This is a genomic window from Rhodococcus sp. C3V (assembly GCF_029269915.1).
Lineage (GTDB): Bacteria > Actinomycetota > Actinomycetes > Mycobacteriales > Mycobacteriaceae > Rhodococcus_F > Rhodococcus_F qingshengii.
In genome coordinates this window covers 1-57,671 of record NZ_JARJBE010000013.1, presented here as the reverse complement: position 1 = coordinate 57,671, position 57,671 = coordinate 1, and the positions used below count along the sequence as shown (strand labels likewise).

General features: G+C 62.6%; 54 protein-coding genes (1 of these 54 running past the window's edge). 36 read left to right on the top strand and 18 right to left on the bottom strand.

Features of this window, described 5'->3' with window-relative positions; translation table 11 throughout:
• A protein-coding gene (locus P3G66_RS26815; protein ID WP_223304673.1) for a branched-chain amino acid ABC transporter permease crosses the window boundary here: on the bottom strand, positions 1-277 show its start. Its footprint begins 1,034 nt before the window's first position; only the first 277 of its 1,311 coding nucleotides appear in the window; its start codon is at positions 275-277; its stop codon lies off the left edge, out of view.
• A gap of 302 nt (positions 278-579) precedes the next feature.
• On the opposite strand from P3G66_RS26815, the gene polA reads away from it, so the two are divergent.
• Entirely contained in the window at positions 580-3,327 is a 2,748-nt protein-coding gene (gene polA / locus P3G66_RS26810) for a DNA polymerase I (RefSeq protein ID WP_007728727.1), read from the top strand.
• Positions 3,328-3,385: 58 nt separating this feature from the next.
• On the opposite strand, the gene trxA is transcribed toward polA, so the two are convergent.
• A complete protein-coding gene (gene trxA, locus P3G66_RS26805) occupies positions 3,386-3,757 on the bottom strand; it encodes a thioredoxin (protein WP_003944106.1) in 372 nt (123 codons plus the stop codon).
• A 74-nt stretch (positions 3,758-3,831) separates the two neighbouring features.
• A complete protein-coding gene (locus P3G66_RS26800) occupies positions 3,832-4,827 on the bottom strand; it encodes a helix-turn-helix domain-containing protein (RefSeq protein WP_003944097.1) in 996 nt (331 codons plus the stop codon).
• A gap of 213 nt (positions 4,828-5,040) precedes the next feature.
• On the opposite strand from P3G66_RS26800, the gene P3G66_RS26795 reads away from it, so the two are divergent.
• A complete protein-coding gene (locus P3G66_RS26795) occupies positions 5,041-5,970 on the top strand; it encodes a DMT family transporter (RefSeq protein ID WP_058227012.1) in 930 nt (309 codons plus the stop codon).
• On the opposite strand, the gene P3G66_RS26790 is transcribed toward P3G66_RS26795, so the two are convergent.
• A complete protein-coding gene (locus P3G66_RS26790) occupies positions 5,915-6,490 on the bottom strand; it encodes a 2'-5' RNA ligase family protein (RefSeq protein ID WP_276117354.1) in 576 nt (191 codons plus the stop codon). The genes P3G66_RS26795 and P3G66_RS26790 overlap by 56 nt on opposite strands.
• Between P3G66_RS26790 and P3G66_RS26785 the strand changes: the two genes are divergently transcribed.
• The 4 genes from P3G66_RS26785 to P3G66_RS26770 all read left to right on the top strand — a co-directional run bounded on the left by P3G66_RS26785 (position 6,456) and on the right by P3G66_RS26770 (position 10,346).
• A complete protein-coding gene (locus P3G66_RS26785; protein ID WP_064689634.1) occupies positions 6,456-7,553 on the top strand; it encodes an isocitrate/isopropylmalate dehydrogenase family protein in 1,098 nt (365 codons plus the stop codon). The genes P3G66_RS26790 and P3G66_RS26785 overlap by 35 nt on opposite strands.
• A 206-nt stretch (positions 7,554-7,759) precedes the next feature.
• Positions 7,760-8,632 carry an ABC transporter substrate-binding protein gene (locus P3G66_RS26780; protein ID WP_064444636.1) on the top strand — a complete coding sequence of 291 codons (873 nt, stop codon included), beginning with the start codon at positions 7,760-7,762 and terminating at the stop codon, positions 8,630-8,632.
• Positions 8,632-9,588: an amino acid ABC transporter permease gene (locus tag P3G66_RS26775; RefSeq protein ID WP_003944035.1), complete on the top strand. Its 957-nt coding sequence runs from the start codon at positions 8,632-8,634 to the stop codon at positions 9,586-9,588. Before P3G66_RS26780 ends, P3G66_RS26775 begins: the two co-directional genes overlap by 1 nt.
• Positions 9,585-10,346, top strand: coding sequence for an amino acid ABC transporter ATP-binding protein (locus tag P3G66_RS26770; protein ID WP_003944053.1), 762 nt, complete (start codon positions 9,585-9,587; stop codon positions 10,344-10,346). Before P3G66_RS26775 ends, P3G66_RS26770 begins: the two co-directional genes overlap by 4 nt.
• 3 nt (positions 10,347-10,349) lie before the next feature.
• On the opposite strand, the gene P3G66_RS26765 is transcribed toward P3G66_RS26770, so the two are convergent.
• Positions 10,350-11,195, bottom strand: coding sequence for a class I SAM-dependent methyltransferase (locus P3G66_RS26765; protein WP_007728737.1), 846 nt, complete (start codon positions 11,193-11,195; stop codon positions 10,350-10,352).
• Between the two features lie 337 nt (positions 11,196-11,532).
• Between P3G66_RS26765 and rpsA the strand changes: the two genes are divergently transcribed.
• Positions 11,533-13,020: a 30S ribosomal protein S1 gene (gene rpsA, locus P3G66_RS26760; protein WP_003944095.1), complete on the top strand. Its 1,488-nt coding sequence runs from the start codon at positions 11,533-11,535 to the stop codon at positions 13,018-13,020.
• Between the two features lie 179 nt (positions 13,021-13,199).
• On the opposite strand, the gene P3G66_RS26755 is transcribed toward rpsA, so the two are convergent.
• Positions 13,200-13,415, bottom strand: coding sequence for a hypothetical protein (locus P3G66_RS26755; RefSeq protein WP_003944056.1), 216 nt, complete (start codon positions 13,413-13,415; stop codon positions 13,200-13,202).
• 159 nt (positions 13,416-13,574) lie between these two features.
• On the opposite strand from P3G66_RS26755, the gene coaE reads away from it, so the two are divergent.
• Positions 13,575-14,789 (top strand): dephospho-CoA kinase, encoded by a 1,215-nt coding sequence (coaE, locus tag P3G66_RS26750; RefSeq protein WP_276117353.1) that lies wholly within the window; start codon positions 13,575-13,577, stop codon positions 14,787-14,789.
• A 4-nt stretch (positions 14,790-14,793) separates the two neighbouring features.
• On the opposite strand, the gene P3G66_RS26745 is transcribed toward coaE, so the two are convergent.
• Positions 14,794-15,312 carry a DUF402 domain-containing protein gene (locus P3G66_RS26745; RefSeq protein WP_054187412.1) on the bottom strand — a complete coding sequence of 173 codons (519 nt, stop codon included), beginning with the start codon at positions 15,310-15,312 and terminating at the stop codon, positions 14,794-14,796.
• A gap of 86 nt (positions 15,313-15,398) precedes the next feature.
• On the opposite strand from P3G66_RS26745, the gene uvrB reads away from it, so the two are divergent.
• From uvrB to P3G66_RS26730, 3 genes are all read left to right on the top strand, one after another.
• Positions 15,399-17,561, top strand: coding sequence for an excinuclease ABC subunit UvrB (uvrB, locus tag P3G66_RS26740; RefSeq protein ID WP_007728743.1), 2,163 nt, complete (start codon positions 15,399-15,401; stop codon positions 17,559-17,561).
• A gap of 45 nt (positions 17,562-17,606) precedes the next feature.
• Entirely contained in the window at positions 17,607-18,482 is an 876-nt protein-coding gene (locus P3G66_RS26735) for a hypothetical protein (RefSeq protein ID WP_007728746.1), read from the top strand.
• Positions 18,483-18,670: 188 nt separating this feature from the next.
• On the top strand, positions 18,671-19,123 hold the full coding sequence (locus P3G66_RS26730) for a universal stress protein (RefSeq protein ID WP_003944055.1): 453 nt from the start codon (positions 18,671-18,673) through the stop codon (positions 19,121-19,123).
• Position 19,124: 1 nt separating this feature from the next.
• Here P3G66_RS26730 and P3G66_RS26725 read toward each other — a convergent pair whose 3' ends face one another.
• The 3 genes from P3G66_RS26725 to P3G66_RS26715 all read right to left on the bottom strand — a co-directional run bounded on the left by P3G66_RS26725 (position 19,125) and on the right by P3G66_RS26715 (position 23,017).
• Positions 19,125-19,586 carry a DUF732 domain-containing protein gene (locus tag P3G66_RS26725; protein ID WP_003944104.1) on the bottom strand — a complete coding sequence of 154 codons (462 nt, stop codon included), beginning with the start codon at positions 19,584-19,586 and terminating at the stop codon, positions 19,125-19,127.
• A gap of 83 nt (positions 19,587-19,669) precedes the next feature.
• Positions 19,670-21,952 carry an ATP-binding domain-containing protein gene (locus P3G66_RS26720; protein WP_276117352.1) on the bottom strand — a complete coding sequence of 761 codons (2,283 nt, stop codon included), beginning with the start codon at positions 21,950-21,952 and terminating at the stop codon, positions 19,670-19,672.
• A gap of 132 nt (positions 21,953-22,084) precedes the next feature.
• On the bottom strand, positions 22,085-23,017 hold the full coding sequence (locus P3G66_RS26715; RefSeq protein WP_003944048.1) for a DoxX family protein: 933 nt from the start codon (positions 23,015-23,017) through the stop codon (positions 22,085-22,087).
• Between the two features lie 217 nt (positions 23,018-23,234).
• Between P3G66_RS26715 and P3G66_RS26710 the strand changes: the two genes are divergently transcribed.
• Complete coding sequence (locus P3G66_RS26710) at positions 23,235-23,696, top strand: DUF2716 domain-containing protein (protein ID WP_276117351.1); 462 nt, start codon at positions 23,235-23,237, stop codon at positions 23,694-23,696.
• Between the two features lie 28 nt (positions 23,697-23,724).
• Here P3G66_RS26710 and P3G66_RS26705 read toward each other — a convergent pair whose 3' ends face one another.
• Positions 23,725-24,411 carry an MBL fold metallo-hydrolase gene (locus P3G66_RS26705; protein WP_276117350.1) on the bottom strand — a complete coding sequence of 229 codons (687 nt, stop codon included), beginning with the start codon at positions 24,409-24,411 and terminating at the stop codon, positions 23,725-23,727.
• 174 nt (positions 24,412-24,585) lie between these two features.
• Between P3G66_RS26705 and uvrA the strand changes: the two genes are divergently transcribed.
• Positions 24,586-27,546: an excinuclease ABC subunit UvrA gene (gene uvrA, locus P3G66_RS26700; protein ID WP_024487477.1), complete on the top strand. Its 2,961-nt coding sequence runs from the start codon at positions 24,586-24,588 to the stop codon at positions 27,544-27,546.
• 71 nt (positions 27,547-27,617) lie between these two features.
• On the opposite strand, the gene P3G66_RS26695 is transcribed toward uvrA, so the two are convergent.
• A complete protein-coding gene (locus tag P3G66_RS26695; protein ID WP_030536734.1) occupies positions 27,618-28,325 on the bottom strand; it encodes an alpha/beta hydrolase in 708 nt (235 codons plus the stop codon).
• An 80-nt stretch (positions 28,326-28,405) separates the two neighbouring features.
• Here P3G66_RS26695 and P3G66_RS26690 point away from each other — a divergent pair, with 80 nt between their 5' ends.
• Positions 28,406-29,116, top strand: coding sequence for a WYL domain-containing protein (locus tag P3G66_RS26690; RefSeq protein WP_276117349.1), 711 nt, complete (start codon positions 28,406-28,408; stop codon positions 29,114-29,116).
• Between the two features lie 5 nt (positions 29,117-29,121).
• On the opposite strand, the gene P3G66_RS26685 is transcribed toward P3G66_RS26690, so the two are convergent.
• On the bottom strand, positions 29,122-29,538 hold the full coding sequence (locus P3G66_RS26685; protein WP_030536732.1) for a DUF1801 domain-containing protein: 417 nt from the start codon (positions 29,536-29,538) through the stop codon (positions 29,122-29,124).
• 1 nt (position 29,539) lies between these two features.
• Positions 29,540-29,908, bottom strand: a complete 369-nt coding sequence (locus tag P3G66_RS26680; RefSeq protein WP_007736262.1) for a DUF1844 domain-containing protein — start codon at positions 29,906-29,908, stop codon at positions 29,540-29,542.
• Between the two features lie 369 nt (positions 29,909-30,277).
• Between P3G66_RS26680 and infC the strand changes: the two genes are divergently transcribed.
• From infC to pheT, 6 genes are all read left to right on the top strand, one after another.
• A complete protein-coding gene (gene infC, locus P3G66_RS26675; RefSeq protein WP_276117348.1) occupies positions 30,278-30,970 on the top strand; it encodes a translation initiation factor IF-3 in 693 nt (230 codons plus the stop codon).
• 43 nt (positions 30,971-31,013) lie between these two features.
• Positions 31,014-31,208, top strand: a complete 195-nt coding sequence (gene rpmI, locus P3G66_RS26670) for a 50S ribosomal protein L35 (RefSeq protein ID WP_003944043.1) — start codon at positions 31,014-31,016, stop codon at positions 31,206-31,208.
• Positions 31,209-31,271: 63 nt separating this feature from the next.
• Positions 31,272-31,661, top strand: coding sequence for a 50S ribosomal protein L20 (gene rplT, locus P3G66_RS26665; protein WP_003944011.1), 390 nt, complete (start codon positions 31,272-31,274; stop codon positions 31,659-31,661).
• Between the two features lie 23 nt (positions 31,662-31,684).
• Positions 31,685-32,515: an RNA methyltransferase gene (locus P3G66_RS26660; protein ID WP_030536731.1), complete on the top strand. Its 831-nt coding sequence runs from the start codon at positions 31,685-31,687 to the stop codon at positions 32,513-32,515.
• A 170-nt stretch (positions 32,516-32,685) separates the two neighbouring features.
• Positions 32,686-33,756, top strand: a complete 1,071-nt coding sequence (gene pheS, locus P3G66_RS26655; RefSeq protein ID WP_003944109.1) for a phenylalanine--tRNA ligase subunit alpha — start codon at positions 32,686-32,688, stop codon at positions 33,754-33,756.
• Positions 33,757-33,816: 60 nt separating this feature from the next.
• On the top strand, positions 33,817-36,303 hold the full coding sequence (gene pheT, locus P3G66_RS26650) for a phenylalanine--tRNA ligase subunit beta (protein ID WP_003944026.1): 2,487 nt from the start codon (positions 33,817-33,819) through the stop codon (positions 36,301-36,303).
• 58 nt (positions 36,304-36,361) lie between these two features.
• Here the strand turns inward: pheT and P3G66_RS26645 are convergent, their stop codons facing one another.
• Positions 36,362-37,423 (bottom strand): Lrp/AsnC family transcriptional regulator, encoded by a 1,062-nt coding sequence (locus tag P3G66_RS26645; protein WP_058227018.1) that lies wholly within the window; start codon positions 37,421-37,423, stop codon positions 36,362-36,364.
• A gap of 56 nt (positions 37,424-37,479) precedes the next feature.
• Between P3G66_RS26645 and P3G66_RS26640 the strand changes: the two genes are divergently transcribed.
• From P3G66_RS26640 to P3G66_RS26575, 14 genes are all read left to right on the top strand, one after another.
• Positions 37,480-38,799, top strand: coding sequence for an NAD(P)/FAD-dependent oxidoreductase (locus P3G66_RS26640; RefSeq protein ID WP_276117347.1), 1,320 nt, complete (start codon positions 37,480-37,482; stop codon positions 38,797-38,799).
• Positions 38,799-39,710 (top strand): bile acid:sodium symporter family protein, encoded by a 912-nt coding sequence (locus P3G66_RS26635; RefSeq protein ID WP_042450555.1) that lies wholly within the window; start codon positions 38,799-38,801, stop codon positions 39,708-39,710. The genes P3G66_RS26640 and P3G66_RS26635 overlap by 1 nt, the downstream gene beginning before the upstream one ends.
• Complete coding sequence (locus P3G66_RS26630; protein WP_054187402.1) at positions 39,707-40,642, top strand: SDR family oxidoreductase; 936 nt, start codon at positions 39,707-39,709, stop codon at positions 40,640-40,642. Before P3G66_RS26635 ends, P3G66_RS26630 begins: the two co-directional genes overlap by 4 nt.
• 117 nt (positions 40,643-40,759) lie before the next feature.
• Positions 40,760-41,221 carry a hypothetical protein gene (locus tag P3G66_RS26625; protein ID WP_054187435.1) on the top strand — a complete coding sequence of 154 codons (462 nt, stop codon included), beginning with the start codon at positions 40,760-40,762 and terminating at the stop codon, positions 41,219-41,221.
• Positions 41,222-41,259: 38 nt separating this feature from the next.
• On the top strand, positions 41,260-42,330 hold the full coding sequence (argC, locus tag P3G66_RS26620; RefSeq protein WP_019748609.1) for an N-acetyl-gamma-glutamyl-phosphate reductase: 1,071 nt from the start codon (positions 41,260-41,262) through the stop codon (positions 42,328-42,330).
• Positions 42,331-42,362: 32 nt separating this feature from the next.
• Positions 42,363-43,601 carry a bifunctional glutamate N-acetyltransferase/amino-acid acetyltransferase ArgJ gene (gene argJ / locus P3G66_RS26615; RefSeq protein WP_050656537.1) on the top strand — a complete coding sequence of 413 codons (1,239 nt, stop codon included), beginning with the start codon at positions 42,363-42,365 and terminating at the stop codon, positions 43,599-43,601.
• Positions 43,598-44,521: an acetylglutamate kinase gene (gene argB, locus P3G66_RS26610; protein ID WP_276117346.1), complete on the top strand. Its 924-nt coding sequence runs from the start codon at positions 43,598-43,600 to the stop codon at positions 44,519-44,521. Before argJ ends, argB begins: the two co-directional genes overlap by 4 nt.
• Positions 44,518-45,717 carry an acetylornithine transaminase gene (locus P3G66_RS26605; protein ID WP_003944100.1) on the top strand — a complete coding sequence of 400 codons (1,200 nt, stop codon included), beginning with the start codon at positions 44,518-44,520 and terminating at the stop codon, positions 45,715-45,717. Before argB ends, P3G66_RS26605 begins: the two co-directional genes overlap by 4 nt.
• Positions 45,714-46,664: an ornithine carbamoyltransferase gene (gene argF, locus P3G66_RS26600; RefSeq protein ID WP_021334039.1), complete on the top strand. Its 951-nt coding sequence runs from the start codon at positions 45,714-45,716 to the stop codon at positions 46,662-46,664. The genes P3G66_RS26605 and argF overlap by 4 nt, the downstream gene beginning before the upstream one ends.
• A complete protein-coding gene (locus tag P3G66_RS26595) occupies positions 46,661-47,140 on the top strand; it encodes an arginine repressor (RefSeq protein ID WP_007736224.1) in 480 nt (159 codons plus the stop codon). Before argF ends, P3G66_RS26595 begins: the two co-directional genes overlap by 4 nt.
• A 47-nt stretch (positions 47,141-47,187) precedes the next feature.
• Positions 47,188-48,387: an argininosuccinate synthase gene (locus P3G66_RS26590; protein WP_007736221.1), complete on the top strand. Its 1,200-nt coding sequence runs from the start codon at positions 47,188-47,190 to the stop codon at positions 48,385-48,387.
• A gap of 3 nt (positions 48,388-48,390) precedes the next feature.
• Positions 48,391-49,833 (top strand): argininosuccinate lyase, encoded by a 1,443-nt coding sequence (gene argH / locus P3G66_RS26585; protein ID WP_003944092.1) that lies wholly within the window; start codon positions 48,391-48,393, stop codon positions 49,831-49,833.
• Positions 49,834-50,003: 170 nt separating this feature from the next.
• Positions 50,004-52,985 (top strand): acyl-CoA synthetase, encoded by a 2,982-nt coding sequence (locus P3G66_RS26580; RefSeq protein ID WP_276117345.1) that lies wholly within the window; start codon positions 50,004-50,006, stop codon positions 52,983-52,985.
• Between the two features lie 39 nt (positions 52,986-53,024).
• Entirely contained in the window at positions 53,025-53,231 is a 207-nt protein-coding gene (locus P3G66_RS26575; RefSeq protein WP_003944045.1) for a Trm112 family protein, read from the top strand.
• Here the strand turns inward: P3G66_RS26575 and P3G66_RS26570 are convergent.
• From P3G66_RS26570 to P3G66_RS26560, 3 genes are read right to left on the bottom strand one after another with little or no spacing between them, the layout of a single operon-like run.
• On the bottom strand, positions 53,228-53,845 hold the full coding sequence (locus tag P3G66_RS26570; protein WP_030536723.1) for a TetR family transcriptional regulator: 618 nt from the start codon (positions 53,843-53,845) through the stop codon (positions 53,228-53,230). The genes P3G66_RS26575 and P3G66_RS26570 overlap by 4 nt on opposite strands.
• Positions 53,842-54,597 (bottom strand): ABC transporter permease, encoded by a 756-nt coding sequence (locus P3G66_RS26565; protein WP_003944033.1) that lies wholly within the window; start codon positions 54,595-54,597, stop codon positions 53,842-53,844. Before P3G66_RS26565 ends, P3G66_RS26570 begins: the two co-directional genes overlap by 4 nt.
• Complete coding sequence (locus P3G66_RS26560; protein ID WP_021334043.1) at positions 54,594-55,328, bottom strand: ABC transporter ATP-binding protein; 735 nt, start codon at positions 55,326-55,328, stop codon at positions 54,594-54,596. The genes P3G66_RS26565 and P3G66_RS26560 overlap by 4 nt, the downstream gene beginning before the upstream one ends.
• 86 nt (positions 55,329-55,414) lie before the next feature.
• Here P3G66_RS26560 and P3G66_RS26555 point away from each other — a divergent pair, with 86 nt between their 5' ends.
• Together P3G66_RS26555 and tyrS are read left to right on the top strand one after the other, a co-directional pair.
• Positions 55,415-56,023 carry a DNA-3-methyladenine glycosylase gene (locus P3G66_RS26555; RefSeq protein ID WP_003944023.1) on the top strand — a complete coding sequence of 203 codons (609 nt, stop codon included), beginning with the start codon at positions 55,415-55,417 and terminating at the stop codon, positions 56,021-56,023.
• Positions 56,024-56,042: 19 nt separating this feature from the next.
• Positions 56,043-57,320, top strand: a complete 1,278-nt coding sequence (gene tyrS / locus P3G66_RS26550) for a tyrosine--tRNA ligase (RefSeq protein ID WP_218694812.1) — start codon at positions 56,043-56,045, stop codon at positions 57,318-57,320.
• The last annotated feature ends 351 nt before the right edge of the window (positions 57,321-57,671 follow it).

The following is a 57,671-nucleotide window of genomic DNA, read 5'->3' as shown; positions in this document are numbered from 1 at the left end:
CCGGTGCCACGGCCAGTTCCCAACGGCCGTTCGATGCCGATTCTCCGGTGGCGACTTCCGTGCCGGAAGAATCGAGTGCACGCACGGTGACGCCCTCGAGGCGTGTGCCGCCGTTGTTGAGATTGCCGCTGACGGGGACAGCGTTGTCGGGAACCGGTGCTGTCGGTGGCGCGGATGCTGTCGGGGTCGGCGGTGTAGGGGAAGTGGTCGGTTCCTGAGCCGAAGCAGTTCCGGCCAGGCTGAGTAATGCGAAGAACGTCAGTAATGCAAAGGCCAGTAGTCGGCTGAGTGTCGCGAGGGTCTGCCGTTTCACTACGGGTGGGGCCACGTACGTCCTCCGAGCGGGTCGGGAATAGCGCGTCTGGACAAAGTGCCGCGCAGCAGAGGGATTGTTTCGCTGCTGCGATTTCCGGACTCTAACGGCTCCGTTCGCTTCAGATGGGGTTCTGAGATTTCCGGGATGTTTCGGTTCCGTATCGAAGGCCGAAGGCTGCATCAATTGTCCGATTCTTGTGTCTGTTCCTGCGTAAACAACGGCGAAGGCGTCGATGTCGGTCGCGATCCCTAGACTGATGAACCGTGAGCCCCGCAACCACAACTCGGTCCAGCACGTCCACCGCTCCAGCCGGCACCACCGGCAAGGCGGACGATCGCCCTCTTCTGATGCTTCTCGACGGGCATTCGTTGGCGTTTCGCGCCTTCTACGCGCTGCCTGCAGAGAACTTCAAGACACACAGTGGGCAGGCCACCAACGCGGTGTACGGCTTCACGTCGATGTTGATCAACCTTCTTCGTGACGAGCAGCCCACCCACCTGGCCGCGGCCTTCGACGTGTCGCGTCAGACGTTTCGCGCCGACCTGTTCCCCGAATACAAGGCGCAGCGCGCGAAGGCTCCGGACGAATTCAAGGGCCAGATCGACATCACCAAGGACGTTCTCGGCGCGCTGGGCATCCCGGTCATGGCCGAGGAAGGTTTCGAAGCCGACGACGTGATCGCCACCTTGACCACACAGGCGGAGGCCCTCGGATACCGGGTTCTCGTCGTGACCGGTGACCGTGACTCGCTGCAACTGGTGACCGACAACGTCACTGTGCTCTACCCGAAGAAGGGTGTCTCGGAGCTCACCCGATTCACGCCGACGGCAGTAGAGGAGAAGTACAGCCTCAGCCCGGCGCAGTATCCCGATTTTGCTGCCCTGCGCGGCGACCCGAGTGACAACCTCCCCGGCATCCCCGGCGTCGGCGAGAAGACCGCCACCAAGTGGATCCGTGAGTACGGCGACCTGCAGGGACTGGTCGACAACGTGGACAAGGTCCGCGGCAAGGTGGGCGACTCACTGCGGGAGAACCTCGCGAACGTCCTGCTCAATCGTCAGCTCACCGAAATGGTTCGCGACGTTCCCTTGCCGTACACGCCCGAGCAGTTGGTGTTGGCCCCGTGGGACCGCGAGAAGATTCATGCGTTGTTCGACGATCTCGAGTTCAAGGTTCTCCGCGATCGACTGTTCGCGACCCTGTCGTCGTCCGAGCCCGAAGCAGAGGAAGGGTTCGAGGTCAGCGGCGACGCACTCGCCCCGGGTGCGGTTGCCGCGTGGCTCGACGCCCACGCACGAACCGGTGAGCGTCACGGCGTGACGGTGCTCGGAACCAGAACTCCGTTCGCCGGCGACGTCACTGCACTCGCGATCGCGGCCTCCGACGGTGAATGTGCATACATCGCGGCGTCGACGGCAACACCGGAAGACGAAGCAGCTCTCGGTGATTGGCTCGCCGACGCATCGCAGCCGAAGGCGCTGCACGAAGCCAAGTGGGCGATCCATGCTCTGCGTGGGCGTGGTTGGACGCTCGGTGGACTGACCAGCGACACTGCTCTGGCCGCGTACCTCGTCCGGCCGGGCCAGCGCAGCTTCAATCTCGACGACCTCTCGCTCCGCTACCTCAAGCGTGAACTGCGCGCCGAAACATCCGGCCAGGAACAGCTTTCACTGCTCGACGACACCGAGCAGCTCGATGCCGAAGCGGCCGAGACCGCGATGCTCAGCGCTCAGGCCGTTCTCGACTTGGCAGCTGCACTGGACACCGAGTTGGAGTCGATCGAATCCAAGTCGCTCCTCTCCGACATGGAACTGCCGTTGACGATCGAGCTCGCTCAGATCGAGGCCACCGGCATCGCCGTCGACAGCGCGCATCTGCACGATCTTCAGAGCCGTTTCGCCTCCCAGGTCGCCGACGCAGCAAACTCGGCCTACGAGGTGATCGACAAGCAGATCAACCTGGGTTCGCCGAAGCAGCTGCAGGTGGTCTTGTTCGAAGAACTCGACATGCCCAAGACGAAGAAGACGAAGACGGGCTACACCACCGACGCCGAGGCGTTGCAGGGTCTGTTCGACAAGACAGGACACCCGTTCCTCGAACACCTTCTCGCGCACCGTGATGCGACGCGTATGAAGGTGACCGTCGACGGTCTTCTCAAGGCCGTAGCCGAAGACGGACGCATTCACACGACGTTCAATCAGACGGTTGCCGCGACCGGACGCCTGTCGTCGACCGATCCGAACTTGCAGAACATCCCGGTGCGAAACGACGCGGGGCGCGAGATTCGCGACGGATTCGTAGTCGGGCAGGGGTTCGACGTTCTGCTCACTGCCGACTACAGCCAGATCGAAATGCGCATCATGGCGCACGTGTCAGGCGACGAGGGGCTGATCGAGGCATTCAACACCGGTGAGGACCTGCACAGTTTTGTCGGCTCGCGCGCATTCGGTGTACCGATCGAAGAGGTGACTCCTGAACTGCGGCGCCGGGTCAAGGCGATGTCGTACGGTCTGGCCTACGGGCTCAGTGCCTACGGATTGGCGTCGCAGCTGAAGATTTCGACCGAAGAAGCGAAGCAGCAGATGGATGCGTACTTCGCTCGTTTCGGCGGCGTGCGGGATTACCTCCACGCGGTGGTCGAGCAGGCACGTAAGGACGGCTACACCTCGACGCTCTACGGTCGTCGTCGCTACCTGCCGGACCTCAACAGCGACAACCGTCAGCGTCGTGAGGTTGCCGAACGTGCTGCCCTCAATGCGCCGATCCAGGGCACTGCGGCCGACATCATCAAGGTCGCGATGATCAACGTGCAGAAGGCTCTCGCCGACGCCGGATTGAAGTCGCGCATGCTGTTGCAGGTGCACGACGAATTGGTGCTCGAAGTGGTTGCCTCCGAGTTGGAGGAGGTCACCGCGCTGGTCAAGGACAAGATGGCCACAGCCATCGAGCTGTCGGTACCTCTGGATGTTTCGGTGGGAACCGGTCGAAGCTGGGACAGCGCGGCTCACTAGGCAACAACGAAAAAGGCTGGGCCGGAATCGACTTCGATTCCGGCCCAGCCATTTCACGCTATTCAGCAGATGCGGTCTGCTCTGCGATCTGCTTGCGGACCTCGTCCATGTCGAGTGCCTTGACCTGAGTGACGAGCTCTTCGAGCTGAGCGGCGGGAAGCGCGCCGGCCTGGTTGAACACGAGTACGCCTTCGCGGAAGGCCATGATCGTGGGGATGGAGCGGATGTTGGCGGCCGCTGCGATTCCCTGCTCGGCCTCGGTGTCGACCTTGGCGTGAACGACGTCGGCATGCTTCTCCGAAGAGGCTTCGAACGTCGGTGCGAACTGGCGGCACGGGCCGCACCAGGAGGCCCAGAAGTCCACGAGGACGACGTCGCTGCCGTTGATCGTTTCGTCGAAGTTCTGCTGGGTGAGTGTCTGGGTGGCCACAGGGGTCCTTTCCATTGTGCGGGCTGTTGGTGTGTGCAACGCCCCGGAACCGCTGATTCTTCCCTGAGCCGATTTCAGCTTGCGTTCTCGGTCGCCCGAAACGTCCGGCGGTAGGCCTGCGGCGTGGTGCAACGCAGACGAATGAAGTGCTGGCGAAGCACGGCACCGCCGCCGAATCCGACGCGTTCTGCGATGACGTCGACGGAGAGGTCGGAATTCTCGAGGAGGTGTTGGGCGGCCAGTACTCGCTGATCGCTGAGCCAGCGGGCGGGGGTTGTTCCCGTTTCCGCTTGGAAACGGCGCGCGAACGTGCGCGCGGACATGTTCGCGCGGGCCGCGACCATGCCCACAGTGAGGTCGAGGGCGAGGTTCTCCGTCATCCAGTCGAGGAGCGGGGCAAGGGTTGCACTCGGCGTCGAGGCGAGGGGAGTGGCAACGTACTGGGCTTGCCCACCGTCACGATGGGGCGGCACCACCATCCTTCTCGCGATGCCATTGGCAACGCGAGAACCCTGTTCTTTTCGGACGATGTGCAGGCACAGGTCGATTCCTGCCGCGGTGCCTGCGCTGGTGAACACCGGATCTTCGTCCACGTACAACACGTCCGGATCGACCTTGGCTTCCGGATACGTCTGGGCAAGCCTCTCTGCATGCCGCCAATGCGTCGTGCATCGCCTTCCGTCCAGTAGTCCAGCCGCCCCGAGGACGAACGCTCCGGTGCACAGACTCGCCACCTTGGCGCCCCGGGCTACGGCCTCGTTGAGTTTGACCAACAGGGGATCGACACTCGAGTCGGGACTCGGTGAGCACATGTACGCGTCGCCGGCGTCGTAGGTTCCGCCGGCGGACACGACGATGAGATCGGCGTCGTCGAGAGAATCGAGGTTGTACGGAACATCGATGTTGTACCCGAACCGCGTTCGGATCGGACCCGGAACTGCGGCGATCAGAGAGAAGTCGTACGTGGGGAGGCCGTCGTCGGATCGGTCGAAGCCGAAGACTTCACATGCCACGCCGAGTTCGAACGCCTCGGTCATCGGCATCAGTGGGACCACCACTTTCGCGAGCATCTTTCGAGTGTGACAGAAAAACAGGAAAGTGGCAGAAAATCGTCCAAGTCTGGCTTTTCTGCCACTACTGCCACGTGGGACATTCCGTCAGGCTGGACACATGGCAATCATCGTCGTCAGCGTCTTGGTCCTACTGGTCCTGAACGTACTAGCTCTTGCCGGCCGAACGCCCGACACTCGTCACGACGTCAGTCCGCACGGAGACTTCACCCTTTGAGGGCAAGTCTTGCCTTTCAATACACCGCAGCTGCGGTGGTGTGGGGAGCTAGTTTCCTCTTCATGAAGATCGGGCTCGAAGGTCTGTCCTTCACGCAGGTAGTTCTGTGGCGCTTGGTCTTCGGTGCGCTCGCGCTGGTTCTCGTGTCAGCGGTCAGCCGGATCGGCCTACCGAGGGACTTTCGCGTCTGGAAACACATGGCTTTTCTCGCAGCGACACAATGCATCGTGCCGTGGCTGCTGTTCAGTTGGGCGGAGCAAAACATGTCCTCGGGACTCGCGAGCATCTACAACGCCACCACACCACTGATGACTATGGCTGTCTCCCTTGCCTTTCTGCCGGGGGAGACGCTGACGCGATACAAATCGCTGGGGTTGCTTCTCGGATTCGGTGGGGTGCTGATCGTATTGGCGCCGTGGAATCTCGGCGTCGGCGGAAGTGTCAGTTCTCAGGTCGCTTGCCTGGGAGCGACTGCGTCGTACGGGATTTCGTTTGTCTACCTCAGACGTTTCGTGCTTCCTCTCGGCGTCGACACCCGCACAGTCGCGCTATTACAGATCAGTATCGGAGCCTTCGTGATGGTTCTGGCCTCACCGGTCATCGCGAATACACCGATGCACCTGACGCCGGCAATTGTCCTGTCGATGATCGCTCTGGGCGCACTGGGGACCGGGCTCGCATTCATCTGGAACACCAATGTCGTTCAGGGGTGGGGGCCGACTGCGGCGTCCACCGTCACTTATCTCAGTCCAGTGGTGGGCGTCGCTCTCGGCGCAATAGTCTTGAACGAAAGCGTTGGCTGGAATCAGCCGGTTGGTGCACTCGCGGTGATCGCGGGAATCCTGGTGACCCGACGTGCAACCCGCTCTGTCACAGCGGCGGCGTCAGTAACCATTCCGTCTTCTGTTCGCCGTCCCAGCGCCTGATCGCGCCGCAGCGCCCTTGAATCACGTCGGTGCCCAGCAGGGCGATGGCTTCACCCAGACGTGCAGGTTCGACGCGTCGGGCGAGCGTTACATGAGGCGTCCACGCGCCGGGCTCGACGTGGGCGGGAAGCGCCGTCGAACCAACGGTTGCCTCGGCTATTTCTCGGTGCAGGTGAAGGAGTGCGCGCGAAGGAATGACCGAGCGCGCCAAGACCATCTGCTTGCCGCCGAACACGACGTAGCCACCGAGTCGGACCTCGAAGTCCGGGGCCGAGAAGCGCCGCTTCAACAGTTCGTCGATCTCCGCGGGGATCTCACGGGCGACGAACAGCGTGATGTGCGGACGGTTGGACGGGCTGTGATGAGAGGCCTGACTCGGTAAACCGGCGTCGGCGAGTAGCTGCCATTGTGCTCGCACTGCCGACTCACTCACTGGATCGAGGAGCAATTCCACCGACTGGACCATGGTGAGCAATGATTGCCTGATGACAGGTGCGAGCGCAATCGGTACTTCGGCCATGCGGCTGGGGCTCATGCACGGCGACGGAATCGGCCACGAAATCGTCCCGGCGACACGGCAGATCGTGGATGCGGCGTTGTCAGCGGTTCATGCTCCGCCCGTCGAGTGGGTCGAGCTTCCGCTCGGGAACACGGCCATCGACAGCCACGGCACACCGATTCCCGACGAGACCATCGATTCGTTGGGGCAGCTGCAGGGTTGGATTCTCGGACCCCACGACAGTGCGTCCTATCCGGAGAGGTTTCGCGGACAACTCACACCCGGCGGCGTCATCCGGAAGAAGTTCGAGCTGTTCGCGAACATTCGGCCGGCAGCGGCGTTCCCCGGTGTCAAGGCAATGGTCCCCGACATGGATCTGGTGATCGTCCGCGAGAACACCGAGGGGTTGTACGCGGATCGGAACATGGCAGTCGGCAGCGGCGAGTTCATGCCGACGCCCGACATCGCGCTGGCCGTCGGTGTGTTCACCCGCGCTGCGTGTGAACGGATCGCACGCACTGCCTTCGCGTTGGCGTCGCGACGGCGCAATCACGTCACGATCGTCCACAAAGCCAACGTCCTCACACTGACCACCGGCCTGTTCCGTGACGCCTGCCGAACAGTCGCTGCGGAGTACCCACACGTAGTCGTCGACGACGAGCACGTCGACGCGATGGCGGCGCACCTGGTTCGGCGCGGCGGCGACTTCGATGTCGTGGTGACGGAAAACATGTTCGGCGACATCTTGTCGGATCTGGCGGGCGAGCTGTCCGGTTCACTCGGAACCGCGCCGTCGATCAACGCTTCCGAGACGCAGGTCATGGCTCAGGCTGCGCACGGTGCCGCACCCGACATCGCCGGGAAGAATCGGGCGAACCCGACGGCACTGTTCCTCTCGAGTGCAATGATGCTCGACTGGCTCGGTGATGCGCGTGGCGATCGGTTGTTGTCTGCGGCAGCACGCCGGATTTCAGATGCCGTTCGCACGACCATCGCGTCGGGCATCGCGACCGCCGACCTCGGCGGTTTGGCATCGACCAGCGAATTTTCCGAAGTCGTGTACGCACACACTCTGCGTCGCTGATTCTTGTACGACAGGCCGGAATCTTGCGAAGTCGGCGACGGTGGAACTCCTGCCGTAACCTACCGTTCGACTGAATTTCGGATGGACGTTGCAAGTGCGGCGATCGACGAGTGGAGAGCAGAGTCGTGGTCGATGAAAACGCACGGGCACCAAGGCCACGTGGCGTGAGTTATGGCTCGAGCAGTGGCGGGCGTATCCGCGCCAACGTGGTGCGAGTCTTGTTGGTGGGCTTGATCGTCGCACTGTGCGGCGGGTGTGTGACCAACAACGAGGGCCTCGTTCCGGAGGGGCCGCCACTTGACGTCCAGAAGGTGCCCGAGATCGCCGCCCTGTTGCCCCCGAACGTCAGGGAGTCGGGCAAGCTGCAGGTCGGGGTCAACATTCCTTACGCACCAAACGAATTCAAAGATGAGAATGGCAAAATCGTCGGCTTCGACGTCGACATCATGAACGCAGTGGCGACTGTGCTCGGGGTCGAAGCTGTCTATAACCAGGCCGACTTCGACAAGATCATCCCCGCTATCCAGTCGGGAAGCTACGACCTCGGCATGTCTTCGTTCACCGACTCCAAGGAGCGGGAGAAGTCGGTCGACTTCGTCACGTACTACAGCGCAGGTATCCAGTGGGCTCAGCGGCCGGACAATCCCGTGGACCCGAACAATGCGTGTGGGTTGCGAGTGGCGGTACAGACCACAACTACCGAGGACATCGACGAAGTACCCGCCAAGAGCGAGGCATGCGTTGCTGCGGGCAAGCCGCCCATCGAGAAGATCAAGTACGACAGTCAGGACGATGCGGCCAACGCACTCATCCTGGGTCGAGTCGACGCGTTGTCTGCGGATTCACCGGTGACCGGCTACGCGATCAAACGGAGTAAGGGGCGGATGGAAGCTGCGGGTCAGCCCTTTGATTCCGCGCCGTACGGCTGGCCGATCGTGAAGGGTTCCGCCCTCGGTCCCGCCCTGCAGCAGGCAATGCAGTACCTGATCGACAACGGCGTCTATCAACAGATCGCGCAGACCTGGAGTGTCGAGGCCGGCGTCATCGAAGTATCCAAGATCAACGGCGCGGAAAGCTGATGAACATGACAACAACTGAGACTGGCGATCCGGCGCCGATCAAGGCGATCCCACTGCGCAGACCGGGCCGATGGGTCGCAGCAGTCGTGGTGGTGGTCCTGGTAGGGCTCTTTATCTACGGTTCGGCGACCAATGAACAGTTCGGCTGGGCGACTTACCGCCAGTACCTCTTCGACGCTCGAATTTCGAAGGCCGCCTGGGTCACCATTCAACTGACAATTCTGTCGATGGCAGCCGCGATCGTTCTGGGCATCGTCCTCGCGGTAATGCGGCTGTCGCCGAACCCGGTGCTGAAGTCCGCTGCCTGGGTGTATTTGTGGGTCTTCCGCGGCACGCCCGTTTACGTCCAGCTCGTCTTCTGGGGTCTCTTCCCCTCCATATACAAGAGCATCGATCTCGGCGTTCCGTTCGTCCATCAGTTCGTGCATTTCGACATGCAGGATCTCCAGGCGGCGTTTCTCTTCGCAGTCATCGGACTCGCATTGAACGAGGCGGCGTACATGGCCGAAATCGTCCGTGCAGGTATCGCCTCGGTCAACGAAGGTCAGACCGAAGCGTCAGTGGCTTTGGGAATGACGTGGGGCCAGACGATGCGGCGAACGGTCCTTCCCCAGGCGATGCGGGTGATCATCCCACCGACCGGCAACGAATTGATCAGCTTGCTCAAGACGACTTCGCTGGTGACCGCAGTGCCGTTGAGTACCGAACTCTACGGACGAGCGAGAGACATATCCGGTGCAAATTTCGAGCCGATCCCACTCTTGATGGTCGCGGTTACGTGGTACCTCGCAATGACCAGTGTTCTCATGGTCGGCCAGTACTACGTCGAACGCCACTATTCGAAAGGGTCGACGAGGACGCTCACCACTCGCCAGCTTCAGGCACTCGCCGACGCACAGGGCAAAGAAACGGTAGTGGAGACACTCCCGGATATTCCAGGAGGAGAACGCAGATGACACCGATGGTCAAGGCAGACCGGGTCTGTAAGAACTTCGGCGCGCTCGAGGTTCTCAAAGGGGTCTCACTCGAAATCGATCCCGGCCAAGTTCTGTGCCTCGTCGGGCCGTCCGGGTCGGGCAAGTCGACGTTCTTGCGCTGCATCAATCACCTCGAGCAGGTCAACGCCGGCCGACTGTACGTCGACGGCGACCTGGTGGGCTACTCGGAGAAGAACGGAAAACTGTACGAACTTCACCCGCGAGCAGCGGCCAAACAACGCCGCGACATCGGGATGGTGTTTCAGCACTTCAATCTATTCCCGCACCGCACCGCTCTCGAGAACATCATCGAAGCGCCGACGCAGGTGAAGCGCGTCAGTAAGAAGAAGGCTGTCGAACGAGCGAAGGACCTCCTCGATCAGGTCGGGTTGAGCGCCAAAGCCAACGCCTACCCGGCCCAGTTGTCGGGTGGTCAGCAGCAAAGAGTTGCCATCGCCCGCGCTCTCGCGATGGACCCGAAGCTCATGCTGTTCGACGAGCCGACGTCCGCGCTCGACCCCGAACTGGTCGGTGAAGTTCTCACCGTGATGAAGCAGTTGGCCAAAGAAGGCATGACGATGGTGGTCGTCACCCACGAGATGGGTTTCGCCCGCGAGGTCGCCGACCAGTTGGTCTTCATGGACGGGGGAGTTGTGGTCGAGGCAGGCGAGCCGCGGGAACTCCTGGCCAATCCTCAGCACGACCGGACCAAGGCTTTTCTGTCGAAGCTGCTGTAGCCGTCAGGGTTTGACGGCGCTGAAAATTGCAGTGCCCGGAAAGAGTTGGCCGCGCAGGGGACTCCACTGTCCCCATTCGCGGTCCAACCACTCCGGCCATTCGGGCTCGATGATGTCGCGCACCTGAAGTCCGGCGGCGACGATCTCACGAACCCGGTCGCCGATGGTGCGGTGATGCTCGACGTAGGTGGGGACTCCGTTGTCATCGACCTCGACATACGGGGTGCGGTCGAAGTAGGGGAGGGTCGCGGTCAAGCCCTTCGGCCCGGGATCGTCGGGGAAGATCCATCGAATCGGATGGTTGACGGCAAAGACCCACGATCCGCCGGGACGCAGAACCCGGGCGACTTCGTTCATCACTCGCTGCGAATCGGCAACGAACGGGACGGCGCCGAACGCGGAACAGACGATGTCGAAACTCTCGTCGGCAAACGGCAGGAGTTCCGCACTTGCCTGAATCAACGGGACTGCCGGTCCGCCGGCATTCATCGCGTCCTGCCCGCGGGCGAGCATCCCCATCGAGATGTCGAGACCGACGGCCCGAGCACCATGTCCGGCGAGCCATCGGGCACACGGTGCCGAGCCGCAACCCACTTCCAATATGTCTTTGTCGACTATGTCGCCGAGCAAGTGGTGATCGCCCTCGTGCAGCCCTTCGGGGCACCAGACGAATTCACCTTCCGCGCTGTTCACGCCCAGAAACTCGCCGTGGGTTCGGTGGTAATCGTCGGCGTCGGCGTCCCACCACGCACGGCTGGCGCGGTCGCTGGCACTCGAATCGACACGGACTCGGCCGACGCCGCTGGTACCGAGAATGGAATTGGCAGCGGCATGGCGCTCGTCAGACATGAACAACACAGTAGAACGGGTGATGCGGGCGCAGGGTACCCGGGTTTGCCCGGCAAGATAGCCGACGCGTAGTCTTACTCACGCGAGTGTCTGTCATCCGACCGATTGTCTATACGAGATCTTTACCAAGGTCTCGGAATCAGTCGGACCGAGGGAGCTCGCGGTGCGCTTCCGCGGTGTGGAATGTGATCCGGTATTCGGTTGTTCGTTATTGATGCAGCTGGGTACTTCGATCTAGTACTTCACAAAGTACTTCCAACATTTGTACGCCACAGTCGCGCATCTCGTCCGACAAAATCCATCAACCGACCACAACTCGTCCGGAGCAATTCAACATATGCCCTCCACAACCGTCACCTCGCCGCAGGTTGCCATTAACGACATTGGCTCCGCCGAGGACTTCCTCGCCGCCATCGATGCCACGATCAAGTACTTCAACGATGGCGACATCGTCGAAGGAACCATCGTCAAGGTCGACCGCGACGAGGTTCTGCTCGACATCGGTTACAAGACCGAAGGCGTCATCCCTTCTCGTGAGCTCTCCATCAAGCACGACGTCGACCCCAATGAGGTCGTCTCCGTGGGAGATGCGGTCGAGGCTCTCGTCCTCACCAAGGAGGACAAAGAAGGTCGACTGATCCTGTCGAAGAAGCGCGCTCAGTACGAGCGTGCCTGGGGCACCATCGAGGAGCTCAAGGAGAAGGACGAGGCCGTCAAGGGCACCGTCATCGAGGTCGTCAAGGGCGGCCTCATCCTTGACATCGGTCTTCGTGGCTTCCTCCCCGCTTCGCTCGTCGAAATGCGTCGCGTCCGCGACCTCCAGCCGTACGTCGGCAAGGAGATCGAGGCCAAGATCATCGAGCTCGACAAGAACCGCAACAACGTGGTCCTGTCGCGCCGCGCATGGCTCGAGCAGACTCAGTCCGAGGTTCGCAGCGAATTCCTGCACCAGCTCCAGAAGGGCCAGGTCCGCAAGGGCGTCGTGTCCTCCATCGTCAACTTCGGTGCATTCGTGGACCTGGGCGGCGTAGACGGTCTGGTTCACGTTTCCGAGCTGTCTTGGAAGCACATCGATCACCCGTCCGAGGTTGTCGAGGTCGGCACCGAGGTCACCGTCGAGGTTCTCGACGTCGACCTGGACCGCGAGCGCGTCTCCCTGTCGCTCAAGGCAACGCAGGAAGATCCGTGGCGTCAGTTCGCCCGCACGCACGCCATCGGCCAGATCGTGCCCGGCAAGGTCACGAAGCTGGTTCCGTTCGGTGCATTCGTGCGCGTCGAAGAGGGAATCGAAGGCCTCGTTCACATCTCGGAGCTCGCTGAGCGCCACGTCGAGGTTCCGGACCAGGTTGTCGGCGTCGGCGACGATGCACTCGTCAAGGTCATCGACATCGACCTCGAGCGTCGTCGTATCTCGCTGTCGCTGAAGCAGGCCAACGAGGATTACAACGCCGAGTTCGATCCGTCCAAGTACGGCATGGCCGACTCGTACGACGAGCAGGGCAACTACATCTTCCCCGAGGGCTTCGATCCCGAGACCAACGAATGGCTCGAGGGCTTCGACAAGCAGCGTGAAGAGTGGGAGAACCGCTACGCCGAGGCTGAGCGTCGCCACAAGATGCACACCGCTCAGATGGAGAAGACCGCTGCAGACGAGGCCGCTGAGGCTGCCACCGCTGCTGCCGGCTACTCCTCGGAGACGGCTGCTGCAGACGACGCCGAGGCTCCGGCTGCTGCCGGCTCCGCTCCGGCCGAGTCCGCTGGCGGATCGCTTGCCAGCGATGCACAGCTCGCCGCACTTCGCGAGAAGCTGTCGGGCAACGCATAAGGATTACCGCTTGATCTGATCAGGCGAGATCTGTGAAGAACCCCGCCCCTGCACGTGCAGGGGCGGGGTTCTTTTCTCTGCCAGGTGTCACTTGCGAGCGAAGAATCAATTCAGTGAGTGAACACAAAAATGACCGGCACCGAAGGGTTGCCGGTCATTTTGTACTTCGTGAAGAGAACTCAGTTTGCGGGAGCAGGCACCCAGTAGGTGGCGGTCGCTTCGGCTGTGCGCTTACGCATCGACGCGAAGCTGTGTCGGCCTTGGCTCACGAGCATCGTGAACCACGTACGACGGTGCTCTGCCAGGGCAAAAGCAACTTCGGGAAACTCTATGCAGTGCACGCCGTTCGGCATTCCGAGGCGGTGCTGACCGTGATGGTCGCGATCTGCTCGCATGGCGTCCACTTTCTCGAGAAGGTGCAGGTACAGGTGCGTTCGCTAGAACATAACCGCACGGTCACCGAAATTGTGGTATTTGAGCCTCGAACGCCCCGGCGTGTTCGATCAGTAGGCGTGTCTGAATCTCTCGGGCGCGGAGATGAGAGACTGTCGAGTGTGTTGAGAGTTGGCCTCACTGGAGGCATCGGAGCCGGTAAGTCGACAGTGTCGAAAATCCTCAGCGAACTGGGAGCCGTCATCGTCGACGCCGACCTGATCGCCCGAGAAGTGGTCGAGCCCGGTACTCCGGGACTTGCCGCTCTGGTCGATGCATTCGGCGACGGGATTCTGTCCGAGGACGGCAGCCTCAACCGACCCGCGCTGGCGTCGTTGGCGTTTGCCGACGACACGTCACGCGGAACTCTCAACGGCATCCTCCACCCACTGATCGGTGCGCGGACGATGGAGCAGATTTCGTCTGCGCCGTCGGATGCAGTGCTCGTTCAAGATATTCCGCTGTTGGTCGAGGGTTCGATGGCGCCGGCATTCAATCTGGTCGTCATCGTTTACGTCGACGAGGAGGAACGAGTTCGGCGCTTGGTGGGCTCGCGCGGCATGCCTGAATCCGACGCTCGTGCGCGCATCGCAGCGCAGGCAAATGACGATCAGCGTCGTGCTGTTGCCGACGTGTGGCTCGACAACAGCGGAGAGCCGGGTTCACTCGACGACGTGGTCCGCGACTTGTGGGCGAATCGACTTGTTCCCTTCGAGAAGAACCTCCGCGAGGGCACGGTAGTGCGCGCACTGCCCGAGCTGACTCCAGCCGACCCGTCGTGGCCGGCGCAGGCCGAACGAATCATCGGCCGGTTGTCGTTGGCGTCCGGTGACCGTGCGCGCCGTATCGATCACATCGGATCGACCGCAGTGCCTGGTCTCGATGCCAAGGACGTGATCGACATTCAGATCACTGTCGAGCACCTCGGCGTTGCCGACGACCTCGCGGAAGATCTGGCCGCTGCCGGGTTCCCCCGGATCGAGCACATCGTCGCCGACGACCCGAAACCGTCGTACCTCGGTGGCGAGACCGATCCGGCGGTGTGGGCGAAGCGGATCCACGGGAGTGCCGATCCAGGGCGCCGCGCGAACATTCACATTCGGGTGGACGGTTGGCCAGGTCAGCAGTTCGCGATCCTGTTCCGCGACTGGCTTCGCGCCGATGCGTCGGCGCGTGCCGAATATGCCGAACTCAAGGTCAAGGCAGCCGAGAGTGCCGCAGGCATCGACGACTACGCCGCTGCGATCGACGCCTACCTGGGTGTCAAGACGCCGTGGTTCGACGCCGCTTTCCACCGGGCATGGGTGTGGGCCGAGAAATCAGGCTGGTCCCTCTAACCACTCAGCGCCACGTGACCGGCATGCCCACCGAGGTGAGCCAGGCGTCGAGATCGTGACCGTGGGCGGCGATGCCGTCGATAGCGCGGGCCGCGTTCAGCATCGCACGCTCTGACGTCTTCGGGTCGAGAATCCCGGCGGTGTTCGCCTCGAGCAATTCGTCGACGTCGAGCAATTCGACGCTGCGTCCGGTCTGCACGATCAGGTCGAGGTAGTGGTCCTCGGACGTCCAGACCTGGTCGCCGCGGATGAAGTCGCCGATGTCGACATAGAAATCCCAGTCTCGGATGTGTTCCGGGGTGAAGTGCAGGATCGACGCCCGAATTCCGAGTTCGGGAATGATCCAGGACTCCAGGTAGTGAAACCGGGGATGGTCGGCGTGGCGCGCCATGTACAGCCCCCACGGTTCTTCGCGGTAGTGCTCGACCGGGCGAACGAAGCCCTTGGGATCGACGTTGGTGCGAGCTGCGATGTCGAAGGTTTCGACCTTCGGCCGGTGAATGTGGGGACGTTCCTCGCTCATGGTCGAAGAACCTACCGCCGAACTGCATTTTCGGCTGAACGCGGACGAGCGGGCATTGTGTCGGTAGGTGCGCTTACCCTGGTTTCATGGCGTTTGCTTCCGAACATCCCGTGGTCGCGCATTCCGAGTTTCGGCCGGTTGGTGACATCGAGCGCTCAGACGCGCGCTTCGAGGTCGTCAGCCCGTACGAACCGGCAGGCGATCAGCCGGCAGCTATCGCCGAGCTGGAGAAACGAATCAACGAGGGGGAGAAGGACGTAGTCCTCCTCGGTGCGACCGGTACCGGTAAGTCGGCCACGACTGCGTGGTTGATCGAGAAGCTGCAGCGCCCGGCTCTGGTGATGGCTCCGAACAAGACTTTGGCGGCTCAGCTCGCGAACGAGCTTCGGGAAATGCTACCCAACAACGCGGTCGAGTACTTCGTCTCGTACTACGACTACTACCAACCCGAGGCGTACATCGCCCAGACGGACACCTACATCGAGAAGGATTCGTCCGTCAACGACGATGTCGAGCGGCTGCGCCACTCGGCGACGTCCAGCCTTCTGTCACGACGGGACGTGGTCGTGGTGGCCTCGGTGTCGTGCATCTACGGCCTCGGTACACCGCAGTCGTACCTCGATCGCTCGATTCAGCTGGACGTCGGTGTGGAGGTGCCGCGGGATGCGTTCCTGCGTCTGCTCGTCGACGTTCAGTACAACCGCAACGACATGGCGTTCACGCGAGGTTCGTTCCGCGTGCGCGGCGACACGGTCGAGATCATTCCGTCGTACGAAGAGCTGGCGGTCCGCATCGAATTCTTCGGTGACGAGATCGAGGCACTGTACTACCTCCATCCACTGACTGGTGACATCGTTCGCCAGGTCGACACGGTTCGTATCTTCCCGGCGACGCACTACGTCGCCGGCCCTGAACGCATGGAGCGTGCCGCCAAGGACATCGAGGCGGAACTCGAAGAGCGACTCGCCGAGCTCGAAGGCAAGGGCAAGCTCCTCGAGGCTCAGCGTCTGCGCATGCGTACGCAGTACGACCTCGAGATGATCAAACAGGTCGGATTCTGCTCCGGCATCGAGAACTACTCGCGCCACATCGACGGCCGTGGCCCTGGAACTGCCCCCGCAACCTTGATCGACTACTTCCCGGAAGATTTCCTTCTGGTCATCGACGAGTCGCACGTGACGGTTCCTCAGATCGGCGCCATGTACGAGGGCGATATGTCGCGCAAGCGAAACCTGGTCGAGTTCGGATTCCGGCTACCGTCGGCAACAGACAACCGCCCTCTGACTTGGGAAGAATTCAGTCAGCGGATCGGTCAGACCGTCTACTTGTCGGCGACACCAGGTAAGTACGAGTTGGGTCAGTCCGGCGGTGAGTTCGTCGAGCAGGTGATCCGCCCGACCGGATTGATCGATCCCGAGGTCATCGTCAAACCCACCAAGGGACAGATCGACGATCTCGTTCACGAAATCCGCGAGCGAGCGGAACGTGACGAGCGTGTGCTGGTCACGACGTTGACCAAGAAGATGTCGGAAGATCTGACCGATTACCTGCTCGAACTCGGTATTCGCGTCCGCTACCTGCACTCGGATATCGATACGCTCCGGCGAGTCGAGTTGCTCCGTCAGCTCCGCCTGGGGGAGTACGACGTGCTGGTCGGCATCAACCTCCTGCGTGAGGGACTCGACCTTCCCGAGGTGTCGCTGGTCGCGATTCTCGATGCCGACAAAGAAGGTTTCCTACGTAGCTCCACCAGCCTCATTCAGACGATCGGCCGAGCGGCTCGAAATGTATCCGGTCAAGTGCACATGTATGCGGACAAGATCACCGCTTCCATGGCGCAGGCCATCGAGGAAACCGAGCGACGACGCGAGAAGCAGGTCGCCTACAACGAGAAGATGGGCGTCGACCCACAACCTCTACGCAAGAAGATCGCGGACATTCTCGATCAGGTGTACGAGGAGGCAGAGGACACTGCGGCGTCCGTGGACGTCGGTGGTTCGGGTCGCAATGCGACGCGTGGTCGGCGTGCGCAGGGTGAGGCCGGTCGTGCGGTCAGTGCGGGTGTGTACGAGGGGCGCGACACCAAATCGATGCCTCGGGCCGAATTGGCAGATCTGGTCAAGGAACTCACCGATCAGATGATGAACGCTGCACGTGACCTTCAGTTCGAGTTGGCTGGGCGATTGCGAGACGAAATCTCGGATTTGAAGAAGGAGCTTCGAGGAATGGACGCCGCGGGTCTCAAGTAGGTCGCCTCGCGTGCGTTCGTGCTTTCGACCGCTACGGTTTCAGGTATGGATGCACAGACTGCAGGCAAGACCGCGCGGACTCTCGAACTTCTCCATTCCTTGGCTTACTTCGTCCCGGAGACGGAGAAGGAACTTGTCGGCGTCGGGTTGGAGCCTGGCCGAATGGTGTACTTTGCCGGGCGATCAGCTCCGCTCGGCGCTCCACCCGCGACTGTCGTCACGGCCACCTTCTTCAACTTCAATCCTGAATTGATCGCCAGTGTCATCCCACGTGCCTGGGAATTGGCAAGGCCCACAGAGGTTGTCGCCGCGCGGTATCGGGCAATCGACGCGGCGTACGTCCGCCTGTTCGGTGCAGACGTGACAGGATCGGCGGACATGGCCGAGGCCGCCGAACTCGTGTCGATCGCTGCCCAGAACATTCCTGGAGTGGACGGCCGCCCTCTGTACGCGGGTTGGGCGTCGCTCGACTGGCCGGCCGAGCCGCACCTGCGTTTCTGGCACGCGCTGACACTGCTGCGTGAGTATCGCGGTGACGGCCATATTGCGGCCCTTCAGACCGCGGGATTGAACGGCCTGGACGCGTTGATCACGCACACCGCGACGGGAATCGGGTTTCAGCGCAAATTCGCGCAGACTCGTCGCGGATGGTCGCAGGAACAGTGGGACGAGGCCGTCGAGAGTTTGAAGGACCGCGAACTGCTGGATCGTTCGTCCGGTGCGCTGACCGAGGACGGGCAGGACTTGCGTGACGTCGTCGAAGACCTGACGGACGACCTCGCTTTGGCTCCGTGGGATGCGCTGGGTGAGGAGGGTGCCAAGCGGTTGCTGGAATTGGCGACGCCGTGGCGTACCGCCCTGGTCGAGCAGGAAGTATTTCCGGCGGCGCTGTTCGGGCCCCGCTTTGGCAAACTTCGCTGAGTGGTCACCACCGAACAAATGTGTCTGTGACGAAGAATCACATTCACTGTGGGCTTGTGGCGTGTACTGCAAATAACACTATCCGCGGCACAATCCCGCTAATGTCAGCGCAGCGGTTGTCGAGCGGGCGCAACAGCGTTGCGCCCGGTGCCGGCCGTACCGTCCGTCCCGTAACCATGGAGGAATGAATGAGTGCCTACCGGACCGTTGTCGTAGGAACCGATGGCTCCGAGTCGTCACTGAAGGCAGTCGACAGAGCTGCCGCCATTGCCAGTGGCTCGGACGCTCAGCTCGTCATCGCGTGTGCGTACTACCCGGCTGATCCCAAGGACGTGAGCGCTGCCGCTGATGCGTTGGGTAACGAGGCCTACCAGGTCACCGGTTCCGCTCCGACCTACGAGATCCTTCGCACCGCTCGTGAGCGCGCACATGCCCAGGGGGCAAAGGATGTTGTCGAGCGCGCCGTCGTCGGCGCTCCCGTCGAATCGCTTCTCGCTTTGCTCGACGAGGTGAAGGGCGACTTGCTGGTCGTCGGAAATCGCGGATTGAACACGTTGACCGGGCGTCTACTCGGATCGGTGCCTTCCGATGCCGCTCGCAAGGCGACGTCCGATGTCCTGATCGTGCACACCGTTCGCTGAACTACCGGCAGTAGTCGGCCTCGGCCGCATCGACGAACACTTCAGCCAGCTGATCGGCGCTGGGGGGTGTTGTCGATGCGGCCGAGCCGTTTCCGGAGGTGACCATTGGTTCGCTTGCTCCGTTCAGCGATACCGCCCGCAGATTCGCGATGATCATCGCTCGATCCGTTCCGGCCGCGAGCTGCTGGCAGACGCCGTCACCGAGCGCCTGCAACATGTCGTCGGAAAAGGCGGGCGTGACCCCGGTAGACGCAAGCGCCGCCCGCAGCCTTTCTGCCTCGTCTACCGGTTTTTCGGTCGGTGCGGCAGCAACAGCAGCGATGTCGTCGCTGCCTGCAGCAGCCGTCGAACTCGAATCATCCTCTGAGCAACCGGCTGTCACCGCCGCAAGCATCCCGACGCCGATCACCACGCGAGCGATCTTGCGGATGGGTGCGGCGGAACTTGCGGGCAGGCCAAGCACGAGGGGTCATTCCTTCAGTCGTCGACACAAATTGGAGTGACACCACCATTCGTGGTGTCACGCACGAACCTACTCCGTGATGCTCACGAATCGAAGGCCAACTCTGCTGCTTCGACGCCGTCGAGAACCGAGGGGAGCGACTCGACGTGAATGATGCCGAGCCTCTGGGTAGCGCGGGTCAATGCGACGTAGAGGTCGTTCATTCCGCGTGGTGACTCGTCGAGAATGTCGGCAGGTTCGACGATCAACACTGTGTCGAACTCGAGTCCCTTGACGTCCTTGACGGACAGGACGCTTACGGTGTCACTCGCAATGCCCGCCAGATCGGCAACGACCTCGGAACCGGCGATCACTGCGGTGATACCGGGATGCGACTCGGACTCGATGCAACGGCGCACGGTCGATTCCAATTCTTCGGCCGTGGTCTTGAGCGCCCACGGCGCGAATCCGCTGTCGCGTACCGACCGGGGCACGGATTGCTCCGGGTCGATCTCTTCGAGCACACGGTGCGCGACATCCATGATCTCCGAGGGAGTTCGGTAGTTGACGGTCAGTTCGGTGAGCTTCCAGCGCTTGGCGACGTAAGGCTCGAGAATCTTCTGCCAGGACGAAGTTCCCGCGGGATCACCGGTCTGAGCTGTATCGCCGACCAACGTCATCCAGCGATTCGGTATGCGCCGCATCAGCATTCGCCACGCCATTTCGGAGAGCTCTTGGGCTTCGTCGACGATCACGTGACCGTAGGTCCAGGTTCGGTCGCCGGCAGCGCGTTCTGCCGTGGTCTGGCGCTGGCCCTGATCGTGGCGTTGGGCGAGTTGGCTGGCGTCGATCAAGTCGTACGCCATCAAGATCTCGGGATCCATTTCGTCTTCGAGATCCTGTGGTGCAGACCCGGTGAGGATGTCGAGGGCGCCCTGGGCGTCGGCGATCTGCGCGCGCCATTCACGTTGTGCGCGTTCGCGTTCGGCGGCGTCGTCGACGCCGAGAATCTCGGCCAGTTCGTCGAGCAGGGGAGCATCGGCCGCACTGAAACCCGGTCCGACGCTCTGCAGAAGCTCGTCGCGTTGGGCGTCGTCGAGTTGCGGTGCTGCCTTGGCCAACCTCGCCGGCGACGTCCACAGTTCCGCGAGGATTTGCTGCGGCGACAATTCGGGCCACAGCTTCGCGATGGCGGACATGATGTCCGGGTCCTCACGCATCTCGTCGCGAATGTCGGCGATGTCGTCCCGACTGAGGAGTGACCCACCGTCGACGAGGTTTCCGCCGATGAGTTCGGCCATCTGCAGTGCCAACGCCTCGACGACTGCTGCCACGAAGATCGGGCGCGCCAGGTTGTGTGGGCGACGCGACGACCGAGCACGCCCGCGCGCCTTCGTGGTAGTCTTTCGATCCAGCTTCAAGTCGTACGTGTCGAATCGAAGGGTAATCGGCTTCGACGGAACTTCCTGCCGATCCCGGACGGCGTTCTTGAGCACGTCGAGGATCGCGAGGGAACCCTTGATCTCACCGGCGGCGAGGGAATCCGTACGAGTCGCACGCACTCCGGGGTACAGGTCCCCGATCGTCGAGAGTAGAACTCCGGTCTCACCGAGTGAAGGAAGGACCTGGCTGATGTAGTCGAGGAACGTCGCGTTCGGCCCGATGATAAGAACACCGGCCTTGGCCAGTTGCTGGCGGTAGGTGTAGAGCAAGAAGGCGGCACGGTGAAGGGCGACTGCGGTTTTGCCGGTACCCGGACCGCCCTGGACGACCAAAACGCTCTTGTGCTCGGAGCGGATGATGGCATCCTGCTCACTCTGAATGGTCTCGACGATGTCGTTCATCTGACCCGTACGCGCTGCGTTCAGAGCGTCCAGGAGAGCGCTCTCACCGGCGACGCCGCCGGCTTCGGTCACCACGCCTGCGGCGCGGGCCGCGTCGAGGTCCAGGTATTCGTCGTTGATGCCGGTGACTGTGCGGCTCCGACTGCGAATATGGCGTCGCCGCTTCACGCCCTCGGGTGCCGCGGGCGTCGCCAGATAGAACGGGCGTGCCATCGGAGCTCGCCAGTCGAGGAGCAGCGTTTCGTAGTCGTTGTCGGTGTCCAGGATTCCCAGTCGGCCGACGTAGCGTCGCTCGTCGTCGAAGTCGATGCGTCCGAAACACATTCCGTTCTCGGCTGCGTCGTACTTGGCGAGATCCTCGGTGTACATGGCGTTGAAGGATTCGCGTTCGCTGCGTGCTTGCGGGGTTCCGCCGGTCTCGAGGAGGACCGTGCTCAAGCGAGTTTGGGCATACTTTCGAAGATCGTCGAGACGGGAGTACAACATCGTCACGTACTGCTGCTCGAGCTCTTGCTCGTTCAGTGACGGGTCCGCGTCGGGCAAAGGATCTCCTAGGCTTGATGAGAAATTCACGCGCTGCAAAAGCGCCAAGACAGTCTAGTTCCCCCAGATGAACTGCCGCATAGATACAGGTCAGGCCACCCGAAGGTGGCCTGACCGTGTCTTTCGGTGCACTCAGTGCGTCAATTCGTCCTTCTTGGCGCGAGCCTTTTCGAGCGCCTTCTCTGCGCGCTTGCGAGCACGCTTACCCAGCACCTCGGTCTGCTCCGACGCCGTTTCGGCCCACTCGTTGCTCTTCTCGAGGGCGAGTTCGGCGAACTCCGAGCTGCGCTTGCTCGCCAGCTCTGCCAGTTCGGCGCTGCGCTCGCGTGCGGTCTCGGCCAGTTCGGAGCCGCGCTTCTGCGCGACTTCGAGGATGTCCGGGCCGCGTTCCTTGGCGACCTCTCCGAATTCCGCGGCTCGCTTGCTCGCGATCTCCGCGAACTCGGAGCTGCGCTCCTTCGCAAGTTCGAGCCAATCCGTGCCGTGTGCCTTCGCGGTTTCGGCAAGCTCGGAACCGCGTTCGGACGCCACCGACAGAGCATGCTCGACGCGATCGCTCGTGTGATCGGTCTGCGATGCGACCAATGGAAGTGCTGCGGCGATAGACGCCTGGGCTTTCTTCGCGGCGCGACGGCCGCGCCAGCCGAGCGACGGCTTGCCCTCGGTGTCGACGGAGGCGATCATCAGTCCGCCGAGCAAGCTGACGTTCTTGATGAAGTTTGTGCGCTGCATCGCTCGCAGTGACGGATCGGTTTCGTTCCAGAAGTCGTGACCGGCAAGCGTGGTCGGTACCAGGCTCCCCGCGAGCACCAACGACGCGAGCCGCGGCGCCTTGCCGGTGGCCAGCAGGGCACCGCCGCCGATCTGGACGGCGGCGTTGATCTTGACGAGTGTTTCCGGATCAGCAGGCACCTTCTGCGTCACTGCTCCTGGCAGCGTCTCGACGGATTTGTCGATCAGCGGTGACGCTTTGGCTGCTCGCTGAGCAGGGTTGCGCAAAGCATCGATTCCCCCGGCGATGAAGATCGTGGAAAGCAGTGGACGAGCAATTCGACGTACCAGCATGTTTCAAGCCTCCCGATGTAGGTTCGTTTTCCACCCTAGCGATCTCACAAGGAATTGGTCCGGTTCGGCGATCCCGGCACGCCTGACCCGGTTGACGGATTCCTGGTCGCCGAAACGCGCTGTACTGCGACGATGACTTCTCCACTGATCCGGACACACCGTTCTGAAGTATCCGTTACCGCGTATCCGCATACGGCGTGTTCGAAGGTGGCACACAATGCACACCGATCAACCACCATGGAGTGGTTGCCACGAAGATATCGCTGAGCCGACGCCGTCCGCGGACTTCGATTCGGGTGCGGCGCCAGCTGCGACTCCAGGGGCGTGGGCCGCTCGCGTGGATGCGATCAACGCCGAAGCGCTGCGCTGTTTTGTCACCGATTTGAACGACGATCCCAACTTCGTCGTTCTGGATTGGCAGCATCCGGGCTACACCTTCGACGCGGAGGCACACGCTGCTGCGAAGGAGCTTGCGGAGTGGCGTGTCCCGGTCTATCCGAACGGTGACTACTACATATTCAGTCGGGACGACTTCACGGAAGGGACCTTCGGCCATCCGTGGGAACGCACGCTGTGTGTGTTCGGGGAACGGATGGTCGAAGGACTGGGCCGGACTCTGTCGACCTGGCTTCCGCGACTTCGAGTCAACGGTGAACAGGTCGACAGCCAAGTCGGTTAGCGAGGTCCAGTACGGAACAGGTGAAACGTCACCAACCGCGTTCGCGCCACTCCGCCAGGTGCGGGCGCTCGGCGCCGAGCGTCGTGTCCTTGCCATGCCCGGGGTAGACGACGGTCGCGTCGTCGTACCTTCCGAACAGCTTGTTTTCCACGTCGTCGAGCAGAGAAGTGAACTTCTCGGGGTCGGCGGTCTTGCCTACTCCGCCGGGGAAGAGTGAGTCGCCGGTGAAGAGGTGAACCTGTCCGCTCGGTTCGGTGAGAGCCAGCGCGATGGAGCCGGGCGTGTGGCCGGACAGGTGAATGACGTCGAGGCTCAAGTTGCCAACGGTCATCTTGTCGCCGTCTTCGAGGAGCACGTCCGGGGTGACGGGAAGGACCTCTGCGTCGAGGGGGTGCGCGGCGGTCGGCACCTTGGTTGCGGCGTGAACGTCTTCGAGGGCCAACCAGTGATCGCCGTGCTGGTGGGTGGTGACGATGGAATCGAAAACAGGTGCTTCCTGTGCGATGAGCGCGATGATCTTCTCGGCTTCGTTGGCCGCGTCGATCAGGAGAGATTTCCCGGTCGTGGAACAGACGACGAGGTAAGTGTTGTTGTCCATGGGGCCGACCGACATCTTCGTGATGACGGCGCGTTCGACTGTGCGCCGCTGAGGGGCAGAATCGGGGGAGACCTGACCGGTGTAGGAGTCGTCGATCACGATGGGCTGATTCGTCATGAAACGCAGGCTACCTTCGAATAGGGGCAGGTAGAGCGATGGGCTCGCCTGGTGAGAAAAACGTGTCGGTGGCTCGGCCTACGATGACGATCGCTCGAGGACTCGCGTTTGCGAGGCCACTCGAGACTTCTCCGGGGGGACGGCCCCGGACGATTGACAATGAAGGGAATTGGTGTGGCGGATCGCCTGATCGTGCGGGGTGCGCGTGAGCACAATCTGCGAGGAGTCGATCTCGACCTCCCGCGAGACAGCCTGATCGTCTTCACCGGGTTGTCCGGCTCCGGCAAGTCCAGCCTCGCGTTCGACACGATCTTCGCCGAAGGTCAGCGCCGCTACGTCGAGTCGCTCTCGGCATACGCGCGTCAGTTCCTCGGTCAGATGGACAAGCCGGATGTGGACTTCATCGAGGGATTGTCTCCTGCGGTGTCGATCGACCAGAAGTCGACCAACCGCAACCCCCGTTCGACGGTGGGCACCATTACCGAGGTCTACGACTACCTCCGACTTCTCTATGCCCGCGCAGGTTCGGCGCACTGCCCGGTGTGTGGTGAGAAGATCGCACGTCAGACGCCCCAGCAGATCGTCGACCAGGTGCTCGAGATGGAGGAGGGCATCAAGTTCCAGGTCCTCGCACCAGTGGTCCGTACTCGTAAGGGCGAGTTCGTCGATCTCTTCGATCAGCTCAACACCCAGGGCTACTCGCGAGTGCGCGTCGACGGTGTCGTCCATTCGCTGGCCGATCCGCCGAAGCTCAAGAAGCAGGAAAAGCACGACATCGAAGTAGTGGTCGACCGATTGCAGGTCAAGGCGAGTTCGAAGCAGCGCCTGACCGACTCGGTCGAGACCGCACTTCGCTTGGCTGAAGGCATCGTGGTCCTCGACTTCGTCGACCGTGAAGAAAATGCACCTGATCGTGAGCGTCGTTTCTCCGAGAAGTTGGCCTGCCCGAATGGCCACGCACTCGCGATCGACGATCTCGAACCGCGCTCGTTCTCCTTCAACTCGCCCTACGGCGCCTGCCCGGAATGCACCGGCCTCGGTATCCGCAAGGAGGTCGACCCGGATCTGGTGGTTCCCGATCCCGACCTGAGTCTCGAAGACGGAGCAATCGCGCCCTGGTCGATGGGCCAGAGTTCGGAGTACTTCGGACGTTTGCTGTCCGGCCTCGGCGACATCCTCGGTTTCGACATGAAGACGCCGTGGAACAAGTTGCCGGCGAAGGCCCGCAAAGCAATCCTCGAAGGCAGCGAGGAGCAGGTTCACGTCCGGTACAAGAATCGGTACGGCCGTACCCGTTCTTACTACGCGGAGTTCGAAGGTGTGATGCCGTTCCTGCATCGCCGGCTCGAGCAGACCGAATCGGATCAGATGAAGGAACGGTACGACGGGTACATGCGCGACACGCCGTGCCCGGCGTGTGGTGGTGCTCGCCTGCGCCCGGAAATCCTGTCGGTAACTATCGCGGCTGGAGACTTCGGCAGTAAGTCCATCGCCGAGGTCTGTGAACTGTCGATCTCCGATTGCGCGGACTTCTTGAACAGCCTCACTCTCGGTTCGCGCGAAGAGGCGATTGCGGGTCAGGTCCTCAAGGAAGTTCAGGCACGACTCGGGTTCCTGCTCGACGTCGGCTTGGAATACCTTTCCCTCTCGCGTGCCGCTGGCACGTTGTCCGGTGGCGAGGCCCAGCGAATCCGCTTGGCAACGCAGATCGGTTCCGGACTCGTCGGCGTGCTGTATGTACTCGACGAGCCGTCCATCGGCCTGCATCAGCGTGACAATCGACGACTGATCGAAACCCTGACGCGCTTGCGCGACCTCGGCAACACGCTGATCGTCGTCGAGCACGACGAAGACACTATCCGCACGTCCGACTGGGTAGTCGACATCGGACCGTACGCCGGCGAGCACGGCGGCAAGGTCGTCCACAGCGGACCGTACGAAGAACTGCTGACGTGTGAAGAATCTCTGACCGGCGCCTACCTGTCGGGTCGCAGCTTCATCGAGGTTCCGGCCATTCGTCGGCCGGTGGATCGCAAACGCCAGGTCACGGTCGTCGGAGCTCGCGAGCACAATCTCGACGGCATCGACGTGAGTTTCCCGCTGGGTGTTCTCACCGCTGTCACCGGTGTCTCCGGTTCGGGCAAGTCGACGTTGGTCAACGACATTCTCGCGACCGTCATGGCGAACAAGCTCAACGGTGCACGCCAGGTGCCTGGCCGTCACACACGAATCAACGGACTCGATCAGCTGGACAAGCTCGTGCAGGTCGATCAGTCTCCGATCGGCCGGACTCCGCGATCGAATGCGGCGACGTACACCGGTGTGTTCGACAAGATTCGAACCCTGTTCGCGGCCACGACGGAAGCGAAAGTCCGCGGTTACCAGCCCGGCCGATTCTCGTTCAATGTCAAGGGTGGACGCTGCGAGGCGTGCTCCGGCGACGGAACCTTGAAGATCGAGATGAACTTCCTGCCGGACGTGTACGTGCCCTGCGAGGTATGCCACGGCGCTCGGTACAACCGCGAAACGCTCGAGGTCCACTACAAGGGCAAGTCGATCGCCGAGGTACTCGACATGCCTATCGAGGAAGCAGCCGAGTTCTTCCAGCCGGTCACCTCAATTCACCGGTACCTCAAGACGCTGGTCGACGTCGGCCTGGGCTATGTCCGACTGGGTCAGCCGGCTCCGACTCTGTCCGGTGGTGAAGCGCAGCGCGTCAAGCTCGCCGCCGAATTGCAGAAGCGGTCCACCGGTCGCACGGTGTACATCCTCGACGAGCCCACCACGGGTCTGCATTTCGAGGACATCCGAAAGCTCCTGATCGTGATCAACGGTCTGGTCGACAAGGGCAACAGCGTGATCGTGATCGAGCACAACCTCGACGTGATCAAGACGTCGGACTGGGTCGTCGACATGGGACCCGAGGGTGGATCCGGCGGCGGAACCGTTGTGGCGCAAGGTACGCCGGAAGACGTTGCCGCGGTCCCCGAGAGCTACACGGGCAAGTTCCTCAGTGAGGTTCTCACCGCACAGCACGCGCCGGTCAAGGCCAAGCCGATCACCAAGAAGCGTGCGACGAAGGCAGTTGCCGCAAAGAAGGCCGCGCCACGGAAGAAAGCCGCTTCCGTGAGCTAGTAGAACGTGAGCAAGTAGAAATCGGTCAGTGATGCCGGGTCGGAATCGACCCGGCATCACTGCTTTGTCGATCAGGAAGTGCTGGTCTCGAGAATTACGTTGGCGACCTCTTCGGGGCGCGACCACATCGGCCAATGGCCGGTCGGGAGGTCGACGTACGTCACGGGGAGTTTCGCCAGTTCGGCGGCCATCGGATGACCTCCGTCGGCCATCTGGGCGATCACCGCGGAGGGGAACGTGCTGCAAACGACGGTTGACGGCACCTGGTAGCGCTTTTCGTTCGTCAGGACAATCGGCTCACGCGCGGGCCCAGCCGGTTCGGGTACCGCGTTGGCGCGGAACGTCTCCAGAGCTTTCTCGTCGAGTCCTTCGAGGCTGCTGCCGTCCGCTTCGAGCTCTGCCCACGTGGGGAGCGGAATCTCGATGACATCGGAAGCCAGATCCGGTCGCAGCGCTGCGCCGTCGGGCATGGGGCCCGAGTCGACGTAGACGATCCGAGCGACGCGATCCGGGATGCGATCGGTGACGGCGTACCCCACCGGGCCGGCGCCGCTGTGTACGACCAAGACCGTGCGCTCGTCGGAGTCCGATACGGCGTCGACGACTGCACGGACGTGAGCGTCGAAGGTGACCGCTGATCGATCTGTGTCTACTGCGTCGAGCCCGGGCAGTGTCAGGCTGGTCACGCGGGTGTCGGAACGTTCGAGGTGTGGGAGTACTGCATCCCAAGCCCATGAACCGAGCCAGAATCCGGGAACAAGAACGATGTGAGTTTTCATGGACTCACAGTGCACCCGGGTTGGTGACAACAGAGTGTCACCAATTATGTCACCGTTTGGTATCGGAATCTGAGACACTGGTGAACGTGAATCGAGCTGCGAGATTGCATGCTCTCGTCGAGGAACTTCGGCGACAGGGCGATCGAGGGACTACGTGCTCCCGATTGTCCGAGGAATTCGGTGTCACCACCCGGACGATCAAGAGGGATATCGAGACGCTGATGATGTCGGGTGCGGCGATCGAAGCGCGCTCAGGTCCCGGAGGTGGATACCGACTCGTGGGTCGCGCCACGCTGCCGCCGGTGAATTTCACTGTTCCGCAGGCAGTTTCGATCGCGTTGGCCTTGACGGCGATGGGTGATGCTCCGTTTGCGCCGGATGGGCGAGCAGCGCTGGCGAAACTGCTCGATGTGATGGACGAGGAGAGTCGTCGCAAGGTCGCCGAGCTCGGTGGCCGCGTGTGGATTCGCGGTGAGGGCGGGGCTCTGACGGATTCGCGCGCGAACCGGCAGGCCGTCGAGCAGGGTCTCGAACAGAGTCGAGTCGTGTCGTTGCACTACGTGGATGGGGACGGTGCGGAGACGGTGCGGGCAGTTGAGCCGCACATTCTGGCGCAGGACCGTGGTCAGTGGTTTCTCATCGGCTGGTGTCGCGAGCGCGAAGCCGTGCGGTGGTTTCGACTCGATCGAATGCGTCGGGCCACGCTGACGAACGATCACTTCACACCACGCGATTCGACCGTCTTCGGGCAACCGCCCGAAGACGCTCGGCCTGTTTCTCCCCGTAGGTGAGTGACTCAGTCGATCATGTTGCGGGCTGCGGCAACGGAATCCGTGATCAGTTCGGTCAGGGCGGTCACATCGACGTCGCTCAGCCGTTTGACGTACAGGCAGCCCTTGCCGATTTTGTGCTTGCCGAGGCGAGCGAGCGTGTCGGTGTAGTCGTCGAAGTTCAGCGACAAGTACAACGTGAGCGCGGTGGCCCTGGGGGAGAACCCGATCAGTGGGGTGTCACCTTCGTGGCCACTCGCATATCGGTAGTGCCGTGCCCCGAATCCGATGATGCTCGAGCCCCACATGACAGCAGGCTCGCCGGTTGCGGCCGACAGCAGGGAGATCAGCTCCACGGCGTCGGCGCGTTTGCGGTCGTCGACGCGTGAAATGAATGCGTCGACGTCCTCGGGCGTCGGTTGAGTCTTGTTGGCGGTTGCCAACTCAGTAGACCGGACCGGTGAACTTCTCGCCCGGTCCCTTTCCTGGCTCGTCCGGGTGCGAGGACGCCTCACGGAATGCGCGCTGCAGGGCTTGGAGGCCTTCACGGATGGGTCCGGCATGAGGGCCGAGGTATTCGACCGACGCAGTCACGAGTCCGGCAAGTGCCGTGATGACGCGACGCGCTTCGTCGAGGTCCAGGTAGGGGCTGGAAGACGGATCGGCGTCGGAGAGGCCGAGTTTTTCGGCAGCCGAACTCATCAGCATCACTGCAGCGCGGCTGATGACCTCGACCGCGGGAACTTCGGAGAGTTCGCGGACGTCGGGGTTCGCGCCGTCGGTGTTCTGTTCTGCCTCGAAGTTCTCACTCATGGATGTAAGGATTCCATCAGGCCGTGACGGTGTTGAATCGGGCCTCTCCCGGCAGCACTGGGAGCGGCACCGATTTCTTTCATCTGTGGCGACCTGTTACTCTTGTTGCAACGACCGCCTCCGACTTGTTCGGGGGCAGCAAGTGGAGTCCGACTCCCACCTCTGCACGGCAGGTGAAACTGCAGTTCAGTGGTTCCGGTCACCTGTTATCGGAGATCATTCTTCGTCAGGTTCCTCGCTCAGTCGAGGAGATAGGTTTCGGCGTGAGCTGGATCCTATGTGATCGGTCGACATCGGGCCCCGCGGATGAGCAATCATCACAGCGGGGCTTTTTTGTTGGGGTGCGGGCGGTACGGGCTGCGTGCGGTCATGAAGACCGCACCGTTCAACCTAGGAGGCCCCATCAGCACTGAGACCCGCATCAACGATCGTATCCGCGTTCCCGAGGTTCGTTTGGTCGGACCTGGCGGCGAACAGGTAGGCATCGTGCGTGTTGAAGATGCACTCCGCTTGGCCCTTGAGGCCGACCTCGACCTGGTCGAGGTAGCTCCTGACGCCCGTCCACCGGTCTGCAAGATCATGGACTACGGCAAGTTCAAGTACGAGGCTGCACAGAAGGCACGTGAGTCACGTAAGAACCAGCAGCTGACGGTCATCAAGGAGCAGAAGCTCCGACCCAAGATCGACGACCACGACTACGAGACCAAGAAGCGCAACGTCGTTCGCTTCCTCGAAGCCGGTTCCAAGGTCAAGGTCACGATCATGTTCCGCGGACGTGAGCAGTCACGCCCCGAACTCGGCTACCGCCTTCTGCAGCGTCTGGGAGCAGACGTCGCAGATCTCGGATTCGTCGAAACCTCGGCAAAGCAGGACGGCCGAAACATGACGATGGTCCTGGCACCGCACAAGGGCGCCAAGACTCGTGTCAAGGCGCAGGAGAGCGCTCAGGCGCCAGTGGCTCAGGCTGCTCCGCGTCCGGCTCCGGCCGCACCGGCTTCCAGTGAAGCAACTCCGGAAGCACCGGCGACCGGCGATGCCGCTCCCGAGGCTCCGGCCAGCTAGTCGATTTCCCAAGATCCACCACGTAACAAGAACTGAGGACTCCATGCCCAAGATGAAGAGCCACAGCGGCGCCTCGAAGCGATTCAAGGTGTCCGGCAGCGGAAAGCTCATGCGCCAGAAGGCCGGCCGTCGCCACCTTCTCGAGCACAAGTCCAGCAGGGTTACCCGTCGTCTCGACGGTGTCGCTGTTGTCAGCCCTGACGACGCTCCGCGCATCAAGCGCATGCTCGGCATCTGAGTCGCCCCCTTACTGACCACCCGGGGCCGTACTTTCAGCCCCTAGATTGACAGGATTTTTCAAGTGGCACGCGTAAAGAGGGCGGTCAACGCCCAGAAGAAGCGTCGTTCAATTCTTGCTGCATCCAGCGGCTACCGTGGACAGCGTTCGCGTCTGTACACCAAGGCCAAGGAGCAGCAGCTCCACTCGCTCACCTACGCGTACCGCGACCGTCGTGCGCGCAAGGGCGAGTTCCGCAAGCTGTGGATCACGCGTATCAACGCTGCAGCTCGTGCAAACGACATCACGTACAACCGCCTCATCCAGGGCCTGCGTCTGGCAGAGGTCGACGTCGACCGCAAGATCCTGGCCGAGCTCGCTGTCTCCGATGCCGAGGCCTTTGCCGGCCTGGTCGCACTCGCGAAGGCCGCTCTGCCGGCTGACGTGAACGCTCCTGCCGGAGAAGCAGCCTGATTCACGCATCACAGCAACGGCCCGTGGACCCGCTCACCGAGCGGACTCCGCGGGTCGTTTCTGCTGTCAAGCTCCTGCGCACAGCAGAACGACGCAAAGCAGGACGTTTCCTCGTCGAGGGCGAGAACTCGGTCACCGAACTGTTGAACGGTGCACTCTCGAATGGCGAGGCCCGCCCGGTGCACGACCTCTTCTACACCGAGGACGCAGCCGAGCGCTATCAGCACGTCATCGATCGGGCGCTGACCGCTGGAGTTCGTGTTGCTCGTGTGACCGATCGAGCAATCAAAGCTCTGAGCGATACCGTCACGCCGCCCGGACTCGTTGCCGTCAGCGATCTACTGGACGTACCGCTGAGCGCAGCCGTCCATCAGGAGACCCGCCTGCTCGCAGTGCCGGTCGAGGTCAACGAACCAGGTAACGCGGGCACCGTCATTCGCATCGCCGACGCAGTGGGTGCCGATGCGGCAATCCTCGCCGGCGACAGCGTCGATCCGCATAACGGCAAGGTCGTTCGTTCGTCGGCGGGCAGCCTGTTTCACCTGCCAGTCGTCCGCGATCGAGACACAGTGTCGGTGATCGAGCAGATTCGCGCAGCCGGCATTCAGATTCTCGCGACTGCAGCTGACGGCGAGGTCGATCTCGACGAGGCCGACGAGTTGCTGAGCAAGCCGACGGCCTGGCTGTTCGGTAACGAAGCGCACGGTCTCGATCCGGCGATCGCCGCGCAGGCTGATCATCGGGTCAGGATTCCGATCCATGGCCGCGCCGAAAGCTTGAACCTCGCGACAGCGGCGGCAATTTGCCTGTACGCAAGCGCGCGGGTGCAAAATCGCGCCACCGATCACGGCTGAAAACGCACGCGAAGACCTCACGGAATCCCATTTGCGGAAGCCTGAGACAATACAAGAGCAGAGACAATGCTCGAGCGAGTTCGAAAGCTCGCTCGCAGTACAAGAAGTAAGCAGTACAAGAAGCACGCAGTACGAGAAGTAAACCGAGAAGCGACAGGAGCGTCACAGCCGTGGCCAAAAATGAGGGCGCGACACCGCCGGAGGTCGACGCGAGTGTACTCACCGAAGAGGCGTTGACCGCTGCGGCTGAGAACGCCGAGAAGGCGCTGGCGGACGCCGCTGACCTGGATGCGCTGGCGCACGTCAAGGTGGAGCACCTGGGGGACAAGTCCCCGATCGCCCTCGCTCGCCGGGGACTCGGCAGCCTTCCGGGCAAGGAAAAGGCGGACGCCGGTAAGCGCGTCAACATCTTCCGCACTCGGATCAACAACGCGTACGACGCTCGTCGTGAGGTCCTCCTCGCCGAGCGTGACGCCGCGGTGTTGGTTGCCGAGGCAATCGACGTCACTCTGCCTTCCGATCGTCACCCCGTCGGGGCGCGTCACCCGATCAGCCTGATTTCCGAGCAGGTCGCCGACGTATTCGTCGCGATGGGTTGGGAAGTTGCCGAGGGTCCGGAGGTGGAGACCGAGCACTTCAACTTCGACGCGCTCAACTTCTTGCCGGATCACCCTGCCCGCACGATGCAGGACACCTTCCACCTGGCACCCGAGAACTCGCGCCAGGTGCTGCGTACCCACACCTCGCCGGTGCAGGTCCGCACCATGCTCTCGCGTGAGGTACCGATCTACGTGGTGTGCCCGGGCCGCACGTTCCGCACCGACGAACTCGATGCGACCCACACGCCTGTCTTCTCGCAGGTCGAAGGCCTGGCCGTCGACAAGGGCCTGACCATGGCCAACCTGCGCGGGACTCTCGACGCGTTCGCTCGTGCCCTTTTCGGCCCCGAGACGCGTACCCGTATGCGCCCCAACTACTTCCCGTTCACGGAACCGTCGGCCGAGGTCGATGTCTGGTTCGCGAACAAGAAGGGCGGCGCAGGCTGGGTCGAGTGGGGCGGCTGCGGCATGGTCAACCCGAACGTTCTGCGCGCCAGCGGTATCGATCCCGACGAGTACTCGGGTTTCGCATTCGGCATGGGCCTCGAGCGGACCCTGCAGTTCCGCAACGGTATCCCGGACATGCGCGACATCGTCGAGGGTGACGTGCGTTTCACGCTGCCCTTCGGTGTCGCAGGCTGACCGATCCGGTCCGCGGAACCTTCACAAAGACTTATCGACAAACGAGAGAGCTGAGCAGACGTGCGAGTAGCGCAATCCTGGCTGACCGAGATCCTGCAGCGGGCAACTCCGGACTGGGAGGTGACCCCGGAAGAGCTGGACGCCGGGTTCGTCCGGGTGGGACTCGAAGTCGAGGAACTCGACACACTCGAGGCGATCGACGGCCCGTTGGTCGTCGGCAAGGTCGTCTCCATCACCGAACTGACCGAGTTCAAGAAGCCGATCCGCTTCTGCCAGGTCGAGGTCGGCGAACCCGAGCCTCGCGGCATCGTCTGTGGCGCGCGTAATTTCAACGAGGGTGACCTCGTCGTCGTTGCGTTGCCCGGCGCGGTGCTGCCCGGCGGATTCGAAATCGCCACTCGCAAGACGTACGGCCAGGTGTCCGACGGCATGATCTGCTCCGTCTCGGAACTCGGTATCGGCAAAGACCATTCGGGCATCTTGGTGCTCGAGCCCGGTACCGCCGAACCCGGCGCGGACGGCAACGAGTTGCTCGGTCTCGGTGACACGATCATCGAACTGAACATCACCCCGGACCGTGGCTACTGCTTCTCGGTCCGCGGTCTCACGCGAGAACTCGCGTGCGGCTTCGATCTCGAATACGCCGATCCCGCTTCGGTTCCCGCTCACCCGGCTGAGGGTGAAGCCTGGCCGGTGCGCCTCGAACCGGAGTCCAAGGCTTCGCGTTTCGTGATGCGGAAGATCACGGGTATCGATCCGCAGGCAGTGAGCCCGTGGTGGCTGCAGCGTCGACTGCTGCTCTCGGGTGTTCGCCCGATCTCGCCGGCAGTCGACGTCACCAACTATGTGATGCTCGAACTCGGTCAGCCTCTGCACGCGTTCGATGCGACCGCAGTGCAGGGCGACCTGGTGGTCCGTCGCGCCAAGGCGGGGGAGAAGCTGACGACGCTCGACGACGTCGAACGCACGCTCGATCCCGAAGACGTTGTCATCGCCGACGATTCCGGAGTCATCTCGCTGGCTGCCGTCATGGGCGGCGCAACCACCGAGGTGGGAACGGCAACGACGGACATCCTCCTCGAAGGAGCTACCTGGGATCCGCTCGCAGTCTTCAAGACGGCGCGCCGGCACAAGCTGCCGAGTGAGGCGAGCAAGCGTTTCGAGCGCGTCGTCGATCCGGCAATTCCGCTCGCGGCCGTCGACCGCGCAGCCGCTCTGCTGGTCGAGATTGCCGGCGGACGGATCGAACCGGTCCTGACCGACGTGGGCGATGTCGCCCCTCGCGCTGCCATTCGCATGGATATCGACCTGCCCGACCGTGTCGCCGGAGTCACGTACCCCAACGGCACCGCAGCTCGCCGCCTCACCCAGGTTGGCTGCAACGTCGAGGTCGGCGTCAGCGAAGAAGGACACGGCCAGTTGGTCGCGACGCCGCCGTCGTGGCGTCCGGACCTGGTGCAGCCTGCGGACCTCGTCGAGGAAGTTCTTCGCCTCGAAGGTCTCGAGCAGATCCCGTCTGTGCTTCCCGCCGCTCCGGCCGGACGTGGGTTGACTCCGTCGCAGCGGCGAAAGCGCACCGTCTCGAAGGCCGTGGCTCACGCCGGTTACGTCGAGGTCCTTCCTCCGGTCTTCCTGCCGACGAACGTCTTCGACGTCTGGGGCCTCGACGCGGATGATCCGCGCCGCAACACCAGCAAGGTCCTCAACCCGCTCGAAGCCGATCGTCCGGAGTTGGCGACCACGCTGCTCCCGGGTCTGCTGGAGATCCTGGCTCGCAACGCTTCTCGCGGTCAGCGTGATCTGTCGCTGTACGGCATCGCGCAGGTCGTCCTGCCGGGCCCCGACACCAAGCCGGTGGATGCATTGCCGGTGGATCGTCGTCCGACGGACGAGCAGATCGCGAACCTGATCGCGTCGTTGCCGGCTCAGCCCGTGCACATCGCTGCAGTGTTGAGTGGTTTGCGTGAGCCGAGCGGCCCCTGGGGTCCTGGCCGTCAGGCCGAGGCTTCGGACACTTTTGCAGCCGTGCGGGTCATTGCAGCTGCAGCAGGCGTCGAGGTGGAACTGCGTGCGGCGCAGTACCTGCCGTGGCATCCCGGCCGTTGCGCCGAGGTTGTCGTTGACGGCAACGTAGTCGGTCATGCGGGCGAACTGCATCCGGCTGTTCTCGAGCGCGCGGGACTGCCCGCGCGCACCTGCGCACTGGAAATCGATCTCGACGCTTTGCCATTGGTCGAGAATCTGCCCGCTCCGCGCATTTCGCCGTTCCCCGCAGTGCTCCAGGACGTGGCAGTTGTTGTCGATCGCGACATTCCGGCAGCCAAGGTGCAGGAAGCTCTGCGTTCCGGCGGCGGTGAGCTTCTCGAAGACATCCGCCTCTTCGACGTCTTCGAGGGCGAGCAGGTCGGTGAAGGCCGCAAGTCGCTCGCGTTCGCATTGCGATTCCGTGGTGTCGACCGGACGCTGACCGAGGACGAGGCCAGTGCCGCGCGCGATGCAGCAGTGGAGGCGGCTTCCAAGGCTGTCGGTGCGCAGATGCGTGGCTGATTTCCTCAACTGATCACAGAGCCCACGACCGTTGCCGGTGGTCGTGGGCTCTGTCGTGTTATCGGCTTTTCGACTGAGGTGAATCGGAAAGCCACACATCTGGCGCAACGGTGTCCGTCCGTCGCCCTTGCTGGTCGAGCACGTGGCCGAGCAGTTTGCGCAAATACAGCACGATGGATCGTTCCGTGACGCAAAGACCCGGAATCTCCTTGCGCAGACGAGTTTCGAATGCATCGAGTTCTGCAGGAGAATGCAGCCACAACTGAACCACCAGGTTGTCGGCGCCGACCACAGCGAAGCAGTTTCGGACTTCCGGCGCTCGGCTCAGCACTCGTCCCGCCGTATCGAGAAGCTCGGGTTCGACGCGGCACCACAAAGTGGCGAGCACGGGAAGCCCGGCCAGCGGCCGCGCGAATTCACACCGCAGCGCCACCAACCCCGAAGACGTGAGCCGGTCGATCTGGCGTTTGCACGCAGCGGGACTGACACCGATCGCGTCGGCCAACTCCTTCATGGGAGTGCGCCCGTCGTAGGCGAGCATCGTGAGAACCTTGCGATCCTGTTCGGAAATGCCGGTCGGCCGAGCGCGCACGGCAGTACGGTTTTCGATGGTGGTCAGCACACCCTTCTCGGACGGTGCCAGCGCATTGAGTCTCCATCGGCCACCTTCGGTGAACCAGCGTGTGATGATCGAGGTTCGTGTCGCCAGTACACCGTCGATCGTTGCGACGTCTTCCGATATGAAGCGCGACATCGACGCCAGGTCCGCGGTACCGGCTGTGACGAGCAGATCTGCTCTGCCCGTTGATGCTTCGATGGTCACGGCGTGGGCCGAGCGAGTCAGCCGTGCCGCGACGGTGTCGAGAAGAGCAGGTGAGCAATCGATTTCGATGATCGCTGTGACGATGCTGCCCAGGACCTGTGGCCCTGGAGTGACCGTGACCCAGGCCAACGACGATTCGGAGAGTCGATTCCAACGACGGGCGAGAGTCGCGGCGTCGAGTTCGAGTGGTCCGGCCAACGAAAGCCACTTCGATCGCGGTGCGAGCTGGAGCGCATTGATTATCCTCAGATCGATTTCATCTATCCCGCGACCGTTGCCGGTATCTGGTGCGCTCATAACGTCATTATCCGGCATATTTCTGCAAGATTCGGACTATCTGCGACGCTCGACGGATGATCACAGAGGAGAAGTACGCGCTGATCGGAGCGGGCCCGTCTGGATTGGCCGGCGCGCGAAACCTCGATCGGGCCGGGATAGCGTTCGACGGCTTCGAGAGCCACGACGACGTCGGTGGGCTCTGGGATATCGACAACCCGCACAGCACCGTCTACGAGTCGGCGCACCTCATCTCTTCGAAGGGCACCACCGCATTCGCGGAGTTCCCGATGGCGGATTCGGTGGCCGACTACCCGAGCCACGTCGAACTTGCCGATTATTTCCGCGACTACGCCGATACTCACGATCTTCGCAGGCACTTTGCCTTCGGCACTACCGTCGCCGACGTTTCGCCGGTCGATTCGCTGTGGCAGGTCACCACGCGCAGTCGCAGCGGTGAGACAACAGTCGCGCGGTATCGAGGCGTGATCATCGCGAACGGAACGCTGTCGAAGCCGAACATGCCGACTTTCCGGGGCGACTTCACCGGCACGTTGATGCACACGAGCCAGTACCGCAGCGCCGAGATCTTCCGCGGGAAGAAGGTACTGGTCATCGGGGCGGGCAACAGTGGATGCGACATCGCCGTCGATGCCGTCCACCAGGCCAAGTGCGTCGACCTGAGCGTTCGGCGAGGCTACTACTTCGTCCCCAAGTATCTGTTCGGCCGACCCTCGGACACCTTGAATCAGGGAAAGCCGTTGCCGCCGTGGATCAAACAACGCGTCGACACCTTGGTACTCAAGCAGTTCACGGGTGATCCGGTGCGGTTCGGATTTCCGGCACCGGACTACAAGATCTACGAATCGCATCCGGTCGTGAACTCGTTGATCCTGCACCACATCGGGCACGGTGATGTGCACGTGCGCGCCGACGTCGACCGGTTCGAGGGGAGAACGGTGCGGTTTGTCGACGGATCGTCTGCCGACTACGACCTCGTTCTCTGCGCCACGGGGTATCACCTCGACTATCCCTTCATCGCGCGCGAGGACTTGGACTGGTCGGGCGCTGCCCCGGACCTGTTCCTCAACGTCGCGAGTCGCCGCCACGACAATCTCTTTGTTCTCGGCATGGTCGAAGCATCCGGTCTCGGATGGCAGGGCCGTTTCGAGCAGGCCGAGTTGGTGGCCAAATTGATCACCGCACGTACCGAAGCCCCCGCCGCGGCGCGGGAATTCTCGGCGGCGGCGGCCGGTCCTCCTCCCGATCTGTCCGGGGGATACAAGTACCTGAAGTTGGGACGAATGGCCTACTACGTGAACAAGGACGCCTACCGATCGGCGATCAAGCGACACATCGGACTGCTTGATGCCGCTCTGACGAAGGGAGGACAGTGATGCCGATCGACGACGTGGTGCTCAACTTCAACCCGGGATCGTTGATGATCCTCAACGTGGTGCTGGCCGCGATCATGCTGGGGATCGCCCTCGACACCTCGGTCGACGACTTTCGTCGTGCGCTCACCAAACCCAAGGCGATGGCGGTGGGTATTGCTGCGCAGTTCCTGCTGTTGCCGGCAGTGACTTTTCTCCTGACGCTGATTCTCTCGCCGGCTCCGTCGGTAGCACTCGGCATGATCCTGGTGGCGTGCTGCCCGCCAGGGAACATCTCGAACGTCCTGACTCACCGGGCGGGCGGCGACGTCGCACTCTCGGTGTCCATGACGGCGGTGTCGAACGTCCTCGCGATCTTCCTCATGCCGCTCAATCTTGCGTTCTGGGGGAGCCGACGCCCGGAGACCGACGCTCTGTTGCAGTCCGTGAACCTGAATGCGCTCGAGATGGTCGCGCAAATCGCCCTGATCATCGGTGTGCCGTTCGTTCTCGGCATCTGGGCGGCACGAAGGTTTCCGGAGATCGCCGCGAAAGCGCAGCCTTGGGTGAAAAACGGTTCGTTGGTGGCGTTGTTGATCTTCATCGTCGCGGGGGTGTCGGGGAATGCGTCGTACTTCGTCGACTACATCGGGGTGGTACTGCTCGCGGTCTTCCTGCACGACACGGTTGCCCTCGCACTGGGATACTTCTGCGGCGCCGTCACCGGGTTGAACGAATACAGCCGTCGCGCCGTCTCTTTCGAGGTCGGCATCCGCAATGCGGGGCTGGGGCTTGGCCTGGTGTTCACGTTCTTCGACGGTCTCGGTGGCATGGCCGTCGTGGCCGGCTGGTGGGGGATCTGGGACATCATCGCCGGGTTGGCTCTGGCGACGATCTGGTCCAAGCGACGCGCCCGAAAGGCGGTACCGGCATGACCGTCGCACTCGTCACGGGCGGAAACGGGTTCCTGGGTACCGCTGTCATCGACGCACTGATCGCGCAGGGCATCACCGTCGTCTGTGTCGACCTCACGGTCAAGGACACGCCGGACGATCGCATCCGCCGCGTCAGGGCGGACGTCTGCGACCCCACAGAATTGGGGCGGGTGTTCGGTCAGTACCGACCGAACGTCGTGATCCACCTTGCGTCCATCGTGAATCCCGGCAAGAACACGACAGCAGAGCAGGAGTACCGCGTCGACGTCGACGGGACACGAAACGTGCTCGCGGCCTGCGTCGAACACGGGGTTGGACGGATCGTCGTGTCTTCGTCCGGAGCGGCGTACGGCTACCACTCCGACAGCCCACCGTGGATCACCGAGGACGTACCTGTCCGAGGCAACGACGAATTCACATACAGTCGCCACAAACGCCTGGTCGAAGAGATGCTCGCCGAATATCGCGTCGAACACCCGGAGTTGGAACAGGTTGTCTTCCGGATCGGCACGGTCTTGGGTGAGAGCGTCGACAATCAGATCACCGCGTTGTTCGATCGCCGCAAGCTGCTCAAGGTTGCCGGGAGCGACAGCCCCTTCGTCTTCGTCTGGCACACCGATGTCGCGGGCGCTTTTGCGGAGGCCGTGACCGGAAACCAAGTGGGCATCTTCAATGTCGCGGGCGACGGCTCGTTGACCGTCGACGAGTTGGCTTCCCGGATGGGCAAGAGCACGGTGACGCTTCCTGCATGGTTGTTGCGAGGCGTTCTACGCGTCGGACGGCGATTGGGCGTAACGGAACACGGTCCGGAGCGCGTCGGATTTCTCCAGTACCGACCGGTTCTCGACAATCGGCGGCTCAAGGAACAGTTCGGATACGTCCCCGAATATTCGAGCGAGGAAGCGTTTGCCGCGTATCTCGCGTCACGCTGACCCCTTCGACGGACGGTCGTGGAAGGATCGGAATTGTCCGTCGGCATTTTCGAGAAGGGACTGACAGTGTCACGAAATGATGGGCCCGAACATGATGGGTCCGAGCACGATGGTTCCGTGCACCAGGTAGTCGAGGCCGCCAGTGCACTCGACGACAAGGACTTCCTCGCGGTCGTCCGCGCAGTGGTCGAGCGTCGTCCGAGTTTGTCGGTCCTTCTTTCCGTGGTGGACACCGCTGCCGCGAGCCTCGAGCCGAACCGCGTCGAGGACGAGAACGAGATCACCGACGCCGAAGAAGTCGAACTGCCCGACACCGTTGTGGAGGTCGACGAGATCATCGACGTCCCGGTGGTACTTGCGACCGATCCGAGAATTCCCGAACCCGACTACACCGAAGGCGGAGTGCCCACTTTCGACCGCGTTCGGGAGAAGATAGAGGGGCGCTTCGGTACTTCAATAGGTTCGTCCGAACTGGCGCACGAGAGTCCTGCCGGAAAGTCCGTCGACGAGCAGTGGGACGAGCGCCAGAAGGCCGCAAAGGCCAAGCTCGAGGAGATCCGGCGATCCATGGGTAAGTAATTATGCATTCCGATGCACAATGATGCATACTGTGTGACATGACTGAAGGTGGTACGACCGAGAACGCACGCAAGCCGATCAGAGTCGCCGTTGCCGGCGCCAGTGGGTACGCCGGTGGTGAGGTTCTGCGTCTGCTCCTCGGGCACCCCTCCTATGCCGACGGCAGTCTGGTGATCGGTTCGCTGACCGCCGGTGGCAACGCCGGTTCGACGCTCGGTGAGCATCATCCGCACTTGCTTCCACTCTCTTCGCGGGTACTCGAAGAGACCACTGTCGAAATCCTCTCGGGTCACGACGTCGTCTTCCTCGGTCTCCCACACGGAAATTCGGCTCAGTACGCCAAGTTGCTGCCCGAGTCGACGGTCATCATCGACTGCGGCGCGGACTTCCGGCTGCAGGATCCCGCAGCCTGGGAGAAGTACTACAAGAGCACTCATGCCGGTACCTGGCCATACGGTCTTCCTGAATTGCCCGGTGCCCGTGAGAAATTGGTAGGCGCAACCCGCATCGCTGTTCCGGGCTGCTACCCGACGGCAGCGAGCCTCGCGCTGGCCCCCGCCGTTGCCGCGGGGATCGTGGACTCACACGTGAACGTGGTTGCGGTCAGTGGCACTTCGGGCGCCGGCCGGGCACCGAAGGCTGATCTGCTGGGTTCCGAGGTCATGGGCTCCGTCCGTGCGTACGGCGTCGGCGGTGTCCATCGCCACACCCCCGAGATCATTCAGAATCTCTCGGCCGCAGGCGGCAAGGACATCAGTGTCTCCTTCACTCCGGTCCTCGCGCCCATGCCGCGCGGCATCCTCGCGACCTGCACGGCAGCCACCACGGCCACCGAAGAGCAAGCGCGCGAAATCTACGAAAAGGCATACAACGACGAGCCGTTCATCCACGTGCTGCCTGCCGGAGTCTTCCCGCAGACCGGTGCCGTGATCGGATCCAATGCCGTGCAGATCGGGGTCACCGTCGACGCCGACGCCGGTCAGCTCGTTGTCATCTCGGCAATCGACAATCTCACCAAGGGCACCGCCGGTGGCGCGGTGCAATCGATGAATCTCGCCCTTGGCCTACCCGAGACCGCAGGTCTCTCTACCGTGGGAGTAGCTCCGTGAGCACCGACAATCCGCAGCAGATCGACAACGCAATCGAGCCTGACGCGACCGTTGCAGACGTGGTTCACGTCGCCGGGGGACGTCTGCTCCGCACGCAGGGCGTCACCGCACCTGCCGGATTCCGCGGTGCCGGAATTGCTGCCGGTATCAAGAAGAGTGGCAAGTCGGACCTCGCATTGGTGCTCAACGAGGGACCCGATCTGGCCGCTGCCGGCGTCTTCACCCTGAACAAGGTCAAGGCAGCTCCGGTGCTCTGGTCTCAGCAGGTCCTGACGACGGGCAAGCTGCGCGCGGTGGTGCTCAACTCGGGCGGCGCGAACGCCTGCACGGGCGCGGGTGGATTCCAGGATGCACACAAGACTGCCGAGGAAGTTGCTTCGGCACTGAGTAATTGGGGCACCGAGACGGGCGCGATCGAGGTCGCTGTCTGTTCGACCGGACTTATCGGTGACCGCTTGCCCATGGACAAGCTGATCCCCGGTGTCACCGAGGTGGTGCACGAACTGGCCGGCGGAATCTCCGGCGGCACCGACGCGGCATACGCGATCATGACCACCGATACCGTGCCGAAGCAGGCGTCGCTGCACCACGCGAACAAATGGAACGTCGGCGGAATGGCCAAGGGCGCAGGCATGCTCGCGCCTGCGCTGGCCACCATGCTGTGCGTCGTCACGACCGATGCTGTCGCAACGGCGGATCAGCTCGATACCGCTCTGCGCGCCGCCACCCACCTGAGCTTCGATCGCCTCGACGTCGACGGCGCCACGTCCACCAACGACACAGTGCTCCTGTTGGCCTCCGGCGCCAGCGGTGTCACGCCGACGCAGGACGAACTGAACGCCGCAGTGCTGGCCGTGTGTGATGATCTCGCGGATCAGTTGATGGCAGACGCCGAGGGCGTCACCAAGCGGGTCAAGGTGACGGTTCGCGGCGCAGCGTCCGAGTCGGATGCGTTGATCGGCGCCCGGACGATCGCCCGCGACAGCCTGGTCAAGACAGCGCTTTTCGGTTCCGATCCCAATTGGGGCCGCGTTCTCGCCGCAGTGGGTATCGCTCCCATCGAGCTCGATCCCGATCGAATCAGTGTGTCCTTCAACGGGAGTCCCGTCTGCATCGACGGCGTCGGTGCTCCGGGGGCGCGTGAGGTGGACCTGAGTGGGATCGACATCGAACTCGACATCGATCTGGGAATCGGCAACGAGTCCGTGAGCATTCGCACCACGGACCTCTCGCATGCTTACGTCGAAGAGAACTCGGCGTATTCGTCATGACCGAGACGTATCCCGTGATCAGCGAGCATCAGAAAGCGCATGTCCTTGCCGACGCGCTGCCGTGGCTGCAGCGATTCCGCGACAAGGTGGTCGTGGTCAAGTACGGCGGAAACGCCATGATCGACGAGACGCTCAAAACGGCATTTGCCACCGACATGGCGTTCCTGCGGACTGTCGGCATCCATCCCGTCGTCGTGCACGGCGGTGGCCCGCAGATCAACGCGATGCTGGCACGCCTTGGCATGAAGGGTGAGTTCCGCGGTGGTTTCCGGGTCACGACGCCCGAGGTGATGGACGTCGTGCGGATGGTGCTTTTCGGTCAGGTCGGCCGTGAACTCGTCGGCTTGATCAACGCGCACGGTCCTTACGCGGTCGGTATCTCCGGTGAGGATGCGCACCTGTTCACCGCTACTCGACGCACTGTTGCGGTCGAGGGGGAGCAGACCGACATCGGGCTGGTCGGGGACGTCACCACCGTGAACCCAGACGCGGTACTCGATCTCATTGCGGCAGGACGTATTCCGGTCGTCTCGACCATCGCACCCGACGCCGACGGTGTCGTCCACAACATCAACGCCGATACCGCTGCAGCAGCACTGGCCGAGGCGATCGGTGCCGAGAAGCTCGTTGTCCTCACCGACGTCGAGGGCCTGTACACCGATTGGCCGGACCGAGCTTCACTGGCCACCGAAATCGACACCGACGCCCTGGCCCAGTTGTTGCCGAGTCTCGACGCCGGCATGGTGCCCAAGATGGAGGCCTGCCTTCGCGCGGTGCGCGGAGGTGTGCCGTCGGCGCACGTGATCGACGGCCGGCTCGAACATTCAGTCCTACTCGAACTTTTCACCGGTGAAGGAATCGGCACGATGGTCGTGCCGGGTTCCTCGGTCGCCGGTCCCCAGCAGGGAGCTATCTCATGAGCACGATCGATCTGCAGCAGCGGTGGTCCGCTTCGCTGATGAACAATTACGGCGTACCCCGGGTTGCTCTCGTCCGCGGTGACGGCGCCGTACTCACCGACGCCGACGGCAAGCAGTACGTCGATTTCCTGGCAGGAATCGCGGTCAACATCCTCGGACACGGACATCCGGCCGTCGTCGAAGCCGTCACTACTCAGTTGTCGACACTCGGCCATGTTTCCAACCTGTACGCCAGCGAGCCGGTCGTCGAGTTGGCGGAGCAGTTGCTCGCTCATCTCGGCAACGTCACCGGGCGCGCGTTCTTCTGCAACTCCGGTACCGAGGCGAACGAGGCTGCCTTCAAGCTCGCTCGCGCCACCGGCCGGAAGAAGATCATCGCAGCCGAAGGCTCCTTCCACGGTCGCACGATGGGGGCACTCGCTCTGACGGGTCAGCCGGCCAAGCGGGCGCCGTTCGAACCGATGCCCGCCGGTGTCGAGTTCGTGCCGTACGGCGACGTCGAGGCACTCGAGCAGGCCGTCGATTCCGACACCGCCGCTGTGTTCCTCGAACCGATCATGGGTGAGGGCGGCGTCGTGGTGCCACCCGAGGGATACCTCGTCGAGGCTCGGCGGATCACCGCCGAGCGCGGTGCACTTCTCGTGCTCGACGAAGTGCAGACCGGCATCGGCCGGACCGGCTGGTTCTACGCCCATCAGGCAGTCGGCATCGTCCCGGACGTCATCACCCTCGCGAAGGGACTCGGTGGCGGAATGCCGATCGGTGCCTGCATCGCGACCGGGGCAACGGCCGAGTTGTTCGGACCGGGTAAGCACGGTACGACGTTCGGTGGCAATCCGGTGTGTGCTGCGGCGGCACTTGCCGTGCTGAAAACCATTGCAGCGGAAGACCTGATCTCACGCGCCGACAGCTTGGGTAAGTCGATCTCGGCGGGCATCGAAGATCTGGGCCATCCGTTGGTCGACCACGTACGGGGATCAGGACTGTTGCTGGGTGTCGTGCTGACCGAGGACGTCGCGCCGGCGGTGGAAAACGCAGCGCGCGAAGCCGGGTACCTTGTGAATGCAGCGCAACCCGGAGTGATCCGGTTGGCGCCGCCGCTCATCCTCACGGACGAGCAGGCCGAAACCTTCGTGGCAGCACTACCTGCCATCTTCGACAGCGCACTATCGGCTGACCAGCCGGGGGAGAAGTGACTACCGTGGTGAAACACTTTCTCAGGGACGACGATCTGACTCCTGCGCAGCAGGCCGAAGTTCTCGAACTCGCAGCGATTCTCAAGAAGGACCCGTTCGCTCGGCGTCCGCTCGAGGGTCCCCGCGGAGTCGGTGTCATCTTCGAGAAGAACTCGACGCGTACACGTTTCTCGTTCGAGATGGGCATCGCACAGATGGGCGGCCACGCTGTCGTCGTAGACGGGCGCAGCACTCAACTCGGTCGTGAAGAGACCTTGGCGGACACCGGACGCGTTCTCTCCCGCTACGTCGATGCCGTCGTGTGGCGCACGTTCGGCCAGAAGCGACTGGAGCAAATGGCTACGGGCGCAACGATTCCTATCGTCAACGCATTGTCCGACGAATTTCATCCCTGTCAGGTTCTGGCCGATCTGCAAACGCTGATCGAGCAGAAGGGTGAGCTCAAGGGACTGAAGCTGACCTACCTGGGCGACGGCGCCAACAACATGGCTCACTCGCTGATGCTCGGCGGAGTCACCGCAGGCATCGACGTCACCATTGCCAGCCCCGCCGGCTTCGAACCGGCGGACTGGGTCGTGGCAGCAGCACGCAAACGCGCCGAGGAAACCGGCGCGACCATCACCCTGACTCAGGACCCGCAGGCCGGCGTCGTCGGTGCCGACGCGTTGGTCACCGATACCTGGACCTCGATGGGTCAGGAGAACGACGGACTCGATCGGGTCGGACCTTTCCGTCCGTTCCAGATCAACAAGGAGCTGCTCGCAAAGGCAGATCCGAAGGCCGTCGTCCTGCACTGCCTGCCCGCGCATCGCGGCGAAGAAGTCACCGACGAGGTTCTCGACGGGCCGCAGAGTGTTGTCTGGGACGAGGCGGAGAACCGTCTGCACGCCCAGAAGGCATTGCTCGTGTGGCTGCTGGAACAGCGAACCCAACTGGACCCGGCGTGAGCGTCGCTCCCACTCGGGCTGGTCGCCAGTCGCGCATCATCGCGCTTCTGGCGGCTCACCCTGTCCGAAGTCAGACGGAGCTGGCGGCCTTGCTCGGTGCCGAGGGCATCGAAGCAACGCAGGCGACGCTCTCGCGTGACCTCGAAGAGCTGGGAGCGGTGAAACTGCGTGCCGCCGACGGCGGCGCCGGTGTTTACGTGGTGCCGGAGGACGGGAACCCGGTACGCGGTGTGGCCGGCGGTACCGACCGCCTCTCACGGCTGTTGGGTGAGTTGTTGGTCTCCACCGATTTCAGCGGCAACATGGCGATCCTCCGGACACCGCCGGGAGCCGCGCACTACCTCGCGAGCGCACTGGATCGGTCCTCGATGCCGGACATCGTGGGCACGATCGCCGGAGATGACACCATCTTCGTAGTGGCCCGGGAACCGCTTTCCGGAGCGGAACTCGCGGCCATGATCGAATCGCTCGCCTGACCCCTTATTCTTTGATAGAGATTTTCAACCGAAGGAGCACAAAAACCATGGCCGATCGCGTCGTACTCGCCTACTCGGGCGGGCTGGACACTTCTGTTGCCATCAGTTGGATCGGTAAGGAGACGGGCGCTGAAGTTGTCGCCGTCGCCATCGATCTGGGGCAGGGTGGCGAGGACATGGAGGTCGTGCGTCAGCGCGCGATCGACTGCGGCGCAGTCGAATCCGTTGTCGTCGACGCCCGCGACGAGTTCGCGGACGAATACTGCCTGCCGACCATCGCGGCCAACGCCCTGTACATGGACCGCTACCCGCTCGTCTCGGCCATCAGCCGTCCGCTGATCGTCAAGCACATCGTCGAAGCTGCACGCTCGCACGGCGGCACCATCGTCTCGCACGGTTGCACCGGTAAGGGCAACGACCAGGTTCGCTTCGAGGTCGGATTCGGCGCCCTCGCACCCGACCTGCAGGTCATCGCACCGGTCCGCGACTACGCCTGGACCCGCGAGAAGGCCATCGCCTTCGCCGAAGAGAACAACATCCCGATCAACGTCTCCAAGAAGTCGCCGTTCTCGATCGACCAGAACGTCTGGGGCCGCGCCGTCGAGACCGGATTCCTCGAGGATCTGTGGAACGCGCCGACGAAGGACGTCTACGACTACACCCAGGACCCGACGGTCAACTGGAACGCACCCGACGAGCTCATCATCAGCTTCGACAAGGGCCGCCCGGTCGCCATCGACGGCCGCCCGGTGTCGGTTCTCGAAGCCATTCAGGAACTGAACAAGCGCGCAGGCGCTCAGGGCGTCGGCCGTCTCGACGTCGTCGAGGACCGTCTCGTGGGCATCAAGAGCCGTGAGATCTACGAAGCTCCCGGCGCCATGGTTCTCATCACCGCGCACCAGGAACTCGAACACGTCACCCTCGAACGCGAACTCGGTCGCTACAAGCGTCAGATGGAGCAGCGTTGGTCCGAGCTGGTCTACGACGGCCTCTGGTTCTCGCCCCTCAAGGACGCACTGGACACGTTCGTCAACAAGACGCAGGAACGCGTCACCGGCGACATTCGTCTCTTCCTGCACGGTGGAGCCATCACCGTCAACGGTCGTCGTAGCCCGGAGTCGCTCTACGACTTCAACCTCGCGACGTACGACGAGGGCGACAGCTTCGACCAGTCCGCATCGAAGGGCTTCGTCGAGATCCACGGTCTGTCGTCGAAGGTCGCCGCGAAGCGCGATCTGGGACTCTGAGCCATGACGGCTCACGGTGACGGAGACGCTCAAAAACACGGCACCAACGAAGGTGCGCTGTGGGGCGGGCGGTTCGAGTCCGGACCGGCCGCTGCCATGGCGGCGCTGAGCAAGTCGACTCACTTCGACTGGGTCCTCGCTCCGTACGACGTGCGGGCGTCGCAGGCGCATGCGCGTGTGCTGAACAAGGCAGGCCTGCTCAGTGAAGCCGACCTCGTGACAATGCTCGACGGTCTCGACCGCCTGGCGGCAGATGTTGCCAGTGGCGCCTTCGGGCCCAGCGAGTCGGACGAGGACGTACACGGCGCACTCGAGCGTGGTCTGATCGAGCGTGTCGGGCCTGAGGTCGGTGGGCGCCTGCGTGCTGGACGTTCGCGAAACGACCAGGTGGCCACGCTGTTCCGCATGTGGCTTCGCGATGCAGTCCGCCGCATCTCCACCGGAGTTCTCGACGTGGTCGACGCATTGGCGACTCAGGCCGGGGCGCATCCGGATGCCGTGATGCCGGGCAAGACGCACCTGCAGGCGGCTCAGCCGGTCCTGTTGGCGCATCACCTGCTCGCTCACGCACATCCACTGTTGCGGGACGTGCAGCGCCTTCGCGACTTCGACGTGCGAGCTGCGGTGTCCCCGTACGGTTCCGGTGCACTGGCCGGTTCCTCACTCGGACTCGATCCCGAAGCGATTGCGGCGGAACTGAAGTTCGACAGCTCGGCCGAGAACTCGATCGACGCAACGGCTTCGCGTGATTTCGCAGCCGAGGCAGCGTTCGTGCTCGCAATGATCGGTGTCGATCTCTCCCGTATGGCGGAAGAGATCATCATCTGGAGCACACCGGAGTTCGGCTACATCACGCTTGCCGACGCGTGGTCGACGGGATCGTCGATCATGCCGCAGAAGAAGAATCCGGATGTCTCGGAACTGACGCGCGGTAAGTCGGGTCGTTTGATCGGCAACCTGACCGGATTGTTGGCGACGCTCAAGGCTCAGCCGCTGGCGTACAACCGCGATCTGCAAGAGGACAAGGAACCGGTTTTCGACTCGGTTGCGCAGCTCGAGATGCTGCTCCCGGCCATCACCGGTCTGGTGCAGACGCTCGAGTTCCACACCGAGCGCATGGCGGAACTAGCTCCGGCAGGGTTCACGTTGGCCACCGACATCGCGGAGTGGATGGTGCGTCAGGGCGTGCCGTTCCGGGTTGCCCACGAGGCTGCCGGAGCGTGCGTGCGTGTCGCCGAAGCACGAGGGGTCGGACTCGAAGATCTCACCGACGAGGAGCTGGCCGGCGTCGACAGCGCGCTGACACCCGCTGTTCGTGAGGTGCTGACAGTCGAGGGTTCCATTGCTTCGCGCAACGCGCGAGGCGGCACTGCGGGGGTGCGGGTTGCCGAGCAGCTGGACGGAGTCAAAGCAGTGGCGCAGTCACTGCGGGAATGGACCCTGTGACCTCGCGGTCACGAGTGTTGTCGCTCTCTTTTCGGCAGTAGTCCTTCGGTCGTACGCGGTCAGGTAGCAGAATTTGCTCCCTGACCGCGTACGCGTATTCATCGTCAGTAGGCTTGTCGCGCGCGGGAAAAATGAGACTGACGTCACATGGTGAGTAACTTGGGAGTGAAATGGTGGGATTGAATTCCAAGTCTGTGCTGGGCCCGATTCGTCGGGTGGTTGCGACAGCACAAAACGGCCTCGAGGTCGTCCGGTTGGGTGGGCTGGAAACGGATGCGACCACGTCGCCGTTCGAGATCGTCGAACGCGCAGCGATGTATCGGCTACGGCGCTACTTCCCGGACAGTGACCCGGAAACCGTCGGCGCACCGATCTTGCTGATCCCGCCGATGATGATGTCGGCGAACGTGTACGACGTGACCCGTGACCAGGGCGCTGTGGGAATTCTGCACGAGATGGGCCTTGATCCCTGGGTCGTCGATTTCGGTTCGCCCGACTCCGAAGAGGGCGGTTGGGATCGTAACCTCGCCGATCACATCATCGCTCTCAGCGACATCGTCGATCACATCCACCGTCACACCGGAAAAGATGTTCACATCTCCGGTTATTCGCAGGGTGGCATGTTCGCCTATCAGGCTGCCGCGTATCGGCGTAGTCGAAACATCGCCAGCGTCATCACCTTCGGCAGTCCGGTCGACACACTCGCCGCGCTACCCTTCGGCATCCCGGCGGGATTGGCAACCAAGGGTGCAGATTTCCTCGCCGATCACGTCTTCAATCGCCTGGCGGTCACCGGGTGGATGGCCCGTACCGGGTTCCAGTTGCTCGATCCCGTGAAGACGCTGAAGATGCGCGTCGACTTTCTGCTTCAACTGCACGACCGTGAGGCGTTGCTTCCGCGGGAGCAGCAACGCCGCTTCCTCGCGACCGAGGGTTGGGTCGCGTGGTCGGGGCCCGCGGTAGCCGAACTGCTCAAGCAGTTCATCGTGCACAACCGAATGATGACCGGTGGGTTCGTCATCAAGGATCAATTGGTCTCGCTCGCCGAGATCACCTGCCCCATCCTGGCATTCGTCGGTGAGGTCGACGACATCGGCCAGCCGCAAGCGGTTCGAGGCATCAGTCAAGCCGCTCCGCGGGCGAAGGTCTACGAATCTACCTTGCGTGCAGGCCATTTCGGTTTGGTTGTCGGTTCCACTGCGGCCAATCACACCTGGCCGACCACCGGTGAATTTGTACAGTGGACCGAGACGGGTGGACCCCTCCCGGACCGTATCGCGAACATGGTCTACGGCGCCGACCTCGAAGACCAGACCGGTGTGTCGATCAGCAATCGGATCATCCACACCGTCGCCTCGGTCGCTGAAGTAGGTGCAGGAGTCACCAAGGGAATCAGTGACCTTGCCGCCGGTGCGTTGCGCGGCACTTTCGAATTGTCGGGAGAAGCGGCACGAGCGTTGCCACGTCTGGCTCGACTCAACCAGATTCAGCCGCACACCAAGATCTCGCTGAGCCAGTTGCTGGCGGAGCAGCGTCGAAAGGCGCCGAACGGCGAGTGCTTCCTCTTCGACAATCGCGTGCACACGTATGAAGCGGTCAACGCGCGTATCGACAATGTCGTGCGTGGATTGATCTCCGTGGGAGTGCGTCCGGCAGCGCATGTCGGTGTCCTGATGGAGACCCGTCCCAGCGCACTCGCGGCCATCGCAGCCCTGTCGCGACTTGGTGCCGTCGCGGTCATGCTTCCGCCAGGCTCCGACATCACGGCGGCGGTCAGGCTGGGGTCGGTCGATCGGATCATCACCGATCCGGAAAACGTCGATGCTGCAGTGGTTACCGGTCGGCCGGTACTGGTGCTCGGCGGCGGCGATGCCCGTGGCCTCGAGGTGGATCCGTCACACGACGTGATCGATCTCGAACAAATCGATCCGACGAAGGTCAATCTGCCCGGGTGGTACCGACCGGATCCCGGTGTCGCCCGCGAACTCGCCTTCATCATCTTTGCGGAATCCGGCGGTGTGCTCGAGGCCAAGCAGATCACAAACTACCGGTGGGCATTGTCGGCCTTCGGCACGGCTACGGCGGCAGATCTCGATCGCGGTGACACCGTGTACTGCCTTGCGCCACTCCATCATTCGTCGAGTCTGCTCGCGACCATCGGTGGTGCCATGGCCGGTGGCTCACGCGTTGCGCTCTCACGTGGACTGAACCCCGCGAGGTTCGTCGAGGAAATCCACCGCTACGGCGTGACGGTCGTGAGTTACACGTGGTCGATGATGCGCGAGATACTCGACGAGGATCTTCTTCTCATCGACGGTAGTCATCCGGTCCGCCTGTTCATCGGTTCGGGCATGCCCCATGGTCTGTGGAAGCGGACAACGGAGGCGTTCGACCCCGCGCAGGTACTCGAGTTCTATGCGTCGACCGAAGGCGACGTGATTCTTGCCAATGTTGCAGGCTCCAAAGTTGGTTCCAAGGGGCGCCCGCTGCCGGGTAGCGCGCAGGTGCGGTTGGCGGCATACGACCCCCTGAGTGGTCGGCTCCTCGAGAACGGAAACGGATTTGTCCGTGAGTGCGCCGAAGACGAGGTCGGATTGCTGCTCGGGCGCGCGGGATTCACCGCCGATCTCTCGGGCGGAGCCATGCGAGGTCTCTTCCAAGCCGGCGATTCGTGGATTCCCACCGAAAATCTCTTCCGCCGGGACGCCGACGGCGACTACTGGCTGATCGACCACAAGAACACGGTCATTTCCACGCTCCGCGGTCCCGTGTTCACCCAGCCGATCGTCGACGCGTTGTCGAGTGTGGCGCGGGTGGATCTTGCCGTCGCATACGGAGTCGGTGACGCGCCGCATCAGCTGGCGGTCGCTGCCGTGACTTGGCGTCCGGGGCGGCAGTTCCGTTCTGCGGAGCTTGCAGAGGCCCTCTCGCGCATCGCTTTCGACGCTCGTCCGGATATCGTGCAGGTGGTTGACGAGATCCCGGTGGGTTCGTCGTACCGTCCGAGCTCCACTGCTTTGGCTGCGGCCGGATTGCCGGCGCCGGGGCCACGGACCTGGTTCCTCGATTCCGAGTCGCAGTCGTACAAGCGGCTGACCAAGGCAATTGCCGCGCAGTTGATGCCGACGAGGGTGAGCACCGGAGCACGGTAGCCTGAGGACATTCTGTTTGATCGGTTCGAGAGGACACACGTGGCTATTGATTCGACGTTGCTCAGCATTTTGGCCTGCCCCCAGGACAAAGGCCCGCTGCTGCTGGTCGGGGACGAGTTGCTCTACAACCCGCGCCTGCGACGTGCCTACCCGATCGAGAACGGCATTCCCGTTCTGTTGATCGACGAGGCACGCGATGTAGCGGACGACGAACACGAGAAGTTGCTCGCGCGGGCTGAAGGCTAGATCGGTAATTCACCGATCAGGTACCGCTGGAGGTTCGGCGCCACCAGCGGTACCAACGCGTCAACGCTCAATGATGCGAGTGGTTCGAGTCCGAGCACATATCGCGTGACAAGCAGTCCGGCCATCTGAGATGCCACCAATTCCGCTCTGATCAAGCCGGTACCAGGTGGTGTGTCCACCCGCGGAATGATGTCGCGCAATACGACATCGAGCAGAAAGCTCTGGATCAACTGCGATCCGTCGCCGGAAATGGCTGATCGAAAAGCCGCCAGAATCGCCGGCTGGTGTTCCGAATCCCATAGCCCGATCACCGCCCGGAGAAGGCTTTCGCCGAGGTTTTCGGTCGGGGAGGTGTGAACCGGTCCCAGTACCTTTGCTGGATCGATCGGTAGCGCGATCGCAGCGGTGAACAACTGCTCCTTGCTCCCGAAATGGTGATGAATCATAGCCGGATCGACGTCAGCGGCCGCAGCTATCGATCGAACGGTTGTTCGTCGAAAACCGTTCTGGGAGAACGCCCGTCGCGCCGAATCGAGGATCTGCGCGCGAGTCTCCGACTTGCCCGGTCGTCGCCCCGAACGAATCGGTGCAGGACTCGTGTCCTTGTCGGTCATGGAGTGCGGCGATCGAGTGTGGCCGCGGCCAGCGAGAGTGCGGCGGCGGCGAAGCCCGCCATGACGGCGAGATCACGCCACATCTGACCCGTCGCGTCGGCATGCATCGACACTTGCTGAAGTGCGTCGACGGCGTAGCTCAAGGGGAGGACGTTGCTGATCCATTCGAGCCAGGTCGGCAATTGGTCGCGCGGTACCAGGAGTCCGCAGAGGAAGAGCTGTGGAACCACAACTACCGGCATGAATTGCACCGCTTGGAACTCGGTCTTCGCGAATGCGCTGGCCAACAGGCCTAGCGCAACGCCCAGTATTGCGCCGAGAACTGCAATGACGATGACCCAGGCAAGACTGCCGGCGATGGTGAGTCCGAGGAATCCGAAAGCAACCGCGCACGCGAGGGCTGCCTGAGCGGCGGCGGAGAGCGAAAATGCCGCCCCGTATCCGGCGAGAAGGTCGAGTTTGCCCATCGGTGTGGTGAGCAGGCGTTCGAGTGTGCCTGAACTGCGTTCGCGTTGCATCGCGATGGACGTGACCAGGAACATGACGACAAACGGCAAGATTCCCAACATCGTGATCGCCACTCGTTGGAAGAGCGAAACCTGGCCGGGTGGCGTCGGGACGTCTTGATAGAGGAAATAGAGCAGAATCATCAGTAACGACGGGACCAACAAGATCATGGCCACCGTGCGGTGATCTTGGCGGAGCTGAAGCAGAATGCGTACGGTCGTAGCACCGAAGATCCTGATGCTCATGATATTTCGCCTCCGACGGGTGAAGTCCGAATCAGCTCGAGAAAGGCGTCCTCGAGCCGTTCACATCTGGTTTTGGCGCGCAATTCATCGGGTGTGAGTTGAGCGAGGAGGTGCCCGTCTCGCATCAGGATCAGCTCAGCGCAGTGGTCGGCCTCATCCATGACGTGGCTGGAGACCAACAGGGTGGTTCCGCTGCGAGCAAGGTCAGCGAATCGTTCCCACAATTCGACGCGAAGCACCGGATCGAGGCCGACGGTCGGTTCGTCGAGGATCAACACATCAGGTGACGCCACCAACGCGCAAGCCAGCGAGACTCGCCCGCGTTGACCTCCAGACAGATCGGCGGCGGTCTGGTCGGCGTATCGGCTCAATCCGACGGCGTCGACCGCTGCTGCGACGTCGGCGCCGGACTTGCCGTAAAGAGCGCCGAAGTACTGGACGTTTCGAGTGACCGTCAGGTCGCCGTACACGCTGGGGGATTGGGTGACATATCCGACCCGGTGACGAAGAGCAACGGAACCGGCGAGGTCGCCCAGCACTCTGACCTCACCACTTTCGACGATCTGTGTTCCGACAATCGCGCGCATCAGGGTTGTCTTGCCGCAGCCGGACGGGCCGAGCAGTCCGGTGATCGATCCTGCTGATACCTGCAGGTCAAGCGAGTGAAGAACTTCGTGCTTGCCGCGAATGACTCGTAGTCCGCGGATATCTATTGCCGGCGTTGTGGTCACGGTTCGCCTCGTTTCAATAATTCATCACTTGTTGAATTATGCGACTCGGCCGACCGATGAGTCAACGGCGTGGGCACAATCGAAGGGTGAGCATCGAGACCTTGGAAAATGTGGAGAACCCGTTGGAAGCGGGCCTGACAATTCTCGGCTCGACCCTGACCGTCGACGACATCTCGCTGAGGATCGTCGAGGTCGAGGCGTACGGAGGGGAGAAGGACGGGCCATGGCCGGATCCGGCAGCACATTCGTATCGGGGGAGAACGCCGCGGAACAGCGTGATGTTCGGGCGGGCGGGGCGTCTCTACGTCTACCGCAGCTATGGAATGCACTTTTGTATGAACATCTCGTACGGCCCGGATGGTGTCGCGGGTGGTGTTCTGCTCCGAGCGGCAGAAATCGAGGCCGGTCACGATGTGGTGTCTGCTCGGAGATCGCCGGATCGACCATCTCACCAATGGGCCAGAGGGCCGGGTAATCTCGGTGCTTCTGTCGCAATCACGTTGGCGGACAACGGAACAGACGTGTTCAACCCTGCCTCTCGGATTCGGCTCGAATTGGGGGAGTCGAAGGAATGGGTGAGCGGACCGCGGGTGGGGGTCAGTACCGCGGCGGAGGTTCCGTGGCGCCTGTGGATTCCGGACTCGCGAGCGGTGTCCGCGTATCGCCGAAGCCCGCGAGCGCCGGTCATTTCGTGAAGATGGGATGATCGAGTCCGTGACTGAGAATATTCTCGACGAACTGACCTGGCGCGGGCTGATCGCCCAATCAACCGATCTCGACGCTTTGCGTAAAGATCTCGAGGCCGGACCGGTCACGTTGTATGCGGGCTTCGACCCGACAGGACCGAGCCTGCACGCAGGTCACCTGGTTCCGCTCCTCGCGCTCAAGCGGTTTCAGCGCGCCGGCAACCGCCCGATCGTTCTTGCCGGCGGTGCAACGGGCCTGATCGGAGACCCCCGTGACGTCGGGGAACGGACGATGAACTCCGCCGATACCGTCGCGGACTGGGCAGGTCGCATCCGTGGTCAGCTCGAACGATTCGTGGATTTCGACGATTCGCCGACGAGCGCGGTCATCGAGAACAACATGAACTGGACCGGCAAGATGTCGGCCATCGACTTCCTGCGTGATGTCGGCAAACACTTCTCCGTGAACGTCATGCTTGCGCGTGACACCGTGAAGCGTCGTCTCGAGTCGGACGGTATGTCGTACACCGAGTTCAGCTACATGCTGCTCCAGGCCAACGACTACCTGCACTTGCGACGCGATCTCGGCTGCACTCTGCAGGTCGGCGGGTCCGATCAGTGGGGCAACATCATTGCCGGCGTCGAACTCAACCGTCGTGTCGACGGTGAGAGCGTGCACGCAATGACGGTTCCGCTGGTGACCTCGGCCGATGGCAAAAAGTTCGGAAAGTCGACCGGTGGCGGCAGTTTGTGGCTCGACCCCGAGATGACCAGCCCGTACGCCTGGTACCAGTACTTCGTGAACACCGGCGACGCCGACGTGATCAAGTACCTGCGCTGGTTCACCTTCCTGACTGCGGACGAACTCGCAGAGTTGGAGACTGCAACGGCAGAGCGGCCGCATGCGCGAGAAGCGCAGAAGCGACTTGCCGCGGAGATGACGACCTTGGTTCACGGGGAACACAACACCCGTGCTGTCGAGCTCGCCAGTCAGGCGTTGTTCGGCAAGGCGGAGCTGGCGGAACTCGACGAGTCGACGCTAGCCGCGGCGCTGAAAGAAGCATCGGTCAGCGAATTGGCGCCGGGGGAGCCGCGCACGATCATCGATCTGCTCGTGACGAGCGGCTTGTGCGAGAGCAAGGGGGCCGCTCGACGCGCCGTGAAAGAGGGCGGTGCTTCGGTGAACAACCAGAAGGTGTCGGCCGACGACTGGGAGCCCACCGCATCCGATCTGCTTCACGGCCGCTGGTTAGTCGTCCGGCGCGGAAAGCGCAACTTCGCCGGCGTGAGAATCCTTCCAAACTGACGTGTGTGGGGTCACAGTTGTCTAGCGGGGCTCCTGTGGCCGCTGGTGGCCCGCCTCCGGGCGGGCTACCAGCGGATTTAACCTGTCGAACATCTGCGACCTGCACGTTTGACGCTCAGTTTTCATTCGCGTAACTTTGTCCAAGTCAGAGCGACACGGACACCAACCCCGACCGACAGGCCGGGGAAACGCGGTTGGACGAAGTCGGAGACAATCACGCTCAGCGGGAACTTGCTTCCCTGGAGCGAACAAGCTAAGATTGTAACCCTTGCCCCGGAGCTTTCAACCTGGTTGAAGTGATGGTGTGTGCGTGTTCTTTGAGAACTCAACAGTGTGTCGATGAATGTCAGT

Coding starts and splice junctions, on each gene's coding strand:
- P3G66_RS26640 (WP_276117347.1), top strand. CDS start 37,480: ATGATCACAGAGGAGAAGTACGCGCTGATCGGAGCGGGCCCGTCTGGA.
- P3G66_RS26635 (WP_042450555.1), top strand. CDS start 38,799: ATGCCGATCGACGACGTGGTGCTCAACTTCAACCCGGGATCGTTGATG.
- P3G66_RS26695 (WP_030536734.1), bottom strand. CDS start 28,325: ATGAAAACTCACATCGTTCTTGTTCCCGGATTCTGGCTCGGTTCATGG.
- argB (WP_276117346.1), top strand. CDS start 43,598: ATGACCGAGACGTATCCCGTGATCAGCGAGCATCAGAAAGCGCATGTC.
- rpmI (WP_003944043.1), top strand. CDS start 31,014: ATGCCCAAGATGAAGAGCCACAGCGGCGCCTCGAAGCGATTCAAGGTG.
- P3G66_RS26710 (WP_276117351.1), top strand. CDS start 23,235: ATGCACACCGATCAACCACCATGGAGTGGTTGCCACGAAGATATCGCT.
- P3G66_RS26630 (WP_054187402.1), top strand. CDS start 39,707: ATGACCGTCGCACTCGTCACGGGCGGAAACGGGTTCCTGGGTACCGCT.
- argC (WP_019748609.1), top strand. CDS start 41,260: ATGACTGAAGGTGGTACGACCGAGAACGCACGCAAGCCGATCAGAGTC.
- P3G66_RS26605 (WP_003944100.1), top strand. CDS start 44,518: ATGAGCACGATCGATCTGCAGCAGCGGTGGTCCGCTTCGCTGATGAAC.
- rpsA (WP_003944095.1), top strand. CDS start 11,533: ATGCCCTCCACAACCGTCACCTCGCCGCAGGTTGCCATTAACGACATT.
- P3G66_RS26715 (WP_003944048.1), bottom strand. CDS start 23,017: ATGCTGGTACGTCGAATTGCTCGTCCACTGCTTTCCACGATCTTCATC.
- P3G66_RS26745 (WP_054187412.1), bottom strand. CDS start 15,312: ATGAGCGAGGAACGTCCCCACATTCACCGGCCGAAGGTCGAAACCTTC.
- P3G66_RS26580 (WP_276117345.1), top strand. CDS start 50,004: ATGGTGGGATTGAATTCCAAGTCTGTGCTGGGCCCGATTCGTCGGGTG.
- P3G66_RS26785 (WP_064689634.1), top strand. CDS start 6,456: ATGACAGGTGCGAGCGCAATCGGTACTTCGGCCATGCGGCTGGGGCTC.
- P3G66_RS26755 (WP_003944056.1), bottom strand. CDS start 13,415: ATGCGAGCAGATCGCGACCATCACGGTCAGCACCGCCTCGGAATGCCG.
- P3G66_RS26590 (WP_007736221.1), top strand. CDS start 47,188: ATGGCCGATCGCGTCGTACTCGCCTACTCGGGCGGGCTGGACACTTCT.
- P3G66_RS26770 (WP_003944053.1), top strand. CDS start 9,585: ATGACACCGATGGTCAAGGCAGACCGGGTCTGTAAGAACTTCGGCGCG.
- P3G66_RS26645 (WP_058227018.1), bottom strand. CDS start 37,423: ATGAGCGCACCAGATACCGGCAACGGTCGCGGGATAGATGAAATCGAT.
- argH (WP_003944092.1), top strand. CDS start 48,391: ATGACGGCTCACGGTGACGGAGACGCTCAAAAACACGGCACCAACGAA.
- P3G66_RS26570 (WP_030536723.1), bottom strand. CDS start 53,845: ATGACCGACAAGGACACGAGTCCTGCACCGATTCGTTCGGGGCGACGA.
- P3G66_RS26775 (WP_003944035.1), top strand. CDS start 8,632: ATGAACATGACAACAACTGAGACTGGCGATCCGGCGCCGATCAAGGCG.
- P3G66_RS26800 (WP_003944097.1), bottom strand. CDS start 4,827: ATGCTCGCGAAAGTGGTGGTCCCACTGATGCCGATGACCGAGGCGTTC.
- P3G66_RS26790 (WP_276117354.1), bottom strand. CDS start 6,490: ATGGCCGAAGTACCGATTGCGCTCGCACCTGTCATCAGGCAATCATTG.
- P3G66_RS26730 (WP_003944055.1), top strand. CDS start 18,671: ATGAGTGCCTACCGGACCGTTGTCGTAGGAACCGATGGCTCCGAGTCG.
- P3G66_RS26705 (WP_276117350.1), bottom strand. CDS start 24,411: ATGACGAATCAGCCCATCGTGATCGACGACTCCTACACCGGTCAGGTC.
- P3G66_RS26765 (WP_007728737.1), bottom strand. CDS start 11,195: ATGTCTGACGAGCGCCATGCCGCTGCCAATTCCATTCTCGGTACCAGC.
- uvrB (WP_007728743.1), top strand. CDS start 15,399: ATGGCGTTTGCTTCCGAACATCCCGTGGTCGCGCATTCCGAGTTTCGG.
- P3G66_RS26735 (WP_007728746.1), top strand. CDS start 17,607: ATGGATGCACAGACTGCAGGCAAGACCGCGCGGACTCTCGAACTTCTC.
- infC (WP_276117348.1), top strand. CDS start 30,278: ATGAAGACCGCACCGTTCAACCTAGGAGGCCCCATCAGCACTGAGACC.
- P3G66_RS26565 (WP_003944033.1), bottom strand. CDS start 54,597: ATGAGCATCAGGATCTTCGGTGCTACGACCGTACGCATTCTGCTTCAG.
- P3G66_RS26680 (WP_007736262.1), bottom strand. CDS start 29,908: ATGAGTGAGAACTTCGAGGCAGAACAGAACACCGACGGCGCGAACCCC.